Origin of the sequence: Shewanella sp. NKUCC05_KAH, from assembly GCF_019345585.1 — a bacterium.
In the GTDB taxonomy this organism is placed as follows: Bacteria; Pseudomonadota; Gammaproteobacteria; order Enterobacterales; family Shewanellaceae; genus Shewanella; species Shewanella oncorhynchi.
In genome coordinates this window covers 1-57,671 of the sequence record NZ_JAHKQZ010000016.1, presented here as the reverse complement: position 1 = coordinate 57,671, position 57,671 = coordinate 1, and the positions used below count along the sequence as shown (strand labels likewise).

The window sequence follows — 57,671 nt, the reverse complement described above, 5'->3', positions numbered from 1 at the left end:
TTGTCATCTATTCTGCCAGCGGTGCAGATTTAGAGATGATGGAACGACAACTATTCCGTATGGTGTTGTCGCTAGGCATCATGTTTACCATGGCACAAATCAATCCTGAAGCGCTTAAACGTTGGGCATTACCCATTTATCTTGCGGGGGTTGTCTTGCTGCTTGGGGTACACTTTTTCGGTGAAATCAATAAAGGCGCGCAGCGCTGGTTGAACTTAGGCTTTATGGAGTTCCAACCCTCAGAGCTTATTAAACTCGCCTTTCCCATCACAATGGCTTGGTATATCAGTAAGTTCCCTCTTCCCCCCAAGAAACGTTACCTCGCTGGCGCAGGAGTGATTTTACTCGTACCAACCCTATTGATCGCTAAACAACCCGACTTAGGCACCTCAATTTTGGTGGCTGCATCGGGGATTTTCGTGCTGTTTTTATCGGGCATGAGCTGGATTATTGTTGGCAGCTTTATCGCAGCAGTACTCGCCTTCCTGCCTATCCTTTGGTATTTCTTGATGCACGATTACCAAAGAACGCGGGTATTAACCTTGCTCGATCCAGAGCAAGATCCCCTCGGCGCGGGTTATCACATTATCCAGTCGAAAATCGCCATCGGCTCAGGTGGGCTTTGGGGCAAAGGTTGGCTCGAAGGCACTCAATCACAGCTTGAGTTTATTCCCGAGCGCCATACCGATTTTATCTTTGCGGTGATCGGTGAAGAATTTGGCTTAATTGGCAGTATCTTACTGTTAATTATGTACCTTTACATCATAGGCCGTGGGTTAGTCATCGCCTCCCGCGCACAAACCAGTTTCGCTCGTCTACTGGCTGGCAGTATCACGCTGACGTTTTTCGTTTATGTTTTTGTGAATATTGGCATGGTTTCAGGTATCCTGCCCGTGGTAGGTGTACCACTGCCCCTTGTCAGTTATGGTGGAACCTCCATGCTGACATTGATGACAGGGTTTGGCATTCTTATGAGCATTCATACCCATAGACGTTTCGTAGATAGATAATTTTAGGGACTTTTTTATGCCTACTCTCCGAGCTTATTTGGCTCCACTCGGTTTACTGTGTTTAAGTTCATGCTTAGTCGCATGCACTACGGCAAATGAACCGACACCCGCGCAGGCACCCGCTTCAAGCACCCCAGTGGCTCCCGCAGTGGATAAAGTACTAGTACCCGCAACTCCCGCTGAGCTCAAAGAAGAGTTTATCCAAGCTCAAGTAAAACAAGGTTTTACTCGGACAGAAGTGCTCACTTTTCTCGACAAAGCAAAATACAACCAAGGGGTTATCGATGCGATGACCCGTCCATGGGAAGCAAAACCTTGGCATGTGTATTACCCGATTTTTTTAACAGAAAAACGTCTTGATGCTGGGCTCGCTTTTTGGAAAAAACACGAGAAAACCATTGCTAAAGCCGCGGCTAAGTACCAAGTCGACCCACAGATTATTGTCGCCATTATTGGGATTGAAACCTTCTACGGCCAGTTCACAGGTAATTACCCTGTAATTGATTCCCTCTATACCTTAGGTTTTCACTATCCGCCTCGCGCCACCTTTTTCCGCAAGGAATTTGGTGAGTTGATGAAATTAGTCAAAGAAGAACACTTAGATATCAATACCCTCAAAGGCTCCTATGCGGGTGCCATGGGTTATGGACAGTTTATTCCCTCAAGTTACCGCCATTACGCCGTCGATTTCGATAACAGTGGTAACCGCGATTTATTGCAAAGCCCAGAGGATGCGATTGGCAGTGTCGCCAATTATTTCCATGAACACGGTTGGCAAGCCAATGCACCCGTTGCTTTGCCGCTGGTCAATAGCAGCCAAACAGCGCCAAAAGCGAAAGTATGGGCAGGCGAAAAGCTCAATTATAAAGTCGCCAATATTCTAACGCCAACCTTGTCCTTGGCTGATGCGAGGGACTTGGATGTCTCGCAAAAAGCCTTACTCATTAAACTGGAACAAGCCGATCACGATGATTATTGGCTTGGCTTAAACAATTTTTATGTAATCACTCGCTATAATCGCAGTCCTTTGTATTCAATGGCCGTTTATCAATTTAGCCAACAATTAAAGGAACAGCATGCCGCTAAAAAATAATCTTTTACAGCTTGTCGCTTTGGTTGCGTGCTTCACACTTGTTGCGTGTTCTTCGAGCCCAAACCAAGCTAGCTCCAGCACAAACAAAAAAAATATGGACCCCAACAAGGGGCGCTATTCGCTAAAGAATGACAAGCTGCCACTCAATCCACCCAATGTGGACCATGTGCCAAATGCCACGCCTAAGTACGAGCCCTATAGTCGCCGCGGTAACAAGCCTTATACGGTTTACGGCGAGTCTTACACTGTGATGAACACAGGCCAAGGTTTTAGTGAAACGGGCCGTGCCTCATGGTACGGTGAAAAATTTCATGGCTATGAGACATCCAATGGCGAACCCTATGACATGTATTCCATGTCAGGTGCCCATAAAACGCTACCACTGCCAAGTTATGCTCGGATCACTAACTTAGATAACAATAAGCAAGTGATCATTCGTATCAACGATCGCGGGCCATTCCACTCAGACCGTATTCTCGACGTCTCCTACGCCGCCGCCTATAAACTCGGCATGCTCGGCAAAGGAACCGCGCGGATCAAACTCGATGTGGTGTATGTCGGCAGTGTCGCGGCCGCTAATTCGGCTATTGCCAGCGCGCAAGATACAGGTAATCATTACATTCAGTTAGTCGCATCGAAAGATAAAGCCAAACTCAATACCATGGCGAAAAATCTGGAGCGAAAATATCAGGTCAAGACCCGTGTACAAGCCGCAAACAATATGTTTAGACTACAGCTCGGCCCCATAGGCCAACCTGAGTTAGCAGACAAACTGCTCAATAACGTCCAGCAAAATGGCTTTCCAGAGGGCTATATAGTCCATGAGTAATGACTGTTTGCTCGGACCAGAATTGATTTAAAAATAGAGATGAAGGAACCTTCACTAAAACCCACAGTCAGAAAGTGGTACACTGTTGGAGATCTTCTCGAATCCTTTCCATTTAATACAACCAAAAGACGTGCCAAGTTAATGATGAATTTTGTAAAAAGTCCCATTAAAACATTGCTGCTAATTTCCAGTGTGTCTCTCCCCGTTTATGCTGCGCAGCCTATTATTACACCTGATGCACCAGCAGTGGCCGCCAAGGCTTTCGTCTTGATGGATTATAATTCGGGCCAGATTATCGCTGAGAGTAACGCTTATGAAAGCCTTAACCCAGCCAGCCTAACTAAAATGATGACCAGCTATGTCATAGGTCAAGAAATCAAAGCGGGCAATGTCTCGGTCGATGATGATGTGACTATCAGTAAAAATGCCTGGTCTAAAAACTTCTCTGACTCCTCGAAGATGTTCATTGAAGTCGGTACTACCGTTAAAGTCGGGGATTTAAACCGCGGTATCATCATCCAATCGGGTAACGATGCGTGTGTGGCTATGGCAGAGCATATCGCTGGCACCGAAGGCGCCTTCGTTGACATGATGAACTCATGGACAAAACAGCTGGGTATGCGTGATAGCTACTTCGAAAACTCCCATGGATTAGACTCAGAAAACCACAAAACAACTGCCTATGATATGGCATTGTTAGGTGCAGCCTTAATCCGCGACGTTCCAGAAGAATACCGCATCTATAGCGAAAAATTTTATACCTTCAACGGTATCAAACAATATAACCGTAATGGTTTGTTGTGGGATAACAGCATGAGCGTGGACGGTATCAAGACAGGCCACACCTCTGGTGCAGGTTACAACTTAGTCGCATCTGCAACCAAAGACGGCATGCGTTTGATTTCTGTGGTTCTGGGTACTCAAAGTGAATCAGCCCGTAAAGCTGAAAGTAAAAAGTTACTGACCTATGGCTTCCGTTTCTTTGAAACTGTCACGCCTTACAAAGCGGGTGATAGCTTCACAACCCAACAAATATGGTACGGTGACAAGAGCACTGTTGATTTAGGCGTCGCAACTGATACACCTATTACAATCAGCCGTGGCCGTGGTAAAGACTTGAAAGCAAACTTCGAGTTGACTAAGCCATTAGATGCACCGTTGAAAAAAGGTGAAACTGTAGGCCGTCTATTCTTCCAACTTGATGGTAAAGACATTGCCCAGTTCCCGCTGGTGACCTTGCAAGAAGTCAACGAAGGTAGCTGGTTTAGTAAATTAGTCGATTACTTTAAGCAGATGTTTTCTGGATGGTTTAGCTAATCTAAGTCCCATAAATAAAGCCACCTTAGGGTGGCTTTATTTTTTTGGGGAGTGCATCGCCCTTGAATCGGGTATAATCGCCACTATATATATCCCAATATAGCCGCTAAGAGTACTGAGTATGTTAGACACTAAATTTGATGAACTGATGGATTTCCCTTGCGCATTTCCTTTTAAGGTCGTCGGTGAAGCCCACGAAACGCTAACTGACAAAGTCGTGGCTGTGGTACAAAAACATGCACCGGGTGATTATTCACCTTCGACAAAAACGTCGAGCAAAGGTAGCTATCACTCCATTACCATCCGCGTGACAGTGACCAGCAAAGACCATATCGAAATTTTGTACACTGAACTTGCCGCCATCGAAGGCGTACGCCGCGTACTATAAATATTCCTCAAGGCCATGAAATGTGATCTGTCTTACATTTATGGTCAAGAGGCGTATAATAGCGCCACTCAATTCTAAGGGGAGAGGTTGCCCTTGCAAGACACGACTTTGCACATTCGGCATCTTGGAAAACAAGATTACGAATCAGTGTGGCATGCCATGCAGCATTACACTGACACGCGTAATAGTGAGAGCCCAGATGAGCTGTGGATAGTAGAACACCCACCCGTGTTTACCCAAGGCCAAGCTGGTAAAAGCGAGCATATTTTGAATGCTGGCGATATTCCTGTGATCCAAGTGGACCGTGGTGGCCAAGTCACTTACCACGGCCCTGGACAACTAGTGGTATATCCTCTTCTCGACATAAAACGTAGTAAAGTCGGCGTGCGTCAACTCGTTACTCATATAGAGCAAAGCATTGTCGATATGCTCGCCAAGTACGACATTAACGCTTATGCCAAGGCCGATGCGCCTGGCGTATATGTGGATGAACGTAAAATTGCCTCCCTCGGGTTACGCATTCGTAAAGGCTGTTCATTCCATGGATTAGCCCTTAATGTCGATATGGATTTAGCACCATTTCGCCGCATCAACCCTTGCGGTTATGCCGGTCTTGAAATGGTGCAATGCAAAGCACTTGGCGGACCACAAACCGTGATTGAAGCGGGCGAGCAACTTACTATTACTTTTAGCCAATTACTGGGCTATCAACACCTAGTTCATCATCAAGGATTAGCAGCGTCATGAATAGGCCTGAACGTTTACAACCCGGAGTAAAACTAAGAGATGCCGATAAAGTGTCTCGTATTCCGGTCAAAATCGTCCCATCAGAGCGCGACACTATGTTGCGTAAACCCGATTGGTTACGGGTTAAACTGCCGGCATCGAATCAACGCATTTTAGACATCAAGCAAGCGCTGCGTAAAAATGGCCTGCACTCTGTCTGTGAAGAAGCCTCTTGCCCTAACCTCGCGGAATGCTTCAACCACGGCACAGCAACCTTTATGATTTTGGGTGCGATTTGTACACGTCGTTGCCCATTCTGCGACGTGGCCCATGGTCGTCCGCTTAAGCCTGATGCTGAAGAACCAGTTAAATTGGCGCAAACTATCCGCGATATGAAGCTGAAATATGTGGTGATTACCTCTGTAGATCGTGACGATTTACGTGATGGTGGCGCCCAGCATTTTGCCGATTGTATTCGTGAGATCCGCAAACTTAATCCGGACATCAAGATCGAAACCTTAGTGCCTGATTTCCGTGGTCGTATCGATGCTGCCTTAGATATTTTATCGACTGAGCCGCCTGATGTGTTTAACCACAACTTAGAAACGGCGCCCATGCATTATCGTAAAGCGCGCCCAGGTGCGAATTACCAATGGTCGCTCGATCTGCTCAAACGCTTTAAAGAACGTCATCCAAATGTGCCAACTAAATCAGGTCTGATGATGGGACTGGGTGAAACCAACGAAGAGATCGCTCAAGTACTGCGTGATCTGCGTGAACATAAAGTTGAAATGCTGACCTTAGGCCAATACCTACAGCCGTCTAAGTTCCATTTGCCGGTTGAACGTTATGTGCCACCAGCCGAGTTTGATGAGCTTAAAGCCTTAGCCGATGAGTTAGGTTTTACCCATGCAGCCTGTGGCCCATTAGTGCGCTCAAGCTACCATGCGGACCTGCAAGCCCAAGGTAAAGAAGTGAAATAACCTTCTTGCTTAGATGCAGAGCTCAAGTGATGTAGAGTTCAGGGTTATTAAAATAGAAAAACAGCGCCTTAGGCGCTGTTTTTTATTGACTGTTTTTTTATGACTGTTGTTTATGAAGAGTGGTTCGTATAGCTGTCGTTTTTCGACATAAATGCTAATGCTCAGCTTATTCTTGGTTTATCGCTAAATCCATCAAGATAGCATCTTCTTTACCGCCCTCTATCGGGTAGTAACCTTTGCGACGTCCCGATTCAATAAAGCCAGCCTTTTGATATAAAGCACGGGCGCCGAGATTAGACTCTCGCACTTCTAACATAAGCACCACAGCGCCCGATACCTTGGCCGATGCCATCACAGCCTTGAGTAATAACTTACCGTAACCTTTACCCTGCTGACTCGGTAATAGGCAAATATCCAATAAAGTCACTTCATCGATAATTTGCTGCACTATCGCAAACCCTAAGAGTCCTTCGACGTGATAAGTATCTGAATCCGAAACGACGTCAATATTTGCCTCAGTATTTGCATCTACCTCTAAGTGAGCACTCAGCTTTAAACCTAGGACACGGTACAAGTGACCAAAACAATCGGCAAGATTACCCTCACTCATGGGATGGCTATGGGCCAAGGATTCAAGCTGCGCCATTTGGGGAACATCTTCAAGCGTGAGAGCCACAAGCTCAACAGGCAAACCTACTGTCAATTGTGCTGCGAATGGTGTCGTGAATAGACTATCTACTGGTGGGATGTTCAACGCCGGTATTCCAAAGTATTGGTTATTAATGTATTTACGAGTAGAGCTTAAGACTTGCTTGGCGCTTGGCCGCTAACTTGGTCGCGCCATTGGTAAATCTGCTGCCATAGCGCGCTTTTAGCCTGCCAACCCACCAATAAATCGGCCAACGGCTCAGACACTAACCATGCGGTACGTGGCCTAACTTTGTGACGTCGCAGATCCCAAACGATCTGTTTACCCGTATGGGGCTCACAGTCAAAATCACATTCGTCACGCTTTATGTCGATAAGCGTTAGCACAGCGTCAATAAGCGGCTCTGCTTCTGGTAACTCACCGTTTTCATCCCAAATCACTAAATAAGGTTTCACCTTAGTGTCGCGCACTCGCCAAGTTGTCACATTCATGGCGGTTAAATAGGCTGATTTATTCATTAAGGTCAGTTTTATTCAATTAAAGTATCGACTCACAATATGCCGCTAGGATAGCAGTTCTGCCATGGCATTGTTACTGCAGCACGGCGAAAGGAGATGATATCTGGCTTTATCGCTTACGAGATTTAACACTCGAAAGTTCAATCGAATTTATAGATTTACAAAATCTAATTTACTCATTTTACATTTAATATCAGAAGATTAGACTAAACACACTCAGTAAGACAATAGAAGGAAAACGCCATGATTAACATAGGTATCAATCAAGCTCACAGAGAAGAAATCGCCGCAGGGCTAAACCAACTATTGGCTGACAGCTACAGTCTTTACCTTAAGACCCATAGCTTTCACTGGAACGTTACTGGCCCAATGTTCACTAGCTTACACTTGCTATTTGAACAGCAGTATACCGAACTTGCCCTTGCGGTCGACCTTATCGCAGAGCGTGTACGTGCATTAGGCGCCAGAGCACTCGGCTCATATTCAGCCTATGCCGCGCTAACCGAGATAAAAGAAGATCAAGGTGTCACTCAAGCCGAAACCATGATCCGCGAACTATTAAGCGATCAGGAGCTAGTGATCCGCAATGCCAGAGCCTTGTATCCGCTGGTGAATCAAGCGAATGATGAAGCGACTGCGGACTTACTCACCCAGCGCATCCAACTGCATGAGAAAAACGCTTGGATGTTACGCAGCTTACTCGCAGAATAATCGCTAAATAGATTATTGCTCTGACCAAAGCAAAAAGTCGCCAAGTAAACACTTGGCGACTTTTGCATTTAAAGCTTGATCAAACAGAATAGATTAGAGGTACTTAATCCAAGCCTGAGTGCTGTGCTTTTTATACTCGCTAAATCGCTTAACGGGATAATATAATGCGATGGCTAACACGCCCGCAATGAACCAAACCCATCCTATATTGCTCACTCCAAAGTACTCACCATGGTTTGCGCCAAAGATGAATTTCGCTAAAGTATAAAGCAGTAACAGCACGTACAAATGTAAGATATAGAAAAACATAGGGACTGAGCCAAACACAGACAACCCATGGCCCACTCGCGCTAATCTCCCACCCACTTTCCCACTTGATGCAAAATACCGCTCAAAGGCCACTAAGCAAAAGAACATGCCGCCTAAGGTCACCAGTAAAAAGCTTAATGATGGCGGGTATTTCGTTAAATTGAATACCGACATCAAGGTTTCACCTAAATGTGCTCCCGACTGCCAAGGCAAGGTTTCGCCATAAAGGTTAAACCCACGTAGCACCGCAAAAAGTACCCAACAGCTGATCCCTAAAAACAGCAGCTTTTGCTGGCGAGCCAATGCATCAAGATGGCTTCCGTTCGGTTTATTACTAAAAAGTGGCCCTGCAACATAACCAAGTAAAATCACCCCAATCCAAGGCAGCACGGGATAACTCACCTTAACCCTAAGCGCACCTTCGCTGACGAGATAACCGCGGTCGTGCAATATGGTCCACAGACCGTAAGCCCACTCACTGGGCTGAAAACCAATTGGCGTCAACAGATTATGGCCAAAAACAATCGCAAATCCTAAAAGGGCCATCCAAGGTCTAGGCAGGTTTATCAGCGCAGCGAGCGCTAACATACTCAGACCAATCACCCAAATCACCTGTAACCAAAGGGTGTAATAGCTGACCATCCAAGAGAGGTTAGAGAAGTTAATCACTAAAATTTCCAGCGCGATTAAAAACAGCCCGCGTTTAATCAAAAACATACGTGCTGAACGTGGCTCGCCATGGCTACGATTGGCATAAAGCCATGCAGAAACCCCGGTTAAGAACACAAAGACCGGCGCACAAAAATGGGCGGCAAAGCGACTCACAAAAAGCCCCCAAGAGGTCGAACTCAAATCCATAGGATCGCTCACCTGCATGTGAAAGAAAAACCGCTCCCGCACATGGTCGAGTAACATAATAAGCATCACGGCGCCGCGCATCATATCGATACTATTAATCCGGGTGCGGCCAATAGAACGACCCAGTTCTTGCTCGGCAAAACCTGAAGATAACGCTGGGTTAGCACTGATATTAGAACTCATAGCTGACACTCACTTTAATGCTACGTGGCTCACCCGGCACGGCCCAAAGAGCGGAATAGCTACTTGCGATGTAATGTTCATCCAGTAAGTTATCCAGATTCACTCCAAGGCTTAAGTTGTCGCTTAAGTGGGTGTTCATAAACAACCCAAGTAACTGATAAGAAGGCAATTGAAAACTAGGATCGGCAGAATCGCCGAGGCGCGAATCCACATAACGCCAGCTAAGCCCTAGATGACCATCAATAGAAAGCCTATTCAAATCCTGTTTCAGAATCACACTCGCGGTATGCTTTGGCACATTCACCAGTGGACTGCCTGCAGGAATGAGCACGCCCCAATCAGGATTCAAGCTGTCATTGGCGGTACGGGTATTAAGATAGGCATAGGATAATTTTGCTTGTAAATCCTCCGTCAGTTCGGCGGCTAAATCGAGTTCAACCCCGCTACTTTTAGCTTTACCTAAGGTGGCAGAAAAACCAACATTGATAGGATCTGAGGTCAAGATATTGCTCTTTTGAGCATCGAACACGGCTAAACTACCGTTTATAGGAAGATCGTTTAACCAAGTACCATTAAACTTCATCCCCAGTTCAACCGACTGACTCTCTTCCGCTTCGAAGGGCTTACCCGCAAAGTCAGTTCCAGAAAGCGGTAAAAAGCCTTCAGAATAAGAGCTATAGAAACTTAAGGCATCGGACCATAAATACACCAGACCCACCTTGGGGCTGACTCGACTATCGGTTTGCTCTGACAGAGTATCTTTCGCGACTTCACTGATATCTTGCTGATAACTATCGAACCTTAGCCCAAGGTGCAGCTTCCACTTTTCAGTTAAATCCATTTGATCTTGCAGATAGGTCCCCCACGCCTTTTGAGTCTCGTTATTCTCATACAACAAACTCACCTCTGGCTGAGGCCCACCGTATTGAGGGGTATAGATATCGATGGCGTATTCACCTTTTTTGCCCCGATAACGATACAGTCCCGTCTTCAAATTGTAGTGATAGGCATCGGCACCAAGCAGCAAATTATGACGAATAAAACCCGTATCCACATGACCACTTAACTCTAGACGCAGTGAATTGTCCTCAGAGGCGTAGTCACGATATCTGTGCTGCCTAGTCAGCGTGCGACCATCATCAAATAGCGATTGCCGCCCCTTTGCTAACTCGGCATCAGACGAATACCCCTTCAAGCTAGAGTCTCGGTAGTTATAGCCAGCAGTTAATGACCAATCATCATTTAATTCATAGTCATAGGTCAGCTGATGTCCTGTGGCATTCACCTCCGTTGCGCCATCATTAGGCTCACCTAAATAACGCGAGCGGGGTACGGTATTAATATCGTTATTGAGCACAATAATGCCGCGATCGAATAGCTGTTCCTGCTTGAGATATTCCATTTCATACAGCAAGGAAGCTTTTTCGGAAATCTGCCAACGCACAGACGGCGTAACGATTTTTTTATCGCTAAACACATAATCACGAAAACTATCGTGTTCCTGCCAAGCGCCATTAATCCGAAATGCCAAGTTATCGGTTAAACCTGAGGTCACATCACCTTCTAACCGATATTGGTCGAAACTCCCAGCCGATGCTTTTAAATAACCACTGGTTTCATATTGGGGTTTCTTAGTGACGATATTAACTGTGCCACCGGGTTCCGAGCGGCCATAAAGTGCCGAACCTGGGCCTTTTAAAATCTCGACATAGGCAACGTTTGATAAATCTCTATGACCACTGAAACCTCGGCCACCATTAAAGCCATTGATTAAATACCCCGATGGCATGTTTTCGTTGCCCGGAAAGCCGCGTAGGGAAAAACTATCCCATAAACCACCGCCATTGTTTTGCCGCGCCACACTCGCGGAATAGTCCAGTACATCTTGAAACCGCGTCAGCCCCGCGTCTTTTATCAATTGCTCGTCTAACACACTGATCGCTTGGGGAAGTTCAGTTGAGGACACATTGCCACGATAGGCTTGGCGATAGTGGATACTTAAACGTTCAATATCAGTGTCAAGCACTGCGTCACTCACAGTATCAATAGCTTGTGAACTCGATTGACTGCTTTCTGCGGCCAACAGCATTGAAATAGGATTGAGCACAAACAAGGCACCCAGCAACAGCGCAGTGCGCTTAGGGACATAAAAAGAAGTCATTTTCACTCCGAAAATAAACAGCATCGGCGCCTTAGCTAAGCCAAGGCGCTCAAAGTTAATTAAGATAAATTGAATAAACAGTAACTTATGCTGTTATGGGCGGAGCACGACTATTGAAGAAACGACTAAAAGGTCGCTTAAAGGAAACGGCCTGAAACTCAACCGAGATATAACCCTGCTGAGCGAGTTGAAAATGAAAGGGTGTACTGGTTAGCGCATGTTGCAACTGGTGCTGATGTAAGCACAGCGAACAATTGGCCTTAGAGTCTTCACTAGCATGGGAAACACTGTGAACAGCAATGGCAACAGACAATAGCACCAATATGGCAGCAAGCCATATCGCTAGGGTGCGTCTTGTTTGTATCACACTATTCAAACCCTACTTCCTCAGATAATTTGGCAGGCGATTGTATGTTAAGCACTACTAAAGTTGCAAACCGATTTACCTAAGCCGTAGGGCTTAAATGTTACAAGAGGTAACTGATCTAATGAGTCATTAGCTATGCCGTCCATAGACTATTTGCAGCCAGCTACTTTACATAACCCTTTAACACATCATCAATCATGATATTAAGGGATGTTATGCCCGCACCTGTAATATACCAAGCCTCTGGATCCACAAAAATAACATTCCCCGTCTTCCAAGCATTGGTCTCACGCAAGAGAGAGTTATCTATGGACTGTTTATCCAATACTGGGCTTCGCTCCATCACTGCGGTTCTGTCTACCACATAAATGATGTCGGGATTGTTTTCAAGAATAAACTCGCTTGATACAGGTTGACCGTGCAATCCCATCTGCTCTGACAAGCTAGCGGGTTTAACCCCTAGCGCACTGTAAATAAACCCATACCGAGAACGAATACCTAAAAATCGAAAAGCGCCGTTATTATATAGCACCACCAAGGCTTTTTCAGGCCTGTCCTTAATCACCATTCTGGCGGCTTGGATCTTACTTTCCAGTTCATCCACTTTATGTTTTGCCAAGGTTTGCTTATCGAATAATTTACCCAGCATCAATAAGTGTTTTGTGACTATATCAAAGTAATCGCTGTTGCTGTCTTGGTAATCAATATCCAAATGAATGGTTGGTGCCAAATTGGAAAGCGCTTGATAATGACTAGCTTGAACGGATGACATCAGCACCAAATCGGGTTTAAGTGCATAAATACGTTCCATATTGGGTTGAACGATAGCGCCTAAATCAACGATATCACTATTGTTGCTGTAGTCTTTCAGGTAGTAAGGAACAAAATCCTTTGGCATACCGACAATCGGAACACCCAACTGTTCGAGATAGTCGACTTCATTCATATCTAGGGCCGCAACGCGTACTGGCCGTTTTGTAATAACAGTAGTGCCCAACTTATGCTCTACCTCTATCGGGGCAAACTCCAACTCAACCGTTGAAGCACTCGTATCCGATGATGCAGGCTGTAATGACTCGGTTTTATTGTCGCAGGCCAGCAAAAAAGCCGAGCTAAATAACAGAATCGCTACCACTTTAGTCCCACTTCTACATTTCGACGTCACTTGTATTCTCCTTGTAAGTTGAAGTTGAAATAGTTACATACTGTTCCTTGGTTCGTTTTCAGCACCTCAAGATCCAGTTCGTACAGTGCTTTTAACCTTTGTGCTGTGACGACCTCTTCAACGGGTCCAGCGCAGTGCACAACGCCTTGCTTCATACCGACAATATAGTCGGAGTAGTTAGCCGCAAAATTGATATCGTGAACCACTAACACGACCGTTCGTTTGTAATCGTCACACAGATGGCGAAGTGCCCGCATGATGCTAACGGCGTGTTTCATATCCAGATTGTTGAGCGGTTCATCTAACAATAAATAATCCGTTTGCTGCGCAATCGCCATTGCCAGAAAAGCCATTTGGCGTTGTCCGCCGCTAAGTTCATCAATAAATACATTGGCTAATGACTGTAAAGCTAAAAACGACAGCGCTTCATCAATGGCGCGATGATCTTCCTTTGTGAGTGCCCCTTGGCTATAGGGAAAACGACCAAATGCCACTAACTCCCTGACCGTTAGGCGTAAATTGAGGCTGTTAAACTGACGCATGGTTGCCACTTGCTTGGCATAATCCTTCAAGGGAATATTGTGGATAGCAGTACCTTTGAGTAATACCTCGCCCTGCTGGATATTCAGTAACCGACCAATCGACATCAGTAAGGTACTTTTGCCGGCACCGTTGGGGCCGATAAGAGAAGTCATTTGATGTTCGGGAAATTGTGCAGTGACATTTTTTAGCACAGGTTTCGCGCCATAAGACTGATATAAGTTATTGACGGTTATCACACTGCGCTCCGAGGTTTAAGAATTAATACAAAGAAATAGGCACCACAAAATAGATTAATTAGCAGCCCAACACTGGTTTGATAATTAAACAGATGCTCAACAAGCATTTGCGCGATCAGAAAAACCGAGATAGCAACAGCGCATCCTGTTATCAAGGTAAATGAGTGCAACGGATGCCTTGCCAGTGCATAGGCCATATTCGCGACAAATATCCCCATAAAAGCAGTCGGCCCCACTAAACTGGTTGATATTGCGACCAATACCGCGATAAGACCCAATAGCAGGCGCACCACTTTTTGATAATCAATACCAAGAGAGATAGCTTGCTCCCGCCCCATCAGTAATACATCAAGCACTGCACGCACTCTCCAAGCGGCAATACACACGGCACTGACAAGCACCAGAGAGATAAGCAATTGCTCTGGTTGAGCGCGGTTGAACGACGCTAGGCTATAGCTCTGGAAAATAGAAAACTCACCGGGACTGATAGAATATTGGATTAACTGAGTAAAACTGCCTAACACCACAGTGAGCACTAAGCCCACAAGCAGTAGGAAGAACACATCATGTCGATCTCCACTAAATAGCCAACGGTGAATCGCCATTGAGTAAAGCAGCATCACCACGACTGAGACAAAGAAATTGCTGTTAGCGGTGATCAGAATACTGCTGCCCGCCCCTAAGATAAGGATCAACAGTGCCTGCAAAATCAGGTAAACCCCTTCATACCCCATGATAGATGGCGTTAAAATGCGATTTCCGGCTAAGGTCTGAAACAATATCGAAGAAAACGCAATACAGACACCACCAAGGCAAATAGTGCCCAAACGCACCAATCGATTCGGTATGACATAGTCAAAATCAAAGCCTGAGCCCATCAATAAAAATGTGACTGCCAACATAATAGGCAGCCCCCAGCTCAAAAAACGCCATGCACTGTCTTTCATTTGATTTTCCAAACGATAACTAAAAATATGAGTCCACCTAAACAGCTTGCCGTTAGACCTATAGGAATTTCAAAGGGATACAAAACAAGCCGACCAAGCAAGTCACAGATAATCAGTAGCGTTGCGCCAGCAAAGGCGATAATAGGCAAGGTGCGTTTTAAATTATCGCCGTAACGCATAGCGACAAGATTAGGAATAATCAAACCAATAAATGGAATGCTCCCGACTGTGATAACTGTGGTCGCTATAGTCAGGGAAACCAGCACTAACCCTAAGATAACTAGGTTGAAATAACTCAGGCCTAGTGTGGTAGCCAAGCCTTCGCCCATTCCCACTATGGTAAAGCGCTGTGCATAAAGGTAGGTCAGTATGACCACGGGAAGGATCAGATAGATGATTTCGTAGTTGCCCTGCACGATTTTTGAAAAATCACCCAGCATCCATCCCTGCATACTCTGCATCATATTGTTTTGATAAGCATAAAGTTCCGCTATCGCACTGAGTACACTGCCAAACATAATCCCAATAATTGGAATGAGCACCGGACTCTTATACCGAATACCACGAATAATCAGAATAAAGGCTAAGCTCAAAAGCAAGCAAAAAACCAAAGCCCCCAACATTCTGGCGGTGACACCCATACTCGGGGCATGAATGATTGAAATTAATATGCCTAGTTTGGCGGCATCAAGCCCGCCACAAGTAGCAGGTTCAACAAACTTGTTTTGCACAATCTGCTGTAATATCACGCCACAGACAGCGAGCCCTACACCTGAGCAAATCAAGGCAAAGAGCCGCGGCAGACGACTCGCAGATAACACCAACCAGACATCATCCGAGAACGTCAGCATCTGCGTCACAGAGGCATACTTTGCGCCTAGCAGCAATGAGGCAAAACAAAGCACAAAAAAGCACGTCAGTGCATAAACCACCTTCACAAACTGTTACTTCCTATACGCAATAAATCTTGTACTAATCTGCAGCCGCTATGAGGTTTTCATATCGACGCGCTATGTTTGAGCCTTATCAGATCCCCCTGCCTTTTGGGCATGGGTAACGGCAATACCCGCTAACACTAAGTCACGTTTTCGCTCCCACCATCTGCGTGCGCCCACCTTCATGATGTCTACCATCGCATTTATCTGCTCAGCTTTATCAGGGAGCTTGGTGGCTTCATCTTCCCAAATTGCGATAATTCGCTCTTTACGTGTCCGACCATCGGCTTCTGGTTTAGTGGTTGACCACCATCCCAAAAAGCACTCCCCCACCATGTCAACTAAGATATCAACGGCAAGCACAGCCTCATCGAGGGAGAAGCCTTTGCGTTGCAGCTTTTCGACCGATTCAGCAAAAGAACGTATACCCGATGACGGCGTAACACTGGCCTGATGGATAGATTCAGCGAGGCCAGGATGACGCTCATAGAGTGCCCAAATGGCATCGGTCAATATGATCAATTCACTCCGCCAATCGGTGGCCGCTGGCGCTCGCCAGTCAAGCTCATTGATAGCAAGCTCAGCGGCAATGGAAATAACATCATTCCGACCTGCTACGTGATGGTAGAGGGAAGAATGATCGACCTTTAAATGCGCCGCTATAGCTGGGATAGTCGCTTGATCAACCCCAATCTCCAACGCAGCTCTGGCGATAGCCTCACGGGAAATACGGCTAGGTCTGCCACGCTGGCGTTTTTGAGTGGGTTGATCCGGTACTTGTGTCATATCGATAAGGTTTCCAAGGCAAAAAAGCCATTCTAACCGCTCTTGCTACCCGCTGCATGGCAATAGCCAATACCGCGGGTAGAAGCTAGCCGCTAAAACTTCGCCCTAACGCCTACTCCTATTTCTCGAGGTTCAAGTAAATATGCATCCACGCCTCCGGTACTTCTGTCAGCCATTTTTGCCACGGGTGCACGTTCATCCAGCAAATTGCGTGCATAAACAAAGGCTTCAAAATATTGGTTGATTTGATAGGAAGAATTCAGGTTTACCGTAGTGTAAGATCCCACTCTTAACTCTGGCTCATTGGTATCCGTTGAAAAGTATCCATCCGTATGACGCACATCACCGCTCACTTTGATAGTGTCTGTGATTGAATAGTCAAACCCTATATTGAACATATATCCCGGCGCTTTACTAAACTTGTTGCCGACAAACTCCTCGCCACGGTAGTCATTAAATTCACTTATCTCAGTTTCAAGTAAACCCAGCCCACCATATAAGCTAAAACTATCGGCAACTTTAAAGTTCCAATCTAATTCAATCCCATAGCTTTGCGCTTCATCGGCATTAATAATGACAGAACCAAAGGGACGTCCATCGAGGTAGTCAGTAACTGAACGTTGTGAATCCTTAAAGCGGGTGTAGAAGAGATTGCTATTTATGATTAAGCGTTGTTCAAGCAGATCGATACGGGTAAAAAGTTCATAGTTCCATGCCGATTCGGCATCGAATGTATAATATTCGCCGCCGCGGAAGTTAATACCTGTGCCCCCTGGAATGTTACCTTCACTGATCATCGCGCCGACCAAGACGTTATCTGTCAGATCATAGGACAGGGCAACCTTAGGTAATAACGCCGTAAACGTTTCTTCATATTGATGGCGCACACCTGGGATGTAGCTGGCAATACCATCGTGGCTAATTTCATCAGACTGATAACGAAGAGCGCTGGTGAATGCCCACTTAGGTGAGAAGCGCCATATGACTTCACCGTAGGGGGCAAAACTGGTATGTCTCAGGTCGGCGTCGGCATTACCAAATACGTTATTCAGCTTGTTATTCGTTTTATCATCCCAGTAGAAGACACCGGCAACCCCACTAAACTCTGAACTTTTGTCACCAAAGTTCAGCCTTATATCATTCGAAAAGTTTTCATTATCTCGTTTTGCAATCCCTTGATAAGGTGCTGCGAAGCGATAATCAAACTGCCCTTCTGAATACTGCAGTTGGTTATGCAGCTTCATCCCATTGTCGAACACATATTCAAGATCAAAAATCCCGACATGATTGCTGACTTCTTGATTATCCTGAAAAATTGAACGATTTTCTAAGTCATCATAGGGTTCTGATACCACCTCGTTTCTGGGACGTTTAGCCTCAGTGGAGGAATAAGTCAGCATGGCGGAAAAGTTGCTGTATTTTTCGGGTTCCCATAGCAACTTCGCCCGTAGATTTTGGTTTTTAAACTCAAAATCTAAATCATGGGCAGTAAACTCTGGGTTAACGTAATCAACAAAGGTATCTCTAGCGCTGTAATCTGCGCTAATTCTTGCGGCAAAGTCATTACTGAGCGCACCGGACGCCATAACCGAAAAACGCTGCTTATTCCGACTGCCATAAAGTGCTTGTGCTGCAAATTCTGGCGTATAAGTGGGGTTATGGGTATGGATCACTACAGCGCCAGCAATACTGTTGGCTCCTTGACTGGTCGTTTGCGGACCACGGTAGACTTCAATAGACGACACATCCCACACGCCTGCGGCGCCTAAATCCAGTTCTGCGGGGCTCAGATATTTACCATCAACACTGATAGTTGCCCCAGGCACAGGCTTAGATAAGTAGGCATTACCCGCAGCAACAGGCCCTTTAGTATCCGTTCCGCGGATAATGGGCGCATCGGTATTTCCGGCATAAATTAAGTTTGGCGTACCGCCGAGAATTTCAGAAATTGTTGATTGGTCGGCATTTTTCCTCAACTGTTCTTCAGTGATCACTGTCACTGAGCTCGCCGTTTCCTTCAGCGTCCGCTCGATTTTCTGACCGTAAACTGTGATGACTTCAATATTTCCCGCTGCATCTTGTTGCTTGGATTGCTTATCTGGAGCAGTTCCACTGTCAGCAATAGTTGAGCCTGAAATAGCGCTAAGCCCCAGCGCAAGAGAACCGATAACCCACTTTGATTGTGGGTAAAACTTACCAAATCGGGGCATGTGTAATAACTCCTTATACGAAAGATTTGTTGCCAATGAGAATAGTTATCAATTATATTATCGCCGTTCAAAACATTTATCAACACCGTGTTGATAAATAAAAATGACCGCTTAATATGGTCGCCATCTTATGGCGGTTCAATTTTTATGAAACAAGGAATTTGGCTCGTGGATGTTCATTTGCCCATAAACTCTGGCACTCAGACTATTTTTTACTCTGCAATATCAAGACTTCATCGCTTCATTGGCCTTGTGTTAATCACACTTTCCAGACCGAAGCCCAGCCTGTTCCACTTCGATTTTTTAGGTGAACATTAAAATGCAGCGACTTTTCAGTCCCACTTCAACATTAGCCTTCGCCCTACGTCCGGCGATTCCCGCACTCACTTTCGGAATGCTGCTAGCGGCAGGTGCTGGCGTGACGACACTAGGTGCACTCTGGTGCATGATTCAACTTATTGCAGGCCATCATTCGCTATGGTTAGCGGGGGCGCTCATATTTGGGGTCGTGTCAGCGTTGCTATCAGCTGGCGCATCTTGGGTTAACCACAATGCTGAGGCGCAATTTTCTGGAAGATTAAGGCGTCATGTTGCAGCGCATCTTGTCAGGCTGCCACCAAGTACCTTGGCAAAATATAAGGGCGAAAAGTTAAAGCGATTAATGGTCGATGACATAGCGTCATTGCATCATATGATCGCGCATTTACCCTCTGAGCTAGCGACCTTTATCATTGTCCCTGCCATCACTATCGGTTTGCTCATCTTAAGTGCGGGCTTAGTGGCATTACTTGCCCTTATCCCAGGTCTAGTCGCCGCACTTTTCTATTTGGTGGTGATCCCAAGGCTTGCTGCAAAACAGGGGGAAGCACGAGTCAATGTGATGGGAAATATCACTGCAGCAGTAGATGACTACGCCCGTGGTGCGCCTGTATTTCGCATTTATGGCGCACAAACTGGTGCTATGGCCGATTACCAAAAGGCAACGACACATTTTATTGGGGATATTCTTGAGCGGGTAAGCAAGGTATCAACTTCAGTCGCCGTGGCCACGTCACTACTGCAGGCAGTTTGTACTTTTGCCATTGTCTATGCCATCGGGTATGAATGGCCCCCAGAAAACCTTGCTGCAGCCTTGTTCTTCAGTCTGGCCATAGTCACGCCAGCCCTAAAGCTCGGGCATGGGCTTGATTATCTTGCCACGGGCCGCGCTGCCGCTCAGCGGCTAACGGATTTTCTTAAGCAGTCGAGAGTCCCTGTTGGTAGCGGCAATATTGAGCTTAATACACCTATGCCGCTCACCCTCACGAATGTTGTGCCTTCACTGTCTACAAGCAATCAATCTGTGCCCATTAACTATCAATTTAGATCTGACAGAGTGACGGCAGTTACAGGGATCAGTGGTGTTGGCAAATCCACATTACTGCGCTTATTAGCTGGCATGGAGCAGCTAAATGCCGGAGATATTCGACTCGCTGGTATGGCACTCAAAGAGATGGATGAAGCCTCGATTAATCGCGCGATCATGCTATTACCACAAAGTGCTGGACTACTGGCGACCCCCATCGCCGACAATCTCGCGCTCACCGCACCTTGTGCCACGGATGACGATTACTTAGCAGCATTACACTGTGCGCAATTGGATAAACCCTTAAATACTCATGCAAGCACACTGTCTGGCGGTGAAATACAACGCGTTAATCTTGCCCGTGTGTTTCTTTCACCCGCTAGGGTGATATTGCTTGATGAACCCACATCGGCCCTAGACAGCGAAACGGCGTTTAACGTGTTCACAGCACTACGCCATCACGCAAAAACAAACCACAAAACCATTGTGATGGTCACCCATGACTTAACGCTTGCCGAGCTGGCGGATGACAAGCTCGCACTCAAGCATCACAGGGAAGGAGAAGGCCAATGATAAATCGTCCCCAAGATTACGCAGCCATAAAGCACTTAATACCTGTTGCCTGCGGTTGGGCTGTGGCGGCCATATTGGAAGCGGCATGCTACATTCAACTGGCTTTAGCCATTACTCAGCAGCAATCACCACAAAAAGTGCTATCCATTGCCGCGATAACCATACTCACCACAATACTGGCTTCGCGTTCAGGTTTTTGGGCTGGCGCAAGGCTAGCTAATGCGCTCTACAGTGCATTAGGCACGACCATGCAACAAGCTAAACTATCTTGGTTTACACCGAGTGTCAGGACACTACTCATAGAAACTGTCTCCCGGAGCATTCCTGGCTTTATGAGTATTCCGGCACATCAATTTCAGGTATTTATTCATGCACCGCTTATTCCGCTCTGCATTACCTTTGGCATAGGATTGATCGGTGGCATGCCACTGGTACTGATGTTGGCTAGCTTGTTACTCGTGTCATTTGTGATTCAGAGTATGGCGCAACGAGCCCTTGCCCGCGCAGATATGGACCGAAACAACACTGAATTGGCAGCAGATCAGTCAACCCTTGAACTGATCGACCACTTAGAGTTACTGCGCACAGCAGCAGGATATAGCGGCGCAACAACACGATTGGAGCAAAACTGGCAAACACAAGAAATCGCACTGGAACGAACTAATCGCGCCGCTGCCATAGCAACATTACTGTCGGCTATCGCCAGTTTTTTACCTATTGCAGGCATGGCATTCTATCTGGTGCTATCCGGTATAAACAATACGACAATGCTGCTCGCTGTCTTGATGTTGACCATGCGCGCGGCGGCGCCACTTGAAACTCTCGCCGTGGCGGCAATAAGCATTAATGATCAGTTAGCGGCTATTAAACACTATCGACAAGCGACTCATGCGCCAATGCTCAAAGATCCAAGCCAAGTGCAACAAAAGACACCGAACAATCATACAATCGAATTGAATAACGTAACATTTCCCCCTGCGGTGCAAAATATCAATACCACTATCGAGCCAGGTGAACGCGTGCTGATTTGTGGCCCGAGCGGTTCAGGTAAAACCAGCTTACTTAAGTTATTGATGCGCTTTGATGATCCCACCCTAGGCCTGATCACTTTGGGCAAAGTGCCACTCACGTCAATCCCCGCTGTTGAACTTGCCCGCTTTTTCGCCTATGTGCCGCAGGATCCACTCATCTTTACAGGCACCATTGCCAGTAACATTCGTATTGGTAACCCTGATGCCGACGATCAAGCCGTAGATAAAGCGGCACGCCAAGTGGCACTGGATGAAGTATTAGACAGATCAGAACTGGGCATTTACCAAGAAGTCGGCTTGCAAGGCGCAGGGTTATCGGGAGGAGAACGCCAAAGGCTTGCCTTAGCACGCGCGCTTATCAAAAATGCGCCGATTCTGATAATGGATGAGGCCACCTCGGCATTGGATGAAGAGACAGAAAAGCGCGTAGTCAAGGCTATTTGCGAACAGAGTTGTACACTGGTTTTAGTTTCGCACCGAAACCAATCACTTTGGCAGCCAACCAAGATAATAGAATTTCATCAATCACTTGCCTCAAAGTAGGATCGGCTTTCTACGCATTAAAAAACTGAATTACAGATGTCTGACACAGATTACAGTGATTAATTTGTCGTTACAGACCAACATCTCAATGAGTTATGTACTGCAGCCGAAATGACATGAATCATTTCGGCTGCAGTTATTGCTCGTGCAAAGAAGATGAGCATTGCTGTAGAACCGACCAAGCCTTGTTGGCATAACACTCACTGAATCAAAGCATAAATACTCGAACTTCCTCTCGCTTTTGAGCTTTAAAATCCCTCAAATTATCAGCCACCCGTTAATAAACTAGTAACCATATTTTGCGACAGGGTGCCAGTTTTTATTAACATCCTCTTCAATAAACTTTTGTTTTTCTTTGATTAAATCCGCTTCAACTAACCCTATCGCTTGATGGGCCTTTTCCTTAGTACTGATATCTGGATAGCTAACTTGAGTCACGTTAAGTTGCTTCAATATTCCAGCGAGCAGATGACGTGCTTCGTTCGCTTGTTCGATGGCTTTATCTAAAAGCTGCTTACCTTCTTGTGGATTATGTGCATATAAACCATGTGAAGACATGGCAAAGTCCCAGCGCCACTGACTGTGTCGTATCGCCATAATGGGCTCATTCATATTCTCCCATTTAGCACCTGCATCCCATGCCGCTTTAGCTTCATAGTGGGCTTTGACGAGCAGAGCTTCAACTTCGCGGGCTTTGGTCTCAATCGTTAATTTATTGGCCGCGAGCTTGGTTTCAATTTTGGTTTTACTGCTATGGCAGCCACTGCAACTGTTATCAAAATGCGGTAAGGCTTTATCAACTTTATGACTAGTAAATTCAACACCTTTTGCATCCTGCTGGGTTGGCATATGACAGGTAATGCAAGTGACACCGACTTCGGCATGTTTACTGCGACTCCAGTGTTCAAACTCAGGATGACGTGCTTTGAGTATGGGCGTTTTCGAAAGAGGATGGATCCATTCGAAGAAGCGGCGAGTGTCATAATATTTTTCAATATCGTCGGCTGTGCTGCCAAAAATCCAGGGAATATTTACAACATTACTTTTTTCCGGACGGAAATAGTAAGTGACATGACATTGACCACATACCTGCGCACCTTGCATATCGGTATCTTGTTTATCGAATGGCAGGTGAATTTTAGCCATAGCCTCTTGGGCATGGGGGCGAGGTAAAGTTAACTTATTAGTGCCAGATTCATGGCAATCGCTGCAATACACTACGCTTTGGATCTCTTTGCCCAGATCGGTAAAGTTTTTAGCGGAGTATCCTTCAAATCCTAGTTGTTCAATCAATCTAGGGGCATCCGGTGTCTTGCAGGTCCAACAACTAGCGGATAATCCTTTCTCTCCTGCCTTAGGGGGGACACCTGTACGTAAAGTATGCGTCACATCAGCAACGGCAAAATGATGCCCACGTGGGCTATGGTACTCTTTGGCATAGGAAGATCCTGCCCAGAGTATGATGCTGGCGGGATAATTGGCGAGCATATCCTCACGCTCGACCTGTTCAGATGTCGCTTGCCAAGATTGATATTGGTTAGGGTATTTTTGTTGATTGCTAGTATCGGAAGCCGCTACAGATGTACATATAGTTATGACGAGCAAGCAAATCATTTTTAGCAATGTAACTGTTTTTAAATAAATTTTCACTTTGTATCCTTTTGTCCTAACATCAATATTAACCTGGGCGCCCATCGATACGGGGGCGAGAGAGTATCGGCAAGTAGTGCCATACAAACAGTGCAAATGCGATAAACCAGCAACTGCCAGCCAACCATAACCAGACTTGGGTGTGGGCCGGAAACCAGATGGGCATTAGCGCCCTGAGCAGTGCCGCTAACGGTAGGCAAATAAATGCCAAGATCATCTTAGGGCCCTCATAAATATTTCGACTTGTGTGCCCGAGTGACACTCTGGAAATCATCGAAAGACACAGGGTAGCCATACAACCAATAGCAAATAGGTGAAGCAGACTGCGATAGGCATATTCATTATCGAGATACCAACTCATGGCTAACAGGCTGAGTGGCAACATTAAATAGGCAAGATGCAAGGACCACAGCATAGGTTCTTTCAGTGTTTTATGGGGTAACCAGCGTGCAAATCGGACCAGCTGCAAGAGCCCCGCAATGAGCAGTAAGCCTCGCTCGACTTCCAGAGGTATAAGGTGGATGAGTGATTGAATGACGAGCAAGATCATCGTCAGGATCAGCGGGTATTCAATCCAAGTTAAGGGATCTGCTTTAGTGGCCTTAATGCGCATCGCGGTAAAGAATGGAATCACACGCCCACCGACTATGGTGATAAGTAAGGCTAACCACCATAACATCGCCTGCCAGATCTGGTTGGCAAGAATAAAGTCGCGTTCAAATAAAGCGTAATAGCTGACATTGTTAATCACGAGTGCGGCAAACAACATGAGCGGAAAACCAATATTGCGCCATTGCTTCACCTTATAAATGCAGCGCCATAGGGTAAGGCTTGCCATACCAAGGAACAATGAATCAAACAAGGCGGGCAAAATGAGCGGAACTTGCATTGGGAGTAAGAGTAATAATCGTGCCAGTAACCAGCAGCTAAAGGTCAATGCGAGTGGCCATCCCTTTAATGTGGGTTGGTTGGTCCAATTTTGAACGGCAGTCAGCAAAAATCCACACACAATTGCCATAGCGAAACCGAACAGCATTTCATGTGGATGCCACCATAGCGGCAGTATCTTGCTCCAAAAGGATGAAGGGAAAAAGCTATATTGGGGAGTAAACCAAGTTAATAGCCACAAAGGGATATATAGCGCAGCTAATATTGCTCCCCCAAGGAAAAAAGGTCTAAAGCCTAAGCGCCATAACGCGTGAGTACGTTCGGTTTGTGTAGGATCATCAATATTTAGCATAGTTGTTAGCCGAGTTGCAGAACGATGATGAACACACTTAAGATGCATTCAATATAGCCCTTATATTGTACTGTTATGACCTTCAATTCAAACTAAATCTTAGATTTTGGAACTAAGATCCCAAAGATGAACAAAAAATAAAGTGTCGTGGAATACTCATTTCTGACAGCTAATAGGCTTGATCAATGTACTGCGGGTTCATGACGGACAAAGGTTCGATGCAAACTTTTACACAGGTAACGGCACAAACAGTCACACATTGGTAAATTTTAGATGGGAGAAATACCGTTTTGATTTAAATAACCGTGGCTTTATTGGCCTATCTTATTTCGAACACAGCCAAGACTTTGATAGCACAGGCAGCTCGATTTATAACGGCGATGACAGTTGCAGAGGATTATGCGGTAACTCGCTTTAGCGTCGATTATCAGGCTAAAAACTGACGGATTAGTGACTTAGCCAACAACCTATTTGATGAACAAGCATTGACAGTAAATAGCCTACAAGCCGCAGTTATGTTGGAGGGTTACGACAGAAAAATGGAAATAGTACCAGCAATTGGTAGCGTTAAAAAATGGCGAGTTATTCAATCCAAGCAAAATCATTTTTTATGCTTTATTCAACACAAAATAAAACGGCTCGCATATTTCTATGCAAGCCGTTGTTTTATTTGGCAGGGGTGGCAGGACTCGAACCCGCAACCATCGGTTTTGGAGATAGTAATTTAAAATATAAAAATCAATAAGATAAGATTTTTTTTAGAAAGTTAAACTCGAAAAAACATCTAATAAGCACATGATTCTTGATGTTTTACATTATAAATTTCTAACTATTTTAATCACAGAAAAGGATATCTATTCGCACTCACTTAGCTATCACACTCTTATAGGATTAGACGACTAACCTCAATATGCTCTTCCTCTAACTCGTTTTTGGACATTTCCGAGTTAAAGCCTTAACTCTAACTCGTCTGTTTCGGATAAAAAATTCTATGGTTAACGCTCAAAGCAGCTGCGCGGTACGCGTCGGCTACCTTTGTTTGTTAGCTTATACATGTTGAAAGCCAGATATTATACCTTTATCAGTTCTTATAAACTGTTGAATCATCGGCTGATAAGGTGCAAGTGGTACACTTTCTAAAGCGAGGTTAGAAAGCTTAGTAGAAATATTTTGGGCATATTTTAAACAATCGTATTCCCCATAATCATCTAAGGCAGCCTTTGCTATCAATTCTAGTGCATTAACATATTTAACAAAATCATCTCTCTTGCTACGTTGTTTATAAAGACCATCTGGATTGCTAGGAATTGGAAATCTTACTGATTGAGCTTGTTTGGAATCAGGTAGTAGAATAATCTCTTGAATACAATAGAGCCGATGGTTTGCAATGTTGATAGGTGCTGAGTGCATAACCAAATCTCGATAAGCACCTAACTCTTTCAACCAGCCACCATCATCCATACACTCTTTAAGATGCTTCTCAAAAGAGCTTAGCTCAGTATCATTCTTAAGTAATTTATATAATCCCCCAGCTGTTGTAACATTTTGACCTACTTCCCTTAGTGCCCCTCCCCTAGAAAAATAGTAAACAAACTCCGATAAGTAATCGCGCAAGATGCAAGCATCAAACAGGAATGAATGAAATTTCTGATATACAATGTCAGTGAAACCATCTTGAAAACGCTGGCCATGTTTGGGTTTTGACTTAATATTTAAAGCATTCAACTGGTCACGATACGACAGCGACAAATCTTTTAGCCTTAAGTTTAATGATGTAAGCTGGTAAGAAATTCTATTGGATAAGTCGTAGCACACCCCATCTTTGTGCTTATATGAAGCATTACCGATCTGTGACCACAACTGTGTTGCATCCCAGTTTGACCAAATTTTCTGTTGAGCAGAGTAGGCTCTCCATTGAGTAGGTGACTCTCCTGTTGCCTCAGTTTCATGTGTGATAAATTCGATGCCGACAATTTCAATCCCGAGACTTTCAATCTCAGTATATATTTTCCCATAAGTCGGAATTTTTATTCCATAGCATTTACCACATAAAGTATTTGGCCAAAGTCTAACCATATTTGATTGGGGTTCATTGATCGCTAATAGACCTCCATGCAAGTGAACTTCACGTCCACAGATTGGCCAGTTTTCCATCACGACTCCTCCTTAAGCTAACGTCTTAGTATTTATGCGCTGCGCTGTTTATCTCATTAGATCAGTAAAAACGCACATTATTAACTATCTGTATTGCAAAGAAATTATCAGCTTTCTATCAAATACGCCACCCTGAAAAACGCGCATGCGCGTTTTCCAAACCTATTAACTAATTTGGTAAAAATATATATCAATGATTTTAATAGAATTTGTTAATTTAAGGCAGGAAAAACACGCAAACGAATAAGCTTGGAAACACTCAAAACCCATTCGATTTTAATACGACTGTATGCCTATCCAGTTTTGAACAGTCAAATAATCAGATAAAACACTAAAAGCAGGGTTTATAGATGAGATTTTGTAGGGCAACTCATTCGTCAATTTGCAATTGAGTAAAAGTGTTCTAGCAAACTTTGGGGCAAGAACAGTTGCACAAAATTGTTTACAGGGTTGCTCTACCCAGATAACTGCGATGAACCTTAATTATAAATAGTCATCGTTGAGTTAGCAAAAAAATAATTTTATAAGGATAGCAATACATGCGTTATCTATTGTGGGCACATAAAGTTAGTCGAGAAATTTCAACCAATTCAGCCTACTTTGAGCGGCAATAGGCATCGCCGAATTTTCACTGCTCATTTTTATCTGTTCCGCTAATTGCTGCTTTAAGCTTTCATCAACGGGGGCCGATTGTTTCACCAGCGCGATTCCATAATCGATCTGCGATCGACTGAGCGTATTCCACCCGTATATTTTACTGTTGCGTTCGAAGTTTTGATCCCAATCATCCAATAAATTGGTGTAGCCAAACGTAACCTGATACATGATGTAAGCATCCAATAGCACGAATGACGGAACCCTAGGCATTAATGAATACAGTCGGTTGATACGCTCAAGGTTGTCTGGTGAAAGGGGCAGACAAAGCGTCGCCTTAATCACGTCAGCAATAGCTTTTTGGCACTGAGGATTGTCCTCAATTCCATTCGCCAAGTCTCTGTTTGACATGCGATCGAAAGAGGCAGCTATTGATTCCAGTAGGCGCGCATTATCAGGTAAGGAAGGGCTTTTGCTATATTCCACAGCAAAAGTTTCGATACTCAGCTCTATCCACTCTAAATTGTAACTTAAAGAAGGGTTTTCCATTTGGGTGAATTTGAGTTTTTCCACACACAAATCTCGAGTGAAAGGCCAATAACTAAAATCTATTTCTTGACTCATACTTAGGATCCTAATTGTACCCTTCTTGATTGGGAGTCTTGAGGGAAGTGCATGTCAACGTTGAACTCAACTTGTTGAGTCACTTTCTAAACCGAATCAAAATCAATGCTAAAATCACCGTTTGACTGGAGAGTGAATATGGCTCTATTCCAAGTATTATGCCCATGCTCGGTAGTAATTTGATGAAGTTCTTCAAAAGCTTTATAGGCATCATAGCTAACTACAAAGTCATGCTCACTATCTGAGTCATCTTTTTTGTACACGCACTCAAATTCACCCGCGTCTTCTTCTCGATAAAATACAACAATGGCACTACTCCATTGATCATCTATCGCATCAACGATGTCTTGAGCGATAGTAAGGTAGAGATCATCTACGGTCATTTTTGTTCAATTCTCTGGTCGATTATAAAAGAATTTTACTTTGCTTTTGCCATTAGTCCAATATCTGACTGCGAAAGCATCAGGTCGATTACTGTCTCTACCATAGAGGGGCAAGATATCGACTTTTACGTCTTTAGGAGGGACGGCTTTTAAAGCGTTTCGCCATTCATTCTCCATTTTTACCCAGGCGCTGCGGTTGAGGTTGGAATCCATTGGGAGATAGTTGATCTGTTCTCCCGCGCCTGAGAAGGTCGATGCAACCAAGTGACCGCCATCATCACGGGGAAGAGCGTCTTTGATGCCGCCTGTTTTACTGGATTTTGATTGTTGATAGGTGCTTCTATCTCTTGTTTTAAGCTCCAATTTACCACTGACTCGATTAACACGACCATTAGCATCTGTCTTATACGTATGATCACCAACTTTGTAGCTTTGGTTTGATTCAAGCTTCGTATTGAGCTGTTTATTCCAACTGCCTTTTTGGCCTGGCGCGAGTGTAACTACATTACCCGAATCTTTTACACTCGTTGGCGCCACCTCTTGCTTAATCTGACGTTGGCTATCAACTTCTATCGTAGAGTGCTTACCTGCCATAAAGCTTTTCTGCAAGACGAGAGCTTCACTTGGATGTGAATGAATGGCTTGCATTATCGCCTGGCCTGATTGATCGGAGACAGGATGGTTATCATCAGCCAAACTCAATGTCATGCCACTGGAGTCTATCAATACTGATGGACTGCTTGCGCTCAACTGTTGGGGCACAACTCGAAAGTCAAACAGCCCAGTTGCATTGAGCCTCTCATGGATTGGTTGCTCGACATCAGGACTAAGAGAAAGACCAATGGACACCATGGTCGCGTTGAGCGTTTGGATATGCTCCCGATACTGTTGCATTTCATCTGGGTTCGAGGTCACATCGGGCTCTAACTTCGCGTAGAGATCTTGATACAAGTGCTCGAGAAGGAGTCTTTTCAAATGCGGCGGTAAACGATGCCAACCGATTAAATGTAACAGTGTCATAATACTGTTGAGATCATTCAGACTCACCTTGCTTGAGAGTGCTCGAATGAGTCTCGAAATCTCTTGCAAACGTTGTTTGTTTAAATTTTCTCCTGTACTACGGGGGTAGGTAATATAACCCATAGCTATTCAACTGTCTTATACAGTTTAGTAACTAGACCACCAACACGCTCTGAACGCTTATCTTGCGAATAAAGCGTATTGGGGTCCGTCCATGTCATCTCGTTGACCTTAACTCTTTCTTCATATCCGAACAGATCTTCGTAAACCATAAGTATAGGAATATCTGCAGATAGATACCCGTTTTCTACATCCTGCAAGGTGCTTGAAAGTGCCCCATTCCACTCGAAGGTTCCGACATTACCCAAATGTGCCTTTAGAATCTCGTGAACTATTTGACCTGTTTGGGTCACGGACACCTCATCGACATTGGTATTGATATCTATCAAGGAGGAGTCTTTCATTAACGTACTTAGAATATGTTCAATTGTGGAAGGACGTGCTATCCCATACAGTTCCATCTGCTCAATTAACTCATCCAAACGAAGTGCAGGAAATGCTACCTCCTCGCCTTCCAAGGTGATCACAAAATCCCCCCGTTCGATAGCGTCTAAGTCATGTTTCGTCAATGACGGCTCTAGCTTAGGTTTAATCCGATTATCTTGAAACAGTTCTCCTTCCCACCATCCTGATTGAGTCACTGACTCGACTTCAAACACTATTGGGGCCTGACCATTTTCACTATTGAAAGTGAACTCTAAGGTTTGCTTGATGGTTTCCGCATTTCCCATCTTTTCAGCTTCTTCCATGTGCAAAATCAGCTCAAACAACGCTTTCATCTTTGGATCGCTGATTTCATCCAACACATCAGGGCTCAAGACACTAATGTCATCATGTGCACTGTTCATCAAACATTATCTCCAATATACAAGCGCTGAAGTAAGGCCATGGTCAAACTCGGGGAAAATTTATAGTTGAGGTAGGCATATCGTAACAATCCCGCTGTCGAACGATTGGGTGGAGAGTAAGAGTTGAGTTTGCTCTCAAACTTATTAAAGCTGTACCGTTCCGGATCACTCACCATCGAGGTAATATTTTTGTCTTTTAATTGATTCTTAAATTTGATCACATCATTAGGTGACATGTTGCTCAGTCGCCCTTGTATCTTTCTGCCATTCACGCTTAGGGTCACGTTAATAGACGTTGAGCGTACTCGCTCCGCTTCCATTTTTTGCTTGTTCAATAAGTCGAGCACCGCGGCTTTGACACGGCCCATCCCAATCGCTTTCTTATTCTTTAGAGACGCATGCTGTTGGATTACAGCATACATTCGCTGAGCAACCCACTTATCAATAATGTCACGACTGATTTCTGCAGAAACCATGCTTAAATCAAAGTCTCTCGGATTGTCCTTGGCCACACTAACATGTTCTTGGGTTATGGCATTGAGCGGGACACGGATCATTTTACGCGCGAGTTCGGGGGCTATTTTTTTCGTATGTTGGAACAAGTGCCAAGCGATGGTCTCGCCAACATTGTCATTGTCAGTTGCGAGTAAAATACTCTTCACTTTCGGGCCTTCGGTGAGAATTGAGTCCAAAGCCTGTATGCCATTGTTGTTTAAACCATAGTCGGGCAACAATTGTCGTCGAGCCGTCTCTATATTGTCCTCTTGCAACCCAGATTTGGTGACAGCACCATTGGTTGGGTAGACGACATATTCTTGCCCAAGCATCCGTGACAGTACACTCACCTTGCCTTTCGCTTCGACGATAAATAGGTGTTTAGGGAACAGACGTTTACCATGTTGGTTAAGGTAAAGCCCTAGAAACTGGACAGAGTTGCTCGAACCTTTGGACGCTCGCGGATCGAATGAAACTTGGTTTAAGTGGTACAACTTAGGGCAAATTACGGCGATAAACGATTTCTTTGCTCTTGAGACCGCAACATTGAGTAAGAAGGGTTGCTTCTCAAAGAACAGTCGTGCGCTATCACAGTGTGTCTGTACGCCAGAAAATATTACGATGTCTTTTTCCGCGCCTTGTAACTTATGAATAGTATCGATCGTCGTGTCTTTGATTTCACACTCAGGAATTACGTGACCGTGTGCCTCATTGGTTTTATACAATGCATCGCGAATCGCTTTGGGCTGTTTATTGAAGGGGGTTACGATCGCAAGCATGGAAGCGAGCGCAGGCAGAGCATCTCCCTTTTTCAATAGCTCTTGCCAACTTCGATAACGGAAAACCACCATTTCAGCGATGAGGTTGGCTTCCTGATAATTAACCTTGGATTTCTTTCCTTCTCCGGCTTCCGAAGACCCAGGCGTTTCCACGTAAGCCATAGCAGGTAGATCTTCTGGGTCGACTTCTTTATCATTGCTTGGCAGGTAGAACAATTTATTGTCATAAACCATTTGATTACAATAATCGATGATTTTTTGAAAACAACGGTAATGCCCCCTCAACATAAAGCCTGCACCTTGGTAGGAGTACGTTGACGCATGCATGACCAAATGCAATAAACTCCCAGAGGTCGGTGTGAAACCAAGCTCTATCAAGCGTGTAATTTGCTTAGCGCTGTACCCTTCCTTTAACCAAGCACTGTAGTCATCATAGGCTGAGATATCTTTCTTGTTATCAATCACTGGTTCTAATTGGCTGATGTCTCCAACACTGATCAATTTTCTACACAGCGACATGGAAGGGAGACCTAAACGAATATCGGCCTGTCCTGACTCATCGGTGATCAGCAAGTCTATCCCGCCGTACACAAAAGAACGCTGTATGGCCCCTGGTGTATAGCTTTTGATCTGCAGTAACTTAGGCAGCATATGAAGGGTTGAGATGATAACAGGCGTGACCATACAGATACGCCTTAACCCTTCAATAATGTTCTCTTCTGTTTGAGCAAACAGAACTGATTTTCTCAGTGATAAGAGGTATTCCGCTTCCCAATACCTAGCCGCGATGTGAAACAATAACGGTCGATACGAGGTATCAAGAAGGTGTTCAATGTAGATATCTACCGTTACGCCGTGTAATTTCTCGACATATTCCACTTCTGAAATGGCTTCATCTCTAATACGTTCGCGATTTAAACGTGCAACAATATCCAGATAGCCTCGACTGGTTTTGTCCATTTGTAACCAAGCTGAAAACTCTTCTCTAACCGTGACGAAATATGGCAAGGAATAATAAGTCTCAGAGATTGGGAACAAAGCTTTAGGCTCAAAATGTCCTGCTCTAATTTGAGCCACGCAGTGCTTCGCCACAGCAAGCATCTCTGTACTTTTCTCGGTTAAGTACTTATGCAGATAATGTTTCGCTTGTTCTATATCGTCAATGTATGGGTGCCCCAACTTTTGGCAATACAGCTGTAATTTGGCCAAATAGTACGTTTCATGCTCTGGCAAGGATTTGAGGTGATTGAGCTCCTCACATACACTTGTCCAACCAAAGACAAAGGGTCTCTCTTTACCAAAAGATTCAATCACTGGCGTTTTGACTTTTTCTTCTTCCGTGAATTTTTTTAACGCATCATTGGAAGCTAAAAAGCTACCGTAGTTATTGATCTTGGGTAGCCAGCGTTGGTACAAAATGAAGTCGTCATCGTCATCATGTAATACGTCAGGAAAGGCGGAGACGACATTTTTCACTGATTGGTTCGTTGCACCCGCAGCAACGATGATCGGGCACGGTCTTCCCTCTAGAGCTGCGAGGACACTTTCTTGAGCAATGACCGCTTTTAACATGGATGTCTTACCACTGCCAGGAGGGCCACTTACTGCCAAAATATGACCCAACTCGGGGTGTTGGGCCTCACAAGCACCAAGATGTCGAGCCATGATAGCCGCATGACGTTGTGTATTATCTAATGGAAACAGCTCACGCGCTTTTTTCGGATCGCCCCCCCCCGTTTTTGTGTCCATATGCCCCATGATGGGACTCGAGCCTATGTGGCCACTGTACCAACCCGTTTGAGCCTCAAGAAACTGGGTTGATAACGTCTGCGAACAACTGACGCCTTCGAGTGTAGCGAGTAACTTTTTTAGAGGAGTATGCTGCCAATCCTCCGCCCTGTCGGCAAGCAGACCTTGGTATAGATTCGAGATATGCGTTAACGAGCCTTCAGAATCAAGGACCGACGAAATGCTAAACTGGACAGTTAAGTCAATATTGCCCAATTGCCCACTGATTGACTTGGTCAATTCCTGTAAGCTACTGACCTCGCAGGTATGATAAAAAAGCTCCTTTGCCTCTTTTAACCAAGACTTTAAGGTCCCCAGTTGATAATAGGCCGCTACATTTTCTAAGGCATTCGATGAGCTAGCCAAGATCAGCTCAGGCTTACTCTCATTGTGTTCACCTAACAGATACTCTGGGTTAATTTGAATCGGCTTGATAGGGTTTGGGTGGAGAAAGAAACCGCTTTTGTCGTTTGGAATATCGATTTTGACCGGAATGGCCAACAACAAGTAGCCTCGACTCTCACCGCGCTTGACCATCTCCAAAATCAAATAACTGGAACCATTTGGCGTTGGCAACTTTTTCGAAGTGAGTTTCTGACTTAAATCCTTGTCCCATTCTTCGATTGAGTCAGGAAGTATGAGCCTTGTTCGTTCAGTGTTCTTTAACACTTCGATGTTGTTATATGACGTTAAGGCGTAAAGACATTTTAGAGCATTCATTGGCGAAGCTTACCGGAAAGGATTTCTTTCACATTGTTGAATTGACCGGTTACCTGGATCTTACAAGCGTACTGGTAACATTCAGGCTCTGATATCGTTAATAACTGATGGCTATAGTCTTTGAATTGAAAGGTTCGCTTTTTATCTAAAGACATTAAGTGGTAAACATGGACTGTTTTGTTTGCTTTAGATTTCTCATCATAATACGTAAATGCTTGGCTGGCTTCCTCGCAGACGAATATAAGCTCTTCGATATAGATGCTCCTTTGTCCAGACAGGCCGCGCTCACCATCATCAATGACTTCACAGCTATCAGCGAGCCACCCTTGCTGCCCCTCGGTAAACAGTTCAAGAAGTTCGAGTCTTGCTTTACCCCGGATCAAAGCTCCAGCACCTATTTGGGTTATTCCCTGTAATTTCAGCAGAGGTGCGGGTATAAAAATCATATGCGCGACATTCTGTGAGATGACTTGACAAACTAAGTGGTTTCGCAATGCGTAACGATCGAGTTCTCTGTAGACTTTACCGAAAGGGGAATCTTTCTCTTGACTATAGACATACCAATCATGCGCCGCTTTGCCCTCAAACGGGACCAGATCTTGATGGTTATGATTCGGGACGAGCGCAATGGGATCCTTCGACTTTATTTTCCATTCTGGCGCAGACTTTTTGTTTTTCTTAAAATCGTATAAACTGACTCTATCCAAAGCTCCTTTTTCGATATAATCAATGACACTTTGAGCAAACAGCTCCGACTGTTTGATGATGAACTGATTTCCATCAAAGGGTTGTGTTTTAAATACTAAGTTTTTGATCTTGTTATTAATAAAGCTGCGTTCATAGGTAATAAACCCTTCGTAATTGGTACAAGTCGAAGACATAATCCCAAGATAGAGCTGCCCTTTTTCTTTTTCTAAGGTGACCTTGAGCATCCCTTCAACGATATCATCACTAGTTAACTTGTCGCACTCAATACCTAAACGCTGTAGCTCATTTTGCCAAGCGATCGCGCGGAAGGTCACTCCTAACGTCTCAAAAGTAAAATAGTACTTGTCACCATCACTGTTAAGAAAATAAAAGCAGTGCCCTATTTTTTGCGCCTCTAGCTTTTGAGCGAGCTCGTCCTTTGCTTGCTTTAAACATACCGTTGACCGATGGTTTTCGTGGTCAAACTTGAGCGTCACATTGTCTATCTCACAAGACTCCGTGACTACGAGAAAATCATCGATTAAAAAGCTGGGAAACTCAGTATATAGACGCTGACCATCGTCACTACAAAACCAAGCTCTGTACCATTTGATGTTCGTTTTGGCCGACTTGACAGTGATGTTGTATAAGTAACCCGTTAACTGCGTCGGCTTTGCTTTGGACTCAACCACCTCAAGCTTGAATCCTTTATCATCTCTTAAGAAGCTTATCCCTACCAACGAATTGTGAGAAACGCAGTAACGGAGTTTTCGGTAGTTTTCATCTGACTCGGAAACGATTCTCAGTAATTCTTTTCCATGCGTATCTGAGCAAGAAATTTGAGGTGATTTGTCACCACGATACGAGACTCTTACCATGATCGGCTGTTTGAAATCGCTAAACTCTACTGGTATGAGCTGTTGAATAAAGTGAGGACCTTCAGGCGCCCCTTTGACTAATGCGATGTATTCTCGCTCCACTATAGGGGGCGCGTAGAAGTGGTTTTCCGTTAAGCTCTTTTTGCCAATGTATGCCGTAATGACGCCATCTTTGCCCTCAATCTTTGAGAACAAAGTACCATTAGCATTCCTGCTTAATTTTATGTGGTTGTACTGTAAAGACAAAACCGCTCCATTGAATCGCCACTGATATCGTCGACACTTTGTAGAATTACTAAAATTAAGTCAACAGGCCAGTACCAACCAGAGCTAGTTCAGTCATACGAAACAAGAAATTGAGCAAAATTTAGTCAACAGGTTTGGATGCTAATTCATGCCCATTATACATTTGAGGCTATTAGGCGCCAGAACGAAGTTGTTGTTTGGCTACCATTAACAGTGATCTTTTGTTTTGAAGATGATTCTTCAATGTTAAGAGCTGTTGAATTGGATTTTAGATATTTACCAAACTGGGCATTCCATGACGTTGAAGGAGTTATCCCACGATTTTGGTGAAATCCTCCCATGTATGCCTCAATAATTTCAATTGTACTTACTTCAATTTTACCTTTCGAACGAAAGTTGTCTAAAACTGAATTAAGGCTATCTCTAGCAATAGAAATACTTTCCTTCATATAATTCCTTGGCTGACGCCTAATACTAAGAGGGTAGGCCTAAAAAACTTGTAACGCCTTATTTTTTAAATACTCTGTAACATTACTTAAATTTGGTCAAGCTTGATATGTTGTGTGAGTCTAATTTCACGTTCATAGAACGTTTTGGGGTATAATTTTCTTCGCCTACACGTAGCCTCATTCTATTTTGACGTATAAGCATTAAAAATCCTCCGTTTAGGCTAACTGTACAACACTCCCATATACCTTCTAGTTAACCGTGCAACGGCCCCACATGCCCCCTCCAGCCCAATAAAACAGACTGCATACGAGCAATTAAGCCTTCATTTTGTTCACTAAACACCAAAAATTGGGCTTTGGCAGTTCCTATCGTGCAACCGTCCCATATGTTTAAACAGTAATCGTGCAGCAAACCAATATGCTCAAAACTTAAGCGTGCAACGTTCCCATATATGCTTGAGTAGTTGCGTTACATGTCACACTTAATATTCGTGACATGTAACGCTACCTAAAAAATTATTAAAAACCATTAACATACCAATTCAAAACTGCACCGACCTAATCTCACTCGGGATATTCACATCTAACTCTAGATATAAGGTATTTGTCCAAAACGGGCAGTTTGACGTGCCATGTTTAGTGTATTACCGCAGCAAAATAACTCTGCAATCAACAACGCTAAGAGGTTTTTATGAAGCTAAATGGTATTGAAGTGCTAACACCTGCTGCGGCACATGAACAACAAGAGCTTTGGGTAGTCAGGTTAGATCCGCCCGCTCAACCCGGCAATCGGGGGCCAGATGGTGACTTGCTCTGGCCGGAGGTTTTGCTGTGCAAAAACAGAAAAGATGCACAGGAATTAGCTGAATTTCTAAGCAAAGCTGCGCTTGATGACTTATCCGCTTTCATGGCCGCAGAGATTGAAGATTTAACATTAGGCCTTCCGGATACAGACCAATATATCGTTGCTCTCTGTAAAAGTATCGATAGGTACAGATATGCCTGGTTAATAGAGCCTAGCATTAAAAGTATTCAGCAAATCGAAGTACTAAAGGAGGCCTTTCATCATGAGAAGTAAGCATTTATTGGGTGTGGTTGCTTTTACGTTGGTTGCTTACTCTAGTAACTTACTTGCTCAGGAGAGCGCAACCGTAGGGCAGAAATCAACGCAAGAAAAACGTACACAGAAAGAAACAGCAATCAACGATGAAACCAGCATGGAATTACAACGACAAAAGGGCGAAGAACAACGCAATGGTGAGGAAACACGGGATACCACTTCAACCTCGGTACGTGATTCGGACGAAACATCATCTCGGCGTCAGAATCAAATAACTAACCGTGTGGCGGTTAAAACAGCGCCTCTTGCAATGCTCAATGAACTGTTTACATACATAGAGAAAGGTCATTCTGCGAAAGGGCGAACGGCAAATGTACTCAAACATTGTGCGCTCATTACAAAACCCAAAGCTCCACAATTTCCAGATCTAGAACCTAAGCCCCTGGTTACCAGCGTTCAGGCTTGCATGGCGTGGAACAAAGAAAAAACTATAGGGCAGTGCCAAGTTGAGTTGCACCAAGCAAACTTCAATTGGGCGACCACAGGTATGCCATCGTTTATTAGGATTCCATCAGACAGACTCGTTGAAGATGGCATGTGTTGGGCACTTTACGGACTTGTTGCCGAAGCGACTCTTGAAGATATATCCAATGGGATTCCACTCAACGGAAATAATATTTCTGGCATCAAATTAGCCCTAGCAAACGCGATGGGCAAACAATTGGTGAGAAATGACCTGCCAGATAAAGCCAAAAAGATTGTGGAAAGGCAATTTGGGCAGAACTGTGTAATACCTACAAGTCGCGGTTATCGCTATGAAGGAAAATACGAGTGGTCCTGCGGCTCATTTTCTGTTGATCCAAAAAACATCTCGGCATCAATTGGTGAGTTCACTCTGTTTGGGAAAGGAAACTCTCTATTTGGTGAGACCTGGGAGATGGAAACGTCACAAAGCCAGGACACGCTCTTTTCAGTATCGACTAATAGAGCAAACTCAAAAGAGGCATCAACGTCTGACGCTCAATATGCAAGCACAGACAACCGTTCATCTAAATCACGAAACCTGTCAATGAGAACGTCAGAGCGCTTACAAACAGAAGAAGCATCCAACCTCAGCAACTCAACAGAAGCAAGTTTTACAGTATCTCAGCCAGGCATCAAAGGAGGTAACTAACAATGAAATCTGTACTTTATGGCATCATCATTGCCAGTCCAATCACAGCGATTATCATCTATTTTACCTTATCCGGCAGACAGGAAGTTCTTATCCAACAGAAAACACATGAAGTTCAACAACAAATCCGTTCAGAAGAATTTCAGCGTGATTTTTCTAAAGCATGGACTGAATTTGACCAGTTCAATGAGCATGACAAAGCAGCTCTTTCGGTTGAGGATGCTGAACGTGATGAGCGAATCAAGCAGCTCAAAAAACTTCGCTCTCAGTTGGAAGCATCTGATAGCCAATCAATGAATAGCCTTGAAGCTGACCTAGCTGAAATGCGAAAAGCTTTAAAGGAAGCCGAACAAAAAAGATAGCCAATCAGTTGCAAGCCACATTCATCTAAGGATATAAACTGAATGTAGCTATTATTTGATTACAATCCAGAGCATGACTTTTGCTAGTTTACACGGCAATGTCAGAGCTTGAGCTGAATAAATTTGTGCCATTAGCAGACATAATAGCATTGTCAAATTGATGGTCTGCATTTGCATCTTAAGTAGAATAGCACAACAAAAATTCTCTCATTTTTCCAATATGCTCTTTATTTTTGGAGGTTTTATATCTGTATCTATTGGATACCACCTATTTGTTTAGCTGTCATTCCATTTTCAGAAGGTTCTAATTTCCAGAGTCTTACATCGATGCCATCATTGTTCAACTTCCGCATCAAGAAGCGCGCTTGTTGGGCATCGTGTGTGGTTAAAACTACTTGGAAGTTAAGCTCAGAAATGAAGTCACGCAAAACGTCGAATACCGAAGAGGCGTGAACCAGGTCATGATGCTGAGTGGGGTCATCTAGTAGTAATGCTTTCCAAGGTGACCATTGATGGACTGTGGCCATCGAGAGCATAAACGACAATTGTAAGTCTGTCATTTGAGCCTGACTTGCTATATCAGCTACTCCAACAAGCTCATTACCAAGAGATACTTGAATTGAGGCATGGTCCTTTGTGCGGCTTTTGTAGTAATTCAAGTTTGTTCCAGAGAAACGGGGCTCTTGAACAATACGTCGCAATATTGCCTGCCAGTATGGGACAACGTCTGAAATTTTGTCTCGTATTATTTCTATACCGCTGGTCAAATGCGCGTGAAATTCATCCAGTGCATTTTTGCGTTGACTAGCCAGTGCATGCTCTTCCTGAGGTTTCTTTAACGCCTCCATCAAAATCCGAGCATGAACATCTTCAGAGTTCTCGCCTCTTGCCGCATCAACTTCCTGCTGTGCGGACACTAAAGAGTTAGCCTGAGCGATACGGTTGAGCTCCATCTCAATATCGCTGAGCTTTGAGCGTGCAGCCTCAGCTCTGGCTTTATCCTGCAGCACCTTTTCTTTAGCGGTTTCCAACTGTTCACTCGACGGGGGTATAAGCATCCCCGTAACAGATACCCACTGGGTCCGTTGTGCCTCGAGGCGACCTTGGTCTAAATCAACCTGCTGTTTAATTCGAGTTATCGTAGCATCGATGTCAAGAAGCGCTCTGGCTGTAGCAGATTTCTTGGTTTGAACTTCTTCAATCCCTGCAGCACTCAATCGTATTTCCTCGTCAAGGGACTTTAAAGTTTGCTCGACCTGTTCAAAAGTGGCGTCCTTGACTACCAGCGGGTCAAGTGTATTCAGTGCAGCGATAGTGTCTTTAATTTCTTCTTCCATTCGCTTCAAAGTTTCTTCACATTCCGCCAAATCCCTTTTTGCGGAGTTAAAACTTGTAGTCAGCTGAGTCATAATATCGACACTAACCGGCGGCTCTTGTGTAGCACGTTTGGTATCAAGCTCTGCGCCTTCGTCGTCTACTTCCTTTTGTAAAGCATCAAGTCGACCTCGCGCTTCTTCTAGCTCAAACCCAATAAGAAGGCTGTTTGCCCGGGCTGTCTTAACTTCCGAATTAATGCTGGCAATCGTTTCATTCAAGCGAACCTGAGTCGTTTGGGCTTCGTTGAGTTCAGTTTTTGTTTCCTGCTGTGCCTTTTGCGCCGTTTCTAATTTTTCAGCCGCCAAACGAAGAACAGCCGTTGCTTCGATAAGACGGGGGTCGATTGCCTGAAGAGCGGTCGAAATTCTATTACGTAACTTCTGTTCGCCATGTGCTTCCAAACAAACAGGGCAGGTATCAGTTCCAACCGGCAGTTTCTCAGCAACAGTTGAAACCGCAGCACGAATTGCTCCGACAGCATCTTGATAGGCTGACACCACCGACGTTGCAGATTGATGCACCGCATTAGCGCTTTCCACTTCTGCAACTGCATTACGAAGTTTCTCACCCAGCGTGTCAATTTTAGCGCTAACGGTCCTGAGTTTTTGCTCCTCTACCCGCTTCCGCGACTCTGCATCTTTCCAGTGTGCGTAAGACTGCCTCGCCGTTGCGAGAGCGTCACGCTTCAGCATGATAGTTCCAGCCAAGGCATTCAGCATGGCAATAGTATCTTCTGCTGTTAGTGCTGTCGTATAGACTTGCTGAACTGTTTCGAAGACTTCCTTCTTCTGCTCACGTGAACGAAGGCACTCATCTCTCAGTTGTCGTTGTGTTGCAAGTTGAACTGTTGTCTTTTCATAGGTTCGCCTACGATCAAGCTCAAGTCTTATCTTTGCTGATTTTGCGATTAGCTGGCGGTGGTTGTTATCAGCAGATTCTATTAGCTCGCTCAATACTTTTCCTTGAGCCAGATATTCACCCTGAGTCGATTTGACCGTCTGTAACTCCTTCTGAAGACGGTCCAACGACTCTGAAATCTCTCCGTAGGTTACTGGGACCAAAACCAATCCTGCAAGATTGTTAAGGTTTGTATCAATCGAAGCCAGGTTCTGACTGTTGACAGTATTGGCAATTGCCCAATGTTCACGAATCGCTGCGATACTTTTTAGTTCTTGAAGAACAGTTGGATTTGTTATTTGCTTCAAGCTTTCAGATAATACTGATAGAGGAATCAAGGGCTTGCTTAAATCAGTTCGGGCGCTGTCGCGCACCCTCAGTAATGCATTCCAATCGTCCAGCTGTTGCTGCCTGGATGTGATAACAGCGCTCAATTCATTAATTCGTCGAGAGACTGCAGGCTTCAACCGAGCCACAGTAGCGCTGATCTGAGACGCTTGCCGTCCCAGCGGTAACATTGAGAGCTGCCCACCAGCCTCGACACTCCCTTGCTGGCAGAACCAATCCGTGTCACGTTGGTCAAGTAGATGCGTGAGTCGCAGCAGAAAAGGAATTTCGTCAGGGGATATGTCATTGAAGATTTTGTCTAGTCTTCCCTCATTGATAACGCTGACTCTGTCTTTTGTAACTGACACTTCGCGCTGCCAATCGCCAAAATCAATCTGGACGGAAGCTTCGTTTCCGCCTTCGCGAATAAGAGGGGCCCATCGACCAGCAACTCGCTTAACGTCGGACGTCAGCGCTAGTTCAATGGCCTCTAGCACAGCAGTCTTGCCTGAACCGTTCGGTGCAATCAAGATAGTTGCCCCGGCCCCAAATTTAATCTCAACATCGGTACCGAAACGACGAATATTGTTGAGGACTAATGATTTCAGTTTGATAGGTTCAATTGTATCCATTACAGGTCCATCTCGGGTGCAACGTTTTCGATAATGTCAGGCACCAAGTCTTTACCTGTCTTATCACTAAGGAAGGTTTTTAACCATCGATCCTGCAAAGTGTTCGTGAGCCAAGCATGCTTAGTTTGGGTCGCCAGAAATGCAGCAGTAACAGGATCAACAATTGTGGCGCCAGTCTCACTAGTGGATAGCGATCCCAAAAATGTCCTGTCGAGCAGTAACGGCATTTCATTGATAGAGCTAGCCACATATTTGCGACAAAATTGTTCATCTGCTTCCAAGCGAGAAAGATTGTGTTGACTGAACCCCTCTGCGAGCAAAATGAGATAAAGATCCGAGGTCTCTGGTTCCGGCAACATGTCACGAACTTGAGCAGTCCACCGTGCGACAAGATTCCAGTCTTCAATTTTGTCGATGGCGGCCAGCAATATAGTACGGCCACTAGTATTAGGCTTTGCGGTCCGCCGTACTTTCAGCGCATTAATGTCAGTTAGTGATGGCTCTGCAAGAACAGCAAGTGACTCGTCCACAGATACATCAAACCTGTTTTGCGTCCGACTCTTGATTAGAGCTTCAATGTTACGAGTTTTCATCATTTTGTGAGCTCTGTTTTCATAATATTTGCTTCTTTAGCAAGGCCTCTCAATTGGAGCTCAGGCTCTAAAAGCTCTGCCACCTTTTTAATAGTTCCGCTTCTTACAGCTGCTTGGAACTGCCTCGAGTTTGTGACCGCAAGCATTGCACGTCTCGATGCGCCAAAGCTGTCCTGTGAAGATCTATCTGAAGCGATTGTAAATCGATTTAATTCACTGTGAGAAGAACGAGATTCAGAAACTAGAATAATGTTAGCAACCTCTTTTCCTAAAAAATCTTCAACATCAGTGTCATCGTCACCGTCGACTAAAGCCCTCGTAACCCGATGCGGAGAAGCAGGCCCTCCCCAGTATTTTAGCGCGATAACTCGAATATCATTACCAGATAACAACGACGCAACATCTGCGTCTCGTTTAAGAGCTACAGCAGTAATCATCAACATCATCAATCCGGATGAGAGTAAATCAACTGTTCGAGGGCCAACACGCATAATGCCTAACGTGCCAAGCCCCTCACTAGCAGGATTTAGCATGCGACTTAGGAGCTCATTGGCCTTAGAGAGATCAGCATCGAGCACCTGATAGATTGTTCGCCAAAGTCTATCGACTCCAACTTGTAAATCGCCGAACTGAAGACCTCGAATCGCTCCACTGACATTGCTCTTAGTGAGCTCCCAAATAACTTTCCCCATGGCAGAGTCGAAGTTGTCGCATTCGAGATTAGTGTCTACAAGCAGTAACTGGCGAGAATCGACACAGTACGATGTTTCCTTTGCTTCGACCCATGGCAGATTAGAAAAATCATCCGAAGTAACTCCAAGCGTATTAGTTAGAGCGCCTCTAATCGCAGCGTTCCAAGAACTTAATTCGGATATGCTCGCGCGACTCTGTCCGCGTAAATGAAGTGCGAGCCTTATCAATCTGGGAGCAAGAGGCTCTTTCGACAGCTTTTGTTGATCGAACTTCACACTAAGCTTGAATCTCTTCTCAGATTGGGTGGTGTCTTTCCAAAAGATTGGGACGGTTTGCATTGGCTCTTCAATTCCATTCGCATGACCCGTAGCACAACCTGAAATGCCCCAAGTAAACGATGTATCTTCCAACGCGTATTGCGTCCAGAGCGCAGCCTCTGGTCGAAGATATTGACTAATCAAAGTAAATACTTGCCGAGGTGTTGCAGCACCTGCATCAGTGACGTTGTACTCCAGATCTTGCAACATCATTTTCCATGCATCGGATGCAGGGGAGAAGTATCTATCTAAAAGGGACATCGAAGACTGCTCAATCTCGTGCTCGAGAGATTTAATTTCGATTTTCAAATTACGTAGAGTTCTATGAATATGCGGCCAGTCAGTGAAGCCACACCAAGTTGTAAGCCAATCAAATATGTTTGCTGTAGCCACATTTGTTTGCGCGTGCGCTTCCAAACCGACCGGAGTAGTAGTGCTGTTGTTACACATTACACAAAAATCTTCGAAGTTTCGTATGCTAAATTCGTTCTTAATTCTTACTTGTCGATCAGGAACTAGCATAGAAAAGGTTCTTTCCTTGCCATCGGGCGCTGTCGTATGTAAAAACCATGCTCCCAAGGCTTTGATCGACTCATCGAAGGCACTCAAATCCGGTAGCACCGTTATCGAAGGGGGCGTTGTGACCAAGGTTACCGTAGCCGGTACCTTCTTTTTTGGAACCTTAGCTGCGCGTTTCGCCTTCTCACTACTAAAATCTGTGAGTTGACGCTTGACCTGTGTGTGATGAAAAGAGCCATCACTTAGTTCCTGAACAATGTCATCCCAATCAGGTACAGCACCTTGCTCACATCCAAGCCATTTAGGTGCCAACCGCCCTTCGAGATAAGCCACAACCATGGTCGACATCATCTGAGCACAAACTAAGTAAGCGTATCTGTCGGCTTTTAGTAGTCTAAGTTTTTTCTGCATACAGTCACATTACAATTTATTAAGTATTGTCTAATGGTTGCTACTTGATAGTAGCGGAATTTTAAAAGGCCCCTAAACTGACAGCACCATCAAATAGTGCCATAAAAAAGTCTTCTTGGGCATGCAATATAATGCAGTCTTGGATAAAAAACTAAAAAATCCGTTACTTAGGTGTATTTTGATATCATCTGATGCCTAACTAGGTGATTACAGCTCGAAATCATGAATGCTCTTTTTCTGCGGTCTATCAAGTTGCATCTGAACAGCTTCTCTAATGATTCCGCTTATCAGGTTGAATGCTGACTGATCCACAGAACTTATGTTTTTATCAATTATCGTTAATATATGCCTTGTAAGCTTCCCAGTATGAGTCCCTATCCAATATTACGTCTCTGATAAACTCAGGATATAGCTTAAGTGCGGAACAATAGGACTCCCAGTATATACCTTTGATTCCACTTGGATCTTCTGGCACACCATTCTTCACTATCTCCAATGCTTGTTCTTCTGAAAAAGTGGATCTGTGCCTTTCTAATTTTTCAACGTCGGTAGCGATCACACGGCAATTTTCTACTAATTTTATAAATGGCTGTAAGGTTATGCATATTGGCTCGAACTGGTTCCAGCGCAATATTTCAATTCGTCCATCACGATTTTTAATAAAGCGACTAACATCTAGTTCAAACATGCCTCGTTCTGCGCCCGATTCAATTGGCGGAGGTTTATACCCTAAAGCTTGTTCCCTCCATTTGATATAATCGTCCTTACACTCACTGTAACTGAACTGTTTACTGCGCCTTATTTTTAAACACAAATCTATATCACCAAATGCCTCTCCACCTCTAGCCAAACTGCTAACTAATGCGACCTCCTCTATTTCATAGTAGAAAGAGTAAAGCTCATTCCAATCTTTGAATCGCCACTATTTCACTAGACAACTTTTAGCCTTACTAAAATCCCTTTTAAGTTCTTGTAAGCAAATGCTTTGCTTATCTTAGTGCTATAGTTTTTTGGCACGGCAATCCTCGGACTTATACCTATATAGAATCATTTTTACTCGAACATACACCAAGGTCTGGTTAATTTTAAGCCACTATAAATAGCAAAAAAGGCATGTAACCTGCCTTTTTTAAAAAATTAAAATTTGGGGTAACTCTTATTTTGCCTCATCCGGCTTAAGCGCTACTAGTTCCTCTAAAAGGCTTACTCCTGTCTGGTAATAAATTACCACGGGGTTATTGTGGCGGGCACCAGACAAATCCAAGGCCAATCCAACTTGGCTCTCTCCTGTTACATCCTCCAAGCAACGTCGAGATTCTCCATCAAGAGCAGCCATGTATTTCTGTTCATTACTTTGAGGGCCGAGCGCCATGGTAATGAGGCAATCTTTGCCATGCTCAATCTTGTAGGTAACATCAATGGTCTCACCACTTGCAGGGATCTTAAAAATAGTTAGTGAGGTGCTATAGATTTCTGGTTTAGTCGCACACCCGGCCAAAGAAAGCAGAGTTGTAGTAGTCAATAACAAGATTGTTTTTTTCATTTCAGTTTCCTCAATTGCTTAAAAATAATAATTAACGAGAAATAGACTTGTTTTTGTCTCGATCTATTTTGGGCTCGTTGCTTAGTTGATTTTGGTTTTCTATCGCGGAGTTATGCACTTTCTCTCTCGCTTGAGCTTGAGCTATAGCTTTATGATGTTCTGGTTGAGGTTGATATTGGCTATAGTCCTTTCTAGCGGACTGGGATAGCTTGTTATAGGTGCTAACAATCAGCCTGTCGGCTTCTTTCTGTTGACCACCTTGTTCTAATTGCTTGGCATTAGTGATGGCTTCAGACATAAGTCCATGTCGCTGTTCTGTTTTGACCTCTAATTGAAGGCGTGATAACTCAACACCTAGGGCTTTTGTCATTTTCCCAATATCTTTTTTTAGTTCCTGGGCAGATTGTTGCTGCTTTGTCTTGTCTGACTCAAAAAAGATTTTCTGAATAGCCTTTGCCGCCATCCAAACCAAAGCACCTGCGGCCTCGGTAAAAATATCATTCTCTAAATATCCCCGCTGATAGTTAGAAAGTGTTTTAGAGAGCCAGTTATCTTGAGCAGGTTTCTCGTGCCCCATGCTTTCAACTTGCTTTATTAGCAACTGGACAGAATCAACAATTTTCATCTGCTGCTCAGATAGCTGTCGATACTGCTCATTCATGTGAGCATGATCAAAAACGCTGGTTTTCATCTGCTCATCTTTAATAGGATGACTATTCATACTTTGCACAATTGACTTAGCCGCTGATTCAAGCTGCCCAACCAACTTGTTAGGGTCAGAGACATCAGCTTTGCTAAGTTCTTGATAGAGCGCCGCAACTTTCGCTTTTTCGTTCAATTTCATTCCAATTACCTCTTAATGACGATGTTTTACATGTAGGTTTCCATTAACCCACTCTGCGCTAATGAAATTATTGGGCTCGATAATGTGTTCAAAGTGACTAGCTGACGCCTCTATATCTGCATGAAAGCGCTCGATCTCAGCCTGATAAGTCCGCATTTCAGTAACAAGGTTAGATAGTTGAGAGTAAAGATCAGGCTTGGGCTCTCTTCTGAAAATCTTTCTGAAAATACTGATAATCATTGGGTGCCCCCTTGATACCAAGAAGCAATAGGTTCGAAGTGATCTCCCCACTCCATGATCTTCAAAAAATCATCGACACACTTCAATACCGTGAAGTGAAGAGGTTCGCCGGATTCTGTTCTTGCAGCGGTTACACCTCGTCTTTGATGAATATGATCGTCATTTATTGGAAGTACTAATCCGTTAACTTGAATATCTGCCGCCATAGTGTCCTCATTTATCTATACTCTCTTTGAGCTAATATTTTCTCAGGTGAGCAAGCATTAGATGGCACGCCAAAGTGCCCAATTTGGACAAAAAGAAAGGGGCCTTAGCCCCTAAACGAATGAGTGGAGAAATTGAATTCGATGATCTAGCGTTTGTGTTCGCCAGCTTCTATCTGTTCGCGAGAAAAAACTGTGGGACAACGTGACAGATCCGGTTTGCCATAGCCATTCACAGCCTCTGACCTGCTGCATATGTAGGCATCAAACCGACCTGTGGCTTGTATCATTCTGTCTTTGGCCTTCATTGACTCGCTTGCCTTTTCTAGGTAATCACAGGCAGGATAAGACCATGTTGCTAGTCCAGAATGGCCTGCCGCATATGTGGAGCAGGTTTCCCGCTCCGTGACTTTCTCTGTGTAACTTGCAATACCACTTCCTTTTTTCTGGAGTTGAGTCTGAATAAGTGAGTCATGCTGGTACGGACCGGGATAGCTCCAATAAGGCACCTGATAGCTGTTGAATGCAGGAGGATACACCGACATAAACCCGCGAAGGCCCTCGCTTTCTCCAGCAATGTAATCAGCAACACGTTTCCAGTTCCCATCTGTCCATTTCAAGCAGTGATAACCACCATCCGCTTGACGAGGTTTAGCTCCCAGCGCGATAGCGAGCTCATCAATTTCGATGTCACTATGCTGGCTGCTATTACCTGCACCAAACGCTGCACACATACCCCCCACGTGCATTACGGATATGACACTGGATCGCCCGATCGCGTAAGGTCTGATATCAAACGCATCAAAGTATCCAGTTCGTTGATAATTATAGAAGTTGGCAGCTATTATATTCATTGCTCCAGATCTGGATTGCATGTTTAACACATCACGAGACATTTTAAGCGCACTATCCCAACCAACTCGTGATGCCGCTGCCGCAATAAGGCTGCCCATCACATCATTATCATGGGACGAGATAGTGTATTGAACAGATGAAACTGGAGTTCGCACAGCACAGTATTCATAATATTCATTAAAGGCTTGATCCTTTTTCTCCTGCGAGGCGGCTTCATTATAGTTCACCAAGAATTTCTCCAGGCTCAGTTCCTGACCGTCCTTCGTACACTCATTGCCTCCGTTGATCAAACATCGCTCATAAAGCTCAACCGTTCCATTGAAAGAGGCAACATTAGTACGCGCATACCGGCTGATAAAATCGTCAACTGAGAGCAACTGGCTAGAGTCATCGAAGCAATCATGGAATCCATATTTCATAGCCATATTAGCTTTATCGGAACTGCTATCTAGGCTTGAGAAGCTCCATCGCCTTTGTTCTTGGCGTCGCTTATCGTTGGCAGTGCGAATGCGCTCCAAGGCTTGCCTTTGATTCTCTTGACCTAGCAGCTCCGCTATCCACGAGTTGAAGGTTTGCCATTCCGCACCTAAGTTTGCCACCATCTCAGCCGCCGAGTTGAATGCGTCCTTGCTACCAAAGTCTTCCTGTTTGAATCCAACGAGTTTCATATCGGCTATCGCGGCCTGAATGTCTGGTTCCACTTTTTCTACTTTTTGAGATGGCATATTTGGCTGAGTGTTGCCGGTGATATTTGGCATAGTCGCGGAGCAACCCGCCAGAGATGCCACTATAAATATTGACGTAACAAGAACTTTCACTTTGAGATCTCCCTTTTGGTTTCATATCCATTTCATTTTCAAATAAAAGGGCAGTTTAGCCAGTACGCCAAACTGCCCAATTTGGACAATAGACAGCTATTATCTTGTTAGACTGTGCTGTATATCGCCTCTCGATTTATCCCGTTCTTGAACCCTATCCGCTGATTGCTCTAACGAGCGTCCTGACTCTGGATGTTGCCATAGCTTATCAATCAAGTGATCAAGCGGTTCCAGCGACTGATAACAGCTTTCCTTAGCCGTCTGTTTTTGACCTGAGCGCTGCTCCACTGCTCGGACAAGTCCTTCTTTTGAATCGGTATAAAGATATACGCGGTCCTTTGCTCTCGATATCTGCACGTAGAACTGCTCGGTGTTCAATAATGCCTCTCGGTTGGTTTCAGCGTGAACAAACACGTTCTGTGCAGTTTTTCCCTGCGCAGCATGCACAGTCATAGCGTACCCATGATCCCAATGAGAATTAGCCATTTTGGACATATCAAACTCACAGGTTTTACCATTGGAAAGTCTGAAGGTTACATTCGAGCCTTCTATCTTCTCAACTGTGGCCGTGTCATTGTTCAATCGCCCAGACGGCTTATCATTATCACGCCACACGATCTTCTCACCAACGGCCAAGCCACTTTCAGTTAGATTGAACAACTGGATGTTCTTGGCCGCATAGTGTTCAGGAGGGAATCGAATCAGCTCAGCCTGTTCATTACCCCCCAACTTCTTCAGTAAGAGATCGTGATTCTCTCGACCAACGACCTGATAATAGAGGCCCTGCTTGATGCCCTCACGTTTGAAGCTACGCGCAAACCGGACGATGTGCCCATTTTGATATGACGTCACCATACGCCTTTCAGCTTCAGTTGCATCGACTGGTGATAGCTGGTTAATTCGGAGCTCTTCGCCCAAAGCTCCTTCTTTTTTTAAGGCCTCACGAACCAACTCATTTGTGCGACGGCGGCCATCACGACTTGGTTCGAGGATGATGCTGTTGGCTCGCTCCTGCGGCCTGAGTGCCATGTAGTCCTTCACAAGCTCTTGTCTGCGGGCTTCCCCACTTTTCTCGTGGTCAATTTTTCCACTTTTCTTACGAGTGACCAATTCTTTTATCGTGCTGCCACTCTCCTGTAATCGACAGAGAGCATTAGAGGCCATTTTCATTAGGGAGAGGTATACAGCATCCCTTGTGCCTCGGTTCGTCTGCCGAACGATTTCTTCTAGTCGATATGTTTCCATTCCATGAGCCTGAAGCTGACGAAAGGCAGCACCAGCCTCTACGGAAGCAAGCTGACGGACGTCGCCAGTCAACACAACCCTAGCACCTACCTGGCTAGCTCTTTGAAGTAGATCGCGCATCAGTTTTGTACCGATCATTGATGCTTCATCAACAACCCAAAGTTGAGGGGACCGTTGTATTCCCTTAGCTAACTCCTCCCGCTGACTTTTTAACTCTGTTTGTTCGTAACAAAGTTCATCGAGTCGCTTTTGGTAAATGGGAGCGGTTTCAGAGATCTGAGCACCAGTTTTTAGGTCTACTTCGGGGTTTTCAAGGGCCTTCGTGATCCGTTCCAGCCGCCTGTCTATTCTTTCGATTTGGGCGAGCAATCGTTTTTCTTCTACCCATTCATTGCGATTTTGCCCCAGAAAACTTTGGATTGTACTTGAGGGAATATTCGCCCCCTCAGATAGACTTTGAGCAGCCGAGTTAGTTGGAGTAAGGCCTCTTACTTCGTATCCCATATCTCGTGCTGTTTCAGCAACAGTACTGAGCACGGAGTTGGTTTTAGCCGTACCGGCCAATCCTTGCACTCCAACGATCCGATTCTCGGAGCTCAGAATGCCCTGGGTGGCTTTCCTTTGGTCAGCGTTCCACTCATATCCAAATTCGTTGGCCTTCTCCTCAGCATTGGAAATGGCCGCAGCCGCCTGTTCCCGGCTGCATAATGCCTGAACTCGGTCGCGGCCAAGGTATTCCTCCTTGAGTACCTCATCCTCGATGGCGATGGCCGCTTTCGACGTATATCCCCGCACATCAATCTCTTGCTTGCTGACCTTATCAAAGGTTCTAACCGACTTATCTATGAGCTGACCACTGCCAATTGCAGCATCAATCGTATTCTTAACATCAGAAAGTAGTACTCGCGATCCGGCATAACGGCTAGCCTCTTTGACTAGATCGTGGTGGGTCCAAGATGTATCACGCTCTCCAAGGTGCTCAGTCGCCCACATGACGGCTTCGTTGGCTAATTGAACCCGCGCCAAAATCGCCTCGGATTGCAGATCCAGGGATGGGATGTTTTCCCGAGACTGAGCAATGGCCCCTTCCAATTCTGCCAGCTTCTCTTCGCCCAATTCGGCATGCCAGCGATTCAGAAGCTCACCTCGCTCAGCGGCAACCTTTCGATCCCGCGTGTCGAGCGTGGCGGTCTCCTTTTCCCTAGCCGTGGCCGTCTCACGAGTCTTTCCCCTAGCCTCCAGCGCATCTCCGATTGCCTCTGATCGTTTCGACAGTTCACGCACAGTCTCTTTACTTACCCCAGCAATCTCCCAGGTCCCATCTTTACCCTGGTGCTCTAGTCGAAAGCCCAGTGAGCCAACTTCTTGAGCGAGAAATTGACGGTAGACCAGACCAAGGTGCTTTTGGTCAATGAAGATTGGTTTATTCTCCATTGAGCGCCACTGGCCGTCATTTCGCTGTGTTAAGTTCATTACCACGCAGTGTGTGTGAAGCTGAGGATCAAGAGCACGACTGGTTGTATGTTTGAAAGTTGCTGCGACCATTGAACCTGTCTTCTCGTATTCCAAGGTGTTCTCGGTACGATTGCGGTTCCTTGTGACGATATATTCGTTCTCTATATGTTGAAGAACTGCTCGGACTGCTCGGTCATGGGCTTCGAGAAGCCGCTTATCACCTGCAACTTCTGCCAAGATAGAAACACTCTTGGGTGCTGAAAAAGTGAGGTCGATCCCTGGTTGGTGTTTCCACTCGCCATCCCGGAAAGTGCCGACCAGTCGGCCGTCTGGGAGCCGTCCCTCCAAAAGTGATTTAAAGGTTTCCCGCTCCACTTCACCAGCAAGGCTAAGGGCCTCAGCTCCAGAACCTATCCATGCTGAAGGAGATAGCCCGTCCACATAGTAGTCATCATGCTCAAAGTAGTGACCGGCAGCTCCAGCACTTCTAATAGAAGATGCAGACATCATGATTTTTTGTCTCCTTTTCCAAGCAGACCAAATACCAAATCATCATCCATTCCAACCGTTCCCAACACCGAATGTACTTCCTGTTCTATATCACTTGGGCTTGGCACTTGCCCTTTAGACTCATCTGTACCCTGCGTATTGGAAAGTTCTTTCGGAACAAAGTTAGTATCAGCTTCCATTTTCAAGGCCCGTGCGGCATTGAGCAGACGCATACCAACAGTCTCATTCTCATCACCTTGAATAAAACCGTCAGCGATCTTCGGAAGCCTCAAGAAAGGAATATCAATACGGGCTTTACTCTCCACACCCCAAATTTTGGCAAAGCAAGACAAGTCAGGCAGATCCATGATTTCACTGGGAAGCACAATTTTTCGGTTTTGACGTTTAGAACTGACCCGAACTCCATCTCGAATGTCATCGGCGGAGTAGTTTAAGTCTTCATCAACTTCCTCACGCTCAGCTTCACCAAATACTTTGGAGACCCATTCCGCAGTGTCGGCATTATTCAACCGGAAATGAAGCTGCGTGGAGCACAAGCCAAGTATGGTTTTAGAGGTGTTTTTTCCAAACTCTTCCTCAAGTTGATTTATTTCCTGAATACCCAAAACAACCGCCGCTCCAAAGCTTCGACCTTCGGCCATTAGCATTGAAAGAGCGGGGATTTTTTTGAGACTTGGTAGCTCATCGACAACTATCCAAAGAGTCCGCTCGTTATTAACCCCACGCGCCATCAACCCTTTGGCCGCAGCTTGTATCCAGGTCGAGATAAGAGGTTTCTGTATCTCTATTTCAGCTTCCCGTACTGGTAAGAACAACCAACTATCGTCGGCATCAGGTTCATCGCCTTCTGCTATCCAATCTCTTATAGAGAAGAATCCCTTTTTATTATCTTCTTTCAACAGGCGAAGTGGACGAACACCATCTACGATTGTTGAACGAATACTTTCGAGAGTTCGCTCGTTATCTTCATTGAAATATGTCGCTGCTGGAGTGCCTGCAACCAGTTCTTTGAGTAACTCAAGGTCATTCCACGCTGTCGCCCGAAGAAGTGAAAGCAATGACTTCGGTCCGTCTAGATATAAATTCTGAAGTGCGGCAGAAACAACTGCTCTGGCAGCCGATGTAAAAAACTTCTCTGGACCACTGTTACTATTAGAACTAGGTAAAAGTGTTTCAGCTATCCAGTCTGCATCAAATGGAGAGACCATTTCTTCCCATGGAGTCCACTGATGTGATCGACTATCTGCCGGATTGAGTATGTGATCTACTCCGTCCCGATAGAACATTTCTACGAATTCACCCTTCTTGTCATACACCACAGCCCGGTCTCCACGAGCACGAATAGCTTTAAGCAAGTGAGTTAGTGCTGTAGATTTACCGGCACCTGTTGTGCCACTAATCAAGGTGTGCTTTTTTGAAAATCCTGTAGGTAAGGGGAAATCTCCAAGGGTTAAATCAGAGACACCATGCTTTTCTACGATTTCTCCTTTCAATTTTTCGGATGAAACAAATTTCGCCCCTCGAATATATTTGTCTTCTTTAATCTCATTACCTCTTTTAACTGCCTTAACAACAAGATAAACACCAATAGGCAAGTACAGTATAAAGAGCGAAATGAAAGCCCATCCAAAGGATTTGAGAAGATTAACAGCAGCTTCCTGGAATAGTGGTTCATTTATCACCACAGAGGATGGCAGAGAGTCGCGCCCATCTAGGGCAACACAGGTTCCTATAGTCACGCTTGAAAATGGTTGTACTAGTGCCTTCAATTGTGCCCAAAGATATGTACTAGCGTTTTGCAAGACACATTTATCGGCGTCTATCCAGAGGTATAACAGGCCACCGACAATCGCCAACAAAACACCAGGCAGAAAGATCCAAATTCCGCTGAATAACAACATCTGCTGGCTATGAAGCCATGTGTCCGCACCACGAACAAAGTCACCGACTCGACCTTTTCTAATCGTTGCCATTATCGTCCCCTCCAATAAAGTGAGAACGCAGAGCATTTGTGCGCGCTGAAATGACCTGTTTAGCCTCAGCCATTTCATCCTCAGAGCAGGTCTTTTTGAGCAGAAAATCTGTGGTTGCCACGTTGATCGACAGCAGGTTAATTAGCTGCTGATAAATCTCCTTCTGATCCACTTGTACATTTCTGATTTCGCTCAATGTTGAGTCATTATTTAACGCCTGTTCGATCAAAGACACCGCCGTTTTACTAACCGTTTGCCCCGATTCTTTAGCTAATTCCTTCAACAAAATATGTACTTGTCTAGGTGGATATATTTGTACGCGATACGCCTTAGAAACTCCCATTGTAGTCCCCCTTATCCCTGATTCTCTTGTGTGCAACTCCCTTGCAACTCCGTGTGTACAGAGGTACAGGGAGTCCCCTCAGAAGGCGCTACTGCGCCGGATGAGACAGACCACTCGCGGTGAGTGGGGTGTGGAGAAAAATCCGGGCAAAGCTCGGAGTTTTCTTGCTGTGAGATGGGGCCCCCGCTCGATAGAGCGGGGTGAATTGTGTCAACCATTCGCAGGAAAGAAATTGCCAATATTCGTGTCTCATACTCATGGTATTTCCTTGCCCTAAACATCAGGCTATTGGCGATCGATGTGATAGCTTGCTCTACCGACTTTGAATCCGATGCAGTCTCAAGAATTCCGAGAATTGAAGCGCCAGAACAATGCTGGCACTGCCGAGGATGAAGTTTCATTCGTTATCTCCTGATTGATGAATTTCAGGAGAGATTCTGGCCTTTAGATGTGCAAATCCCAGCACGCCAAACTGCCCAATTTGGACAAATCAGAAACTGGGTAAAAATAGGCAGGTCTCACCCAAAAGCCACCTGTTGATGGCTTTCTGATGTAGAACAGCCACAACTCTCCTTGGTCGTCACCAAAAAGCGACCTATTGATGGTGTTTCGGTTGCATTAACTAGAGTTCAGACAGCCTCCCCCCTCCAAAGTCACCGAAAAGCCACCTATTGGTAGTGTTTCAGTGACTTTTGAGATAAACAACGAATGCAGGTTGGTTTTTAGGGTTCAAAAAACAATAGATTGGGCTTAAGGAATGCACACAAGCCTAAGGGTAGATAGATTTAATCTTCAGGTCACAGATATCGGGATTCAATGTAAGGCAGTACATCATTCAGTTCGTCACTTTTCCTCTGCAAGTTCATTTGGGAGAAATGATGGTAAACATCTTATCGAAAACACGCTTTAGCCCCATTCATTCTTTCAGTTCGTTAGCTCAATCGAAAATTCCCACTCCTGTTGCCATAAAAATTCTTATGTATTTACCTATGTTTTGCCTTACCAGAAATCGACTAACAATGTATGGGTATACAGTCGTATTTAAATTTAGGTGTTTTGGTATGATTTTCAGACAAAATCAGTGCGCATTAACTCCATCTGCAAAAAATAAAACTCTATAAAATCAGGTGACTATAGTAGCTGACTTTTAGTTAATAGGTTTGGAAAACGCGCATGCGCGTTTTTCCAGATGGTGTATTTGGCAGAAAGCTGATAAGTTCTTTGCATACAGATAGTTAACCGTGCGCGTTTTCACTGGTCTAACGAGGTAAACACGCATGCGCACGAATAAAATGTTAGGCTTCGCGAAATTACATGGTACCCATCGAAAATATGTTTAAAGAAAACACACTAATCAATCCGGTCAACGAATTCACTTGGAGGCTCCCAGTCGAAAAATGCGACGACAAGGAGTTGGACTGGATGATCAAGAACTTGCTGGCAAACTTTCAGAAGCTTTACGGCTGTACAGTTAACATCGTACAGATACAGAGCGATTACCTAGAAAATAAAAATAACGGAACTTTAGATCTCCTAACATTCAACACAAACTCTATAGAATATTTCTTCTTAAAAATAGACACCATATTCGATATTTTATACCAGGTATATTTCAAGCTCTGCAATCCTGAAAGGCCGGCAAAAAAAAGCAAGCACGCACACTTGGAAGATGTTTTTACGGAATACAAAACCAAGACAGGGAGTGAGGTTGACATAAAATGGTTAACTCCCATCAATGCTGTAAGAAACAGAATTGCGCATGGCGGCTTTAGCGTTAAGTGTTTTATTCTTGAAGAGCATTTTGCATTTCAAGCCTATGATCTAAATCTTAACGAAAGGATTAAAGATGATTTTGGTTTCTTCGTGAATGAGCGACCAATTGTGTATACAGATCTATACACGAATTTCTACACCCAAAAAACTCATGAATTCATACAAGACTTTCTGGGCTTTGTAATTTATAAGGTAAGCGAGGGAGATCGAGAGGAACTCCCGCTTGGGGCTTTTGACAAACAACAAAAAGAATCCGCATCAGCTCTTTACTATGGAGGGGAAAAAACCTTCCTTAATACATCAAGGCAGATCGGAAAAAGAGCATAACAAATAAGGATAGGCCGCGCGTAGCCGCGACCTTATCCCAGTGTTGAACAAGCCCGATGCTGGTTGTTGACACTTTATTATGCAAATAGCGGATTGAGAATTTGAAGGTATCAAGGTCGTATTTTGAAAGAGACTTTTATGCAGACATG

Annotated in this window: 46 protein-coding genes (1 of these 46 running past the window's edge); 14 read left to right on the top strand and 32 right to left on the bottom strand. The window is 44.7% G+C overall.

Annotated features, from left to right (window positions below):
* From rodA to lipA, 7 genes are all read left to right on the top strand, one after another.
* Window positions 1-1,010: the 3' portion of a rod shape-determining protein RodA gene (rodA, locus tag KO533_RS14895; RefSeq protein WP_028761480.1), read on the top strand. 97 nt of this gene lie to the left of the window's left edge; 1,010 of the gene's 1,107 nt are visible here — the last part of the coding sequence; its start codon lies beyond the left edge, outside the window; the stop codon is at window positions 1,008-1,010.
* Window positions 1,011-1,026: 16 nt separating this feature from the next.
* On the top strand, window positions 1,027-2,103 hold the full coding sequence (gene mltB, locus KO533_RS14890) for a lytic murein transglycosylase B (protein WP_219254906.1): 1,077 nt from the start codon (window positions 1,027-1,029) through the stop codon (window positions 2,101-2,103).
* Window positions 2,087-2,932, top strand: coding sequence for a septal ring lytic transglycosylase RlpA family protein (locus KO533_RS14885; RefSeq protein WP_219254904.1), 846 nt, complete (start codon window positions 2,087-2,089; stop codon window positions 2,930-2,932). Before mltB ends, KO533_RS14885 begins: the two co-directional genes overlap by 17 nt.
* A 141-nt stretch (window positions 2,933-3,073) precedes the next feature.
* Window positions 3,074-4,249 carry a serine hydrolase gene (locus KO533_RS14880; protein ID WP_028761483.1) on the top strand — a complete coding sequence of 392 codons (1,176 nt, stop codon included), beginning with the start codon at window positions 3,074-3,076 and terminating at the stop codon, window positions 4,247-4,249.
* 121 nt (window positions 4,250-4,370) lie between these two features.
* Window positions 4,371-4,637: a DUF493 family protein YbeD gene (gene ybeD / locus KO533_RS14875; RefSeq protein ID WP_006082758.1), complete on the top strand. Its 267-nt coding sequence runs from the start codon at window positions 4,371-4,373 to the stop codon at window positions 4,635-4,637.
* Window positions 4,638-4,730: 93 nt separating this feature from the next.
* The gene (gene lipB / locus KO533_RS14870; protein ID WP_028761484.1) at window positions 4,731-5,384 is read left to right on the top strand and encodes a lipoyl(octanoyl) transferase LipB; all 654 of its coding nucleotides are present in this window, start codon (window positions 4,731-4,733) and stop codon (window positions 5,382-5,384) included.
* On the top strand, window positions 5,381-6,346 hold the full coding sequence (gene lipA / locus KO533_RS14865) for a lipoyl synthase (RefSeq protein ID WP_028761485.1): 966 nt from the start codon (window positions 5,381-5,383) through the stop codon (window positions 6,344-6,346). The genes lipB and lipA overlap by 4 nt, the downstream gene beginning before the upstream one ends.
* Window positions 6,347-6,512: 166 nt before the next feature.
* Here lipA and rimI read toward each other — a convergent pair whose 3' ends face one another.
* Both rimI and KO533_RS14855 read right to left on the bottom strand, forming a co-directional pair.
* Window positions 6,513-6,992, bottom strand: a complete 480-nt coding sequence (rimI, locus tag KO533_RS14860) for a ribosomal protein S18-alanine N-acetyltransferase (RefSeq protein WP_251073460.1) — start codon at window positions 6,990-6,992, stop codon at window positions 6,513-6,515.
* A gap of 155 nt (window positions 6,993-7,147) precedes the next feature.
* A complete protein-coding gene (locus KO533_RS14855; protein ID WP_028761487.1) occupies window positions 7,148-7,513 on the bottom strand; it encodes a hypothetical protein in 366 nt (121 codons plus the stop codon).
* A 243-nt stretch (window positions 7,514-7,756) separates the two neighbouring features.
* Between KO533_RS14855 and dpsA the strand changes: the two genes are divergently transcribed.
* Window positions 7,757-8,224 carry a DNA starvation/stationary phase protection protein DpsA gene (gene dpsA / locus KO533_RS14850; protein WP_028761488.1) on the top strand — a complete coding sequence of 156 codons (468 nt, stop codon included), beginning with the start codon at window positions 7,757-7,759 and terminating at the stop codon, window positions 8,222-8,224.
* Between the two features lie 93 nt (window positions 8,225-8,317).
* Here the strand turns inward: dpsA and KO533_RS14845 are convergent, their stop codons facing one another.
* From KO533_RS14845 to KO533_RS14805, 9 genes are all read right to left on the bottom strand, one after another.
* Window positions 8,318-9,574: a heparan-alpha-glucosaminide N-acetyltransferase domain-containing protein gene (locus KO533_RS14845; RefSeq protein ID WP_219254900.1), complete on the bottom strand. Its 1,257-nt coding sequence runs from the start codon at window positions 9,572-9,574 to the stop codon at window positions 8,318-8,320.
* On the bottom strand, window positions 9,564-11,735 hold the full coding sequence (locus tag KO533_RS14840) for a TonB-dependent siderophore receptor (RefSeq protein ID WP_219254898.1): 2,172 nt from the start codon (window positions 11,733-11,735) through the stop codon (window positions 9,564-9,566). Before KO533_RS14840 ends, KO533_RS14845 begins: the two co-directional genes overlap by 11 nt.
* A gap of 85 nt (window positions 11,736-11,820) precedes the next feature.
* The gene (locus KO533_RS14835; RefSeq protein WP_028761491.1) at window positions 11,821-12,111 is read right to left on the bottom strand and encodes a DUF2607 family protein; all 291 of its coding nucleotides are present in this window, start codon (window positions 12,109-12,111) and stop codon (window positions 11,821-11,823) included.
* A 154-nt stretch (window positions 12,112-12,265) separates the two neighbouring features.
* Entirely contained in the window at window positions 12,266-13,267 is a 1,002-nt protein-coding gene (locus KO533_RS14830) for a siderophore ABC transporter substrate-binding protein (protein WP_219254896.1), read from the bottom strand.
* Window positions 13,264-14,046 carry an ATP-binding cassette domain-containing protein gene (locus KO533_RS14825; protein ID WP_014611499.1) on the bottom strand — a complete coding sequence of 261 codons (783 nt, stop codon included), beginning with the start codon at window positions 14,044-14,046 and terminating at the stop codon, window positions 13,264-13,266. The genes KO533_RS14830 and KO533_RS14825 overlap by 4 nt, the downstream gene beginning before the upstream one ends.
* Entirely contained in the window at window positions 14,043-14,993 is a 951-nt protein-coding gene (locus KO533_RS14820) for an iron chelate uptake ABC transporter family permease subunit (RefSeq protein WP_219254894.1), read from the bottom strand. Before KO533_RS14820 ends, KO533_RS14825 begins: the two co-directional genes overlap by 4 nt.
* A complete protein-coding gene (locus tag KO533_RS14815; protein ID WP_346014705.1) occupies window positions 14,990-15,931 on the bottom strand; it encodes an iron chelate uptake ABC transporter family permease subunit in 942 nt (313 codons plus the stop codon). The genes KO533_RS14820 and KO533_RS14815 overlap by 4 nt, the downstream gene beginning before the upstream one ends.
* Window positions 15,932-16,003: 72 nt before the next feature.
* Window positions 16,004-16,714: a TetR/AcrR family transcriptional regulator gene (locus KO533_RS14810; protein WP_115016893.1), complete on the bottom strand. Its 711-nt coding sequence runs from the start codon at window positions 16,712-16,714 to the stop codon at window positions 16,004-16,006.
* Window positions 16,715-16,806: 92 nt separating this feature from the next.
* Window positions 16,807-18,924: a TonB-dependent receptor gene (locus KO533_RS14805; protein WP_219254892.1), complete on the bottom strand. Its 2,118-nt coding sequence runs from the start codon at window positions 18,922-18,924 to the stop codon at window positions 16,807-16,809.
* Window positions 18,925-19,243: 319 nt separating this feature from the next.
* On the opposite strand from KO533_RS14805, the gene KO533_RS14800 reads away from it, so the two are divergent.
* Window positions 19,244-20,842: an ABC transporter ATP-binding protein gene (locus tag KO533_RS14800; RefSeq protein WP_219254890.1), complete on the top strand. Its 1,599-nt coding sequence runs from the start codon at window positions 19,244-19,246 to the stop codon at window positions 20,840-20,842.
* Entirely contained in the window at window positions 20,839-22,416 is a 1,578-nt protein-coding gene (locus KO533_RS14795) for an ABC transporter ATP-binding protein (RefSeq protein WP_219254888.1), read from the top strand. Before KO533_RS14800 ends, KO533_RS14795 begins: the two co-directional genes overlap by 4 nt.
* A gap of 285 nt (window positions 22,417-22,701) precedes the next feature.
* On the opposite strand, the gene KO533_RS14790 is transcribed toward KO533_RS14795, so the two are convergent.
* The 10 genes from KO533_RS14790 to KO533_RS14745 all read right to left on the bottom strand — a co-directional run bounded on the left by KO533_RS14790 (window position 22,702) and on the right by KO533_RS14745 (window position 37,031).
* Complete coding sequence (locus tag KO533_RS14790; RefSeq protein ID WP_219254886.1) at window positions 22,702-24,111, bottom strand: ammonia-forming cytochrome c nitrite reductase subunit c552; 1,410 nt, start codon at window positions 24,109-24,111, stop codon at window positions 22,702-22,704.
* Complete coding sequence (locus tag KO533_RS14785; protein WP_219254884.1) at window positions 24,095-25,306, bottom strand: NnrS family protein; 1,212 nt, start codon at window positions 25,304-25,306, stop codon at window positions 24,095-24,097. The genes KO533_RS14790 and KO533_RS14785 overlap by 17 nt, the downstream gene beginning before the upstream one ends.
* Window positions 25,307-26,353: 1,047 nt before the next feature.
* Window positions 26,354-27,460 (bottom strand): hypothetical protein, encoded by a 1,107-nt coding sequence (locus tag KO533_RS14780; RefSeq protein WP_219254882.1) that lies wholly within the window; start codon window positions 27,458-27,460, stop codon window positions 26,354-26,356.
* A 567-nt stretch (window positions 27,461-28,027) separates the two neighbouring features.
* Complete coding sequence (locus tag KO533_RS14775) at window positions 28,028-28,678, bottom strand: hypothetical protein (protein WP_198573630.1); 651 nt, start codon at window positions 28,676-28,678, stop codon at window positions 28,028-28,030.
* Between the two features lie 86 nt (window positions 28,679-28,764).
* Complete coding sequence (locus KO533_RS14770) at window positions 28,765-29,061, bottom strand: immunity protein YezG family protein (protein ID WP_198573631.1); 297 nt, start codon at window positions 29,059-29,061, stop codon at window positions 28,765-28,767.
* 6 nt (window positions 29,062-29,067) lie between these two features.
* Window positions 29,068-30,204 carry a DNA/RNA non-specific endonuclease gene (locus KO533_RS14765; RefSeq protein ID WP_198573632.1) on the bottom strand — a complete coding sequence of 379 codons (1,137 nt, stop codon included), beginning with the start codon at window positions 30,202-30,204 and terminating at the stop codon, window positions 29,068-29,070.
* Between the two features lie 2 nt (window positions 30,205-30,206).
* The gene (locus KO533_RS14760) at window positions 30,207-30,989 is read right to left on the bottom strand and encodes a DNA topoisomerase (RefSeq protein WP_251073457.1); all 783 of its coding nucleotides are present in this window, start codon (window positions 30,987-30,989) and stop codon (window positions 30,207-30,209) included.
* Complete coding sequence (locus KO533_RS14755; RefSeq protein ID WP_219254878.1) at window positions 30,989-34,771, bottom strand: AAA domain-containing protein; 3,783 nt, start codon at window positions 34,769-34,771, stop codon at window positions 30,989-30,991. The genes KO533_RS14760 and KO533_RS14755 overlap by 1 nt, the downstream gene beginning before the upstream one ends.
* Window positions 34,768-36,582: a hypothetical protein gene (locus KO533_RS14750; protein ID WP_219254876.1), complete on the bottom strand. Its 1,815-nt coding sequence runs from the start codon at window positions 36,580-36,582 to the stop codon at window positions 34,768-34,770. The genes KO533_RS14755 and KO533_RS14750 overlap by 4 nt, the downstream gene beginning before the upstream one ends.
* A 155-nt stretch (window positions 36,583-36,737) precedes the next feature.
* Window positions 36,738-37,031, bottom strand: a complete 294-nt coding sequence (locus tag KO533_RS14745) for a hypothetical protein (RefSeq protein WP_198573636.1) — start codon at window positions 37,029-37,031, stop codon at window positions 36,738-36,740.
* 691 nt (window positions 37,032-37,722) lie between these two features.
* On the opposite strand from KO533_RS14745, the gene KO533_RS14740 reads away from it, so the two are divergent.
* From KO533_RS14740 to KO533_RS14730, 3 genes are read left to right on the top strand one after another with little or no spacing between them, the layout of a single operon-like run.
* Window positions 37,723-38,109 carry a hypothetical protein gene (locus KO533_RS14740; protein WP_198573637.1) on the top strand — a complete coding sequence of 129 codons (387 nt, stop codon included), beginning with the start codon at window positions 37,723-37,725 and terminating at the stop codon, window positions 38,107-38,109.
* Window positions 38,099-39,265 (top strand): hypothetical protein, encoded by a 1,167-nt coding sequence (locus KO533_RS14735; protein ID WP_198573638.1) that lies wholly within the window; start codon window positions 38,099-38,101, stop codon window positions 39,263-39,265. The genes KO533_RS14740 and KO533_RS14735 overlap by 11 nt, the downstream gene beginning before the upstream one ends.
* A 2-nt stretch (window positions 39,266-39,267) precedes the next feature.
* Entirely contained in the window at window positions 39,268-39,627 is a 360-nt protein-coding gene (locus KO533_RS14730; RefSeq protein ID WP_198573639.1) for a hypothetical protein, read from the top strand.
* A 254-nt stretch (window positions 39,628-39,881) separates the two neighbouring features.
* Here KO533_RS14730 and KO533_RS14725 read toward each other — a convergent pair whose 3' ends face one another.
* From KO533_RS14725 to KO533_RS14675, 11 genes are all read right to left on the bottom strand, one after another.
* On the bottom strand, window positions 39,882-42,860 hold the full coding sequence (locus KO533_RS14725; protein WP_219254873.1) for an AAA family ATPase: 2,979 nt from the start codon (window positions 42,858-42,860) through the stop codon (window positions 39,882-39,884).
* On the bottom strand, window positions 42,860-43,456 hold the full coding sequence (locus tag KO533_RS14720) for an ABC-three component system middle component 1 (protein WP_198573641.1): 597 nt from the start codon (window positions 43,454-43,456) through the stop codon (window positions 42,860-42,862). Before KO533_RS14720 ends, KO533_RS14725 begins: the two co-directional genes overlap by 1 nt.
* Window positions 43,453-45,393 carry an ABC-three component system protein gene (locus KO533_RS14715; RefSeq protein WP_219254871.1) on the bottom strand — a complete coding sequence of 647 codons (1,941 nt, stop codon included), beginning with the start codon at window positions 45,391-45,393 and terminating at the stop codon, window positions 43,453-43,455. The genes KO533_RS14720 and KO533_RS14715 overlap by 4 nt, the downstream gene beginning before the upstream one ends.
* Window positions 45,394-45,721: 328 nt before the next feature.
* Window positions 45,722-46,081, bottom strand: a complete 360-nt coding sequence (locus KO533_RS14710; protein ID WP_219254870.1) for a hypothetical protein — start codon at window positions 46,079-46,081, stop codon at window positions 45,722-45,724.
* Window positions 46,082-46,549: 468 nt separating this feature from the next.
* Window positions 46,550-46,936 carry a hypothetical protein gene (locus KO533_RS14705; RefSeq protein ID WP_219254868.1) on the bottom strand — a complete coding sequence of 129 codons (387 nt, stop codon included), beginning with the start codon at window positions 46,934-46,936 and terminating at the stop codon, window positions 46,550-46,552.
* Between the two features lie 31 nt (window positions 46,937-46,967).
* Entirely contained in the window at window positions 46,968-47,780 is an 813-nt protein-coding gene (locus KO533_RS14700; protein ID WP_219254866.1) for a hypothetical protein, read from the bottom strand.
* Between the two features lie 236 nt (window positions 47,781-48,016).
* Window positions 48,017-48,226 carry a hypothetical protein gene (locus tag KO533_RS14695; protein ID WP_219254864.1) on the bottom strand — a complete coding sequence of 70 codons (210 nt, stop codon included), beginning with the start codon at window positions 48,224-48,226 and terminating at the stop codon, window positions 48,017-48,019.
* A gap of 146 nt (window positions 48,227-48,372) precedes the next feature.
* Window positions 48,373-49,836: a hypothetical protein gene (locus KO533_RS14690; RefSeq protein ID WP_219254863.1), complete on the bottom strand. Its 1,464-nt coding sequence runs from the start codon at window positions 49,834-49,836 to the stop codon at window positions 48,373-48,375.
* Window positions 49,837-49,995: 159 nt separating this feature from the next.
* The gene (mobF, locus tag KO533_RS14685; protein WP_219254861.1) at window positions 49,996-53,106 is read right to left on the bottom strand and encodes a MobF family relaxase; all 3,111 of its coding nucleotides are present in this window, start codon (window positions 53,104-53,106) and stop codon (window positions 49,996-49,998) included.
* Entirely contained in the window at window positions 53,103-55,079 is a 1,977-nt protein-coding gene (locus tag KO533_RS14680; protein ID WP_219254859.1) for a type IV secretion system DNA-binding domain-containing protein, read from the bottom strand. Before KO533_RS14680 ends, mobF begins: the two co-directional genes overlap by 4 nt.
* On the bottom strand, window positions 55,066-55,422 hold the full coding sequence (locus tag KO533_RS14675; RefSeq protein WP_101095840.1) for a hypothetical protein: 357 nt from the start codon (window positions 55,420-55,422) through the stop codon (window positions 55,066-55,068). The genes KO533_RS14680 and KO533_RS14675 overlap by 14 nt, the downstream gene beginning before the upstream one ends.
* 1,332 nt (window positions 55,423-56,754) lie before the next feature.
* Between KO533_RS14675 and KO533_RS14670 the strand changes: the two genes are divergently transcribed.
* Window positions 56,755-57,522 carry a hypothetical protein gene (locus KO533_RS14670; RefSeq protein ID WP_219254857.1) on the top strand — a complete coding sequence of 256 codons (768 nt, stop codon included), beginning with the start codon at window positions 56,755-56,757 and terminating at the stop codon, window positions 57,520-57,522.
* Window positions 57,523-57,671 lie beyond the last annotated feature (149 nt).

What these genes read in the sequence shown, in the direction of transcription:
- mltB (WP_219254906.1), top strand. Translation starts at nt 1,027, where the DNA reads ATGCCTACTCTCCGAGCTTATTTGGCTCCACTCGGTTTACTGTGTTTA.
- KO533_RS14885 (WP_219254904.1), top strand. Translation starts at nt 2,087, where the DNA reads ATGCCGCTAAAAAATAATCTTTTACAGCTTGTCGCTTTGGTTGCGTGC.
- KO533_RS14880 (WP_028761483.1), top strand. Translation starts at nt 3,074, where the DNA reads ATGATGAATTTTGTAAAAAGTCCCATTAAAACATTGCTGCTAATTTCC.
- ybeD (WP_006082758.1), top strand. Translation starts at nt 4,371, where the DNA reads ATGTTAGACACTAAATTTGATGAACTGATGGATTTCCCTTGCGCATTT.
- lipA (WP_028761485.1), top strand. Translation starts at nt 5,381, where the DNA reads ATGAATAGGCCTGAACGTTTACAACCCGGAGTAAAACTAAGAGATGCC.
- rimI (WP_251073460.1), bottom strand. Translation starts at nt 6,992, where the DNA reads ATGGCGCAGCTTGAATCCTTGGCCCATAGCCATCCCATGAGTGAGGGT.
- KO533_RS14855 (WP_028761487.1), bottom strand. Translation starts at nt 7,513, where the DNA reads ATGAATAAATCAGCCTATTTAACCGCCATGAATGTGACAACTTGGCGA.
- dpsA (WP_028761488.1), top strand. Translation starts at nt 7,757, where the DNA reads ATGATTAACATAGGTATCAATCAAGCTCACAGAGAAGAAATCGCCGCA.
- KO533_RS14845 (WP_219254900.1), bottom strand. Translation starts at nt 9,574, where the DNA reads ATGAGTTCTAATATCAGTGCTAACCCAGCGTTATCTTCAGGTTTTGCC.
- KO533_RS14840 (WP_219254898.1), bottom strand. Translation starts at nt 11,735, where the DNA reads ATGACTTCTTTTTATGTCCCTAAGCGCACTGCGCTGTTGCTGGGTGCC.
- KO533_RS14820 (WP_219254894.1), bottom strand. Translation starts at nt 14,993, where the DNA reads ATGAAAGACAGTGCATGGCGTTTTTTGAGCTGGGGGCTGCCTATTATG.
- KO533_RS14810 (WP_115016893.1), bottom strand. Translation starts at nt 16,714, where the DNA reads ATGACACAAGTACCGGATCAACCCACTCAAAAACGCCAGCGTGGCAGA.
- KO533_RS14805 (WP_219254892.1), bottom strand. Translation starts at nt 18,924, where the DNA reads ATGCCCCGATTTGGTAAGTTTTACCCACAATCAAAGTGGGTTATCGGT.
- KO533_RS14800 (WP_219254890.1), top strand. Translation starts at nt 19,244, where the DNA reads ATGCAGCGACTTTTCAGTCCCACTTCAACATTAGCCTTCGCCCTACGT.
- KO533_RS14795 (WP_219254888.1), top strand. Translation starts at nt 20,839, where the DNA reads ATGATAAATCGTCCCCAAGATTACGCAGCCATAAAGCACTTAATACCT.
- KO533_RS14790 (WP_219254886.1), bottom strand. Translation starts at nt 24,111, where the DNA reads ATGGGCGCCCAGGTTAATATTGATGTTAGGACAAAAGGATACAAAGTG.
- KO533_RS14785 (WP_219254884.1), bottom strand. Translation starts at nt 25,306, where the DNA reads ATGCTAAATATTGATGATCCTACACAAACCGAACGTACTCACGCGTTA.
- KO533_RS14780 (WP_219254882.1), bottom strand. Translation starts at nt 27,460, where the DNA reads ATGGAAAACTGGCCAATCTGTGGACGTGAAGTTCACTTGCATGGAGGT.
- KO533_RS14775 (WP_198573630.1), bottom strand. Translation starts at nt 28,678, where the DNA reads ATGAGTCAAGAAATAGATTTTAGTTATTGGCCTTTCACTCGAGATTTG.
- KO533_RS14770 (WP_198573631.1), bottom strand. Translation starts at nt 29,061, where the DNA reads ATGACCGTAGATGATCTCTACCTTACTATCGCTCAAGACATCGTTGAT.
- KO533_RS14765 (WP_198573632.1), bottom strand. Translation starts at nt 30,204, where the DNA reads ATGGGTTATATTACCTACCCCCGTAGTACAGGAGAAAATTTAAACAAA.
- KO533_RS14760 (WP_251073457.1), bottom strand. Translation starts at nt 30,989, where the DNA reads ATGAACAGTGCACATGATGACATTAGTGTCTTGAGCCCTGATGTGTTG.
- KO533_RS14755 (WP_219254878.1), bottom strand. Translation starts at nt 34,771, where the DNA reads ATGAATGCTCTAAAATGTCTTTACGCCTTAACGTCATATAACAACATC.
- KO533_RS14745 (WP_198573636.1), bottom strand. Translation starts at nt 37,031, where the DNA reads ATGAAGGAAAGTATTTCTATTGCTAGAGATAGCCTTAATTCAGTTTTA.
- KO533_RS14740 (WP_198573637.1), top strand. Translation starts at nt 37,723, where the DNA reads ATGAAGCTAAATGGTATTGAAGTGCTAACACCTGCTGCGGCACATGAA.
- KO533_RS14735 (WP_198573638.1), top strand. Translation starts at nt 38,099, where the DNA reads ATGAGAAGTAAGCATTTATTGGGTGTGGTTGCTTTTACGTTGGTTGCT.
- KO533_RS14730 (WP_198573639.1), top strand. Translation starts at nt 39,268, where the DNA reads ATGAAATCTGTACTTTATGGCATCATCATTGCCAGTCCAATCACAGCG.
- KO533_RS14725 (WP_219254873.1), bottom strand. Translation starts at nt 42,860, where the DNA reads ATGGATACAATTGAACCTATCAAACTGAAATCATTAGTCCTCAACAAT.
- KO533_RS14720 (WP_198573641.1), bottom strand. Translation starts at nt 43,456, where the DNA reads ATGATGAAAACTCGTAACATTGAAGCTCTAATCAAGAGTCGGACGCAA.
- KO533_RS14715 (WP_219254871.1), bottom strand. Translation starts at nt 45,393, where the DNA reads ATGCAGAAAAAACTTAGACTACTAAAAGCCGACAGATACGCTTACTTA.
- KO533_RS14710 (WP_219254870.1), bottom strand. Translation starts at nt 46,081, where the DNA reads ATGTTTGAACTAGATGTTAGTCGCTTTATTAAAAATCGTGATGGACGA.
- KO533_RS14705 (WP_219254868.1), bottom strand. Translation starts at nt 46,936, where the DNA reads ATGAAAAAAACAATCTTGTTATTGACTACTACAACTCTGCTTTCTTTG.
- KO533_RS14700 (WP_219254866.1), bottom strand. Translation starts at nt 47,780, where the DNA reads ATGAAATTGAACGAAAAAGCGAAAGTTGCGGCGCTCTATCAAGAACTT.
- KO533_RS14695 (WP_219254864.1), bottom strand. Translation starts at nt 48,226, where the DNA reads ATGGCGGCAGATATTCAAGTTAACGGATTAGTACTTCCAATAAATGAC.
- KO533_RS14690 (WP_219254863.1), bottom strand. Translation starts at nt 49,836, where the DNA reads ATGCCAAATATCACCGGCAACACTCAGCCAAATATGCCATCTCAAAAA.
- mobF (WP_219254861.1), bottom strand. Translation starts at nt 53,106, where the DNA reads ATGATGTCTGCATCTTCTATTAGAAGTGCTGGAGCTGCCGGTCACTAC.
- KO533_RS14680 (WP_219254859.1), bottom strand. Translation starts at nt 55,079, where the DNA reads ATGGCAACGATTAGAAAAGGTCGAGTCGGTGACTTTGTTCGTGGTGCG.
- KO533_RS14675 (WP_101095840.1), bottom strand. Translation starts at nt 55,422, where the DNA reads ATGGGAGTTTCTAAGGCGTATCGCGTACAAATATATCCACCTAGACAA.
- KO533_RS14670 (WP_219254857.1), top strand. Translation starts at nt 56,755, where the DNA reads ATGTTTAAAGAAAACACACTAATCAATCCGGTCAACGAATTCACTTGG.